Source organism: Blastochloris sulfoviridis (assembly GCF_008630065.1).
Lineage (GTDB): Bacteria > Pseudomonadota > Alphaproteobacteria > Rhizobiales > Xanthobacteraceae > Blastochloris > Blastochloris sulfoviridis.
The window spans coordinates 115,045-162,696 of the sequence record NZ_VWPL01000006.1 but is presented as its reverse complement, the minus strand read 5'-3'; the positions used below and the strand labels follow the sequence as shown (position 1 = coordinate 162,696).

Below are 47,652 nucleotides of genomic sequence, written 5' to 3'. Positions count from 1 at the left end.
GTATCGAGAAAAATGAACCTCGCGCTTTGGAGCAAAGAGTTCTTCTTCGAACTCTTTGCTTATATGCGATAACCCTGCGGCTGGCAGCTTGCGGTGCTGACCGATCCCGAGCTCAAGCTCGGCGAAGCCTTCACGGAGGGCGGCCTCGTCGTCGAGACCGGCTCGATCGCCGATCTCCTGGCGCTGACCATGGCGCGCTCGGTTGCCGGCGAGCGGCGGCTGCCGCTGGCGCCGCTTCTGGCCGTGGCGCGCCGTGCGGTGCGCCGGCTCGACCAAGCCAATTGGCGGCGGCGGGCGCGAGCCAATGTCCACCATCATTACGATCTCGACGACCGGCTCTACAGCCTGTTCCTCGATCCCGACCGGCAATATTCCTGCGCCTATTTCGAGACGCCCGGCCAGAGCCTGGAGGCGGCCCAGTTCGCCAAGAAGCGCCACATCGCCGCGAAGCTCCTGGTCGAGCCCGGCCAGTGGGTGCTCGACATCGGCTCGGGCTGGGGCGGGCTTGCGCTCTATCTTGCGGGGGTTGCCGGTGCCAAGGTGCGCGGCATCACGCTGTCCGACCACCAGTTCGCCATCGCCCGCGAGCGCGCCGCCGACAGCGGGCTCGGCGAGCGGATCGAATTCGCGCTCGAAGACTACCGCGATACCGAGGGCCGGTTCGACCGCATCGTCTCGGTCGGCATGCTGGAGCATGTCGGCATCGGCTACCTTCGGGCGTTCTTCGCCAAGGCGTTCGAGCTCTTGACCGAGGACGGCGTGTGCCTGATCCACGCCATCGGCCGCTCGGAAGGCCCGGGGGCGACCAATCCCTGGATCGCCAAGTACATCTTCCCCGGCGTCTATGTGCCGGGGCTGTCGGAGCTGATGCCGGCGGTGGAGCGCGCGGGCTTTCTCGTCGCCGACATCGAGATCCTGCGGCTGCACTATGCCGACACCCTGAAGGCGTGGCGCGAACGCTTCCTTGCCCGCCGCGACGAGGCGCGCCGCCTCTATGACGAGCGCTTCTGCCGCATGTGGGAATTCTACCTCGCCTCGTGCGAGATGGCCTTCCGCCATCACGGGCTGATGGTGTTCCAGATCCAGCTCGTCAAGCGCGAGGGCGTGGTGCCGCCCACCCGCCGCTACATCGCCGAGCGCGAGGCCCGCCTCAGCGCCGCCGAGCGCGAAGGCCGCCCGCAATTGCGGCTGGCTGGAACCTGATACGAAATCCGGCTGATCAAGCCGGAGTTTCGTATTCCGATCGCCGAACATCCCGTTATCGCGGGCCTCTTGCAGAACTGGGATTTTCGGCGAGACCGTTTCCGGTATCCCGAAGGGATCGACCGGAAGCCGCAGGATCGATTCGGCTCCGAATCGGTCGCGGGCGGCCGGGCGACAGTCAAGCACCGCCGGCCCCGCCGCGCGTGATTCCGCCGCGTATGTGGATTGCGGGGCGTCGCGCAGGATGTTTCCCTGAAGGCCGCCGCCGCGTGTTAAGCCATGATCCCAGCGTTGGATGATGGCATGGCTGTCGAATCGTTCGCCCGCAAAACCCAAGGCCCCGATCCGCTCTACCGGGCGGCGCCGCACAATGTCGAGGTCGAGCAGGCGCTGCTCGGCGCGGTGCTGGTGAACAACGAGGCGTTCTACCGCGTCTCGGACTTCCTGGAGCCCAAGCACTTCTTCGAGCCGCTGCACCAATCGATCTTCGACGTGTGCGCCCAGCTCATTCGCGCCGGCAAGGTGGCGACGCCGGTCACGGTCAAGACCTTCCTGCCGGGCGACGCCGACATCGGCGGGCTGACCGTGGCGCAGTACCTGTCGCGCCTGGCCGCCGAGGCCACCACCGTCATCAACGCGGCCGATTACGGCCGGGCGATCTACGACCTTGCCACGCGGCGCGAGCTGATCCGCATCGGCGAGGACATGGTCAACATCGCCTATGACGCGCCGGTCGACATGCCGCCCAACGACCAGATCGAGGACGCCGAGCGGCGCCTCTACGAGCTGGCCGAGACCGGCCGCTACGACGGCGGCTTCCTGCGCTTCTCGGATGCGCTGAAGGAGGCGATCGACATGGCCGGCCGCGCCTATCAGCGCGACGGCCATCTGTCGGGCCTCGCCACCGGCCTCGACGATCTCGATTCGCTGATGGGCGGGCTGCAGCCGTCCGACCTCGTCATCCTGGCCGGCCGCCCCGGCATGGGCAAGACCGCGCTCGCCACCAACATCGCCTACAACATCGCCGCCAATTATCACGGCCGGCCGCGGCCCGACGGCTCGATCGAGACGGTGGCCGGCGGCATCGTCGGCTTCTTCTCGCTGGAAATGTCGGCCGAGCAGCTTGCCACCCGCGTGCTCGCCGAGCAGTCGGAGATCCCGTCCTCGCGCATCCGCCGCGGCGACATTTCGGATGCCGATTTCGGCAAGCTCGCCGCCGCCGCCCAGGTGATGCAGGCGATCCCGCTGTTCATTGACGACACCGGCGGCATCTCGATCGCCCAGCTCACCGCGCGCGCAAGGCGGCTCAAGCGCCAGCGCGGGCTCGACATGATGATCGTCGACTATCTGCAGCTTTTGTCCGGCTCCTCGAAGCGCGCCAACGAAGGCCGCGTGCAGGAGGTGACCGAGATCACCACCGGCCTGAAGGCGCTGGCCAAGGAGCTCGCCGTGCCGATCCTGGCGCTGTCGCAGCTGTCGCGTCAGGTCGAGAGCCGCGAGGACAAGCGGCCGCAGCTTTCGGATCTGCGTGAATCCGGCTCGATCGAGCAGGACGCCGACGTCGTGATGTTCGTGTTCCGCGAGGAATATTACCTCAAGGGCAAGGAGCCGCGGCAGGGCACCGAGGACTGGTTCAAGTGGGAGCAGGAGCTCGCCGCGATCAAGGGCACCGCCGAGGTGATCATCGGCAAGCAGCGCCACGGCCCCACCGGTACGGTGAAGCTGCACTTCGAGGACCAGTACACCCGCTTCGCCACGCTGGCGCGCGAGGACCATCTGCCCGACCGGCGCTGAGCGGGGCTGCGGGCGTCAGGCGGTTTCGAGGGAAGGTGGCGGTTCTTCCCTCTCCCCTTGCGGGAGAGGGTGGCGAGACCGAGCGAAAGCGAGGTCGAGCCGGGTGAAGGGTTGCTTCATGCCGGCCAATCCCACCCCTCACCCGCCTCGCGATCATTCGATCGCTCGGCACCCTCTCCCACAAGGGGAGAGGGAAAGAGCGCGGCTCCGGGCCTGCCAACCGTTTCGAGCCGATCAAACGGAAACCGCATCACCCCTCGTTTTTGCTGCCGGCGAGCAGGCCCGCGACCCATTGGCTCGCGGGGTACTGTTCGCACACCGTGATCAGCGCGATCACGATCGGCACGCCGATGAAGGCGCCGGCGATGCCCCACAGGAAGCTCCACAGGAACACCGCGAGCAGCACGATGAAGGGCGAGATCGACAGCGCGCTGCCGGCCACCCGCGGCTCCAGATAGCTGCCGACGACGAACTGGATGATGTTGAGCCCGGCGAACACGCCGAGCGCCGCCTGCCACGATTCGAAATGCACCAGCGCGAACAGCGTCGGCGCCAGCGTGGCGACGAACGAGCCGATGAACGGAATGTAGTTCAGCGCAAACGCGATCACGCCCCATTCGGCGGCGAGCGGCAGGCCGATCAGTCGCGCGAACGCCCACACCAGCGTGCCGGTCATCACGCTCATCGCCGTGCGCACCAGCATGTATTTCTGCAGCTTGGCGGCGGTCGAGGCGGCGGCTGCGACCACGGCTTCGCCGGCCGCGCGGTTCCTCATCGCCCGCAGCTTCGCGGCGGTCTCCTCCACCTCCAGCAGCCCGAGAATGAGGAACACCGCCACCACCACCGAGAAGCTGACGATGCTCTGCAGCCGCGCGCCGATGCTCTGCACCGTGCGCACCATCCACGACACGCTGAACACGTCGGAGAAGATGCCGGCCACCGCGAAGCCGTGGCCTTCGAGCCATTCGACACTTTGCAGATAGAGCGCCTGGAAGCGCGCCGAATCCGCCAGCAGCCAGCGCGCCGCGCGGCCGAACCCCCAGCCGATCAGCGTGCCGAGCACGGCGAGCACCACCGCCACCACCACCACGGTGATGGCCATTGCCGCGAGCTTGGGGATGCGCGCCTGCAGGCCCGACTGCAGCGGCCACACCAGCGCGATGATGAACAGCGCGAACACCACCGGCGCCAGGATCACCTCGCCATAATAGAGCGCGATCAGCACCAGGATGGTGGTGCACACGGCGAGCAAGGTGATGGAGCCGCGCCGGTTTGCGTCGCCGCCGGCCGAAGGCGAAACGGGCGTCTGCGTGCTGTCGGTCGTCGCGATCTGGCTGTCGGTGGTCTGCATGTCCGGGCCGTGCGTGAGGGGCATTTGAAGTCCGCTCAAGCCGGATCGCGCGGGCGGATGCGCCGATCGGACCACAAACCGGCGGCGCGTTCAATCGGCGTGCCGTGCTGGTGAAAGCGGCGCCTGTCGATTAGCATGCTGGGGGCTCGCTCCATCGGGCCCCTTCTCATGCGGAACCTTTTCGCGGGCGGCGCAGTGGATCAGTCGGGTTCGAGATCGGGCCGCCGCGGGCGGACCGCCGCGGTGCGGGCCGGTGTGCTGGCGCTGCTGTGGGTCGCCATCGCCGGCACGGCGCCGCTCGACCTCACGGCGGGCAGCATCGCCGTCGCGCTCGCCACCGTCGCGCTCGCCACCTGGGCAAGCCTTGCGCTGATGCCGCCGAGCGGGCTGCACATGACGCCTGTTGCCACACTCGGCTACGGGCTGCGGCTGTTCGGCCAGTCGATCCTCGCCGGCATCGACGTAGCGCGCCGCGCGCTCGATCCCAGGCCGCTGCCCGCCGCCGGCTTCGTCCTCCACCCGACGTGCCTGCCGGCGGGCAGTGTCCGCAGCGCCTTCTGCACCACCGTCTGCCTGGTGCCCGGCACGCTGCCGGCCGGCACCGATTCGCAAGGCCGCCTCGTCGTCCACTGCCTCGATGTCGCCCAGCCGGTGGCCGAGCAGCTTGCGAGCGAGGAGGCGCGCTTCCGCCGCACCTTCGGCGGAGGCGGCGATGTATAGCTTCATGCTGGGGGCCGCTGGCTTCGTGCTGGCCGTGGTGGCGCTGGGGCTCGCCCGCGTGCTGCGCGGCCCCGGCCGCGCCGACCGCATGATGGCGATGCAGCTTCTCGGCACCGGCGGCATCGCCGTGCTGCTGCTGTTCTCCATCGCCAATTCGCTCTATGCGGTGGTCGACGTGGCGCTGGTGCTGGCGGTGCTGTCGGTGTTCGCCTCGGTCGCGCTGGTCGAGACCGCGCCGCCGGATTCCGGAGGCGCGGCGTGATGAGCCTCCTGCTTGACATCGCCTCGGTGGTCGCCATTGCCGGCGGCGCGTTCTTCTTTCTCGCCGGCACCGTGGGGCTTTTGCGCTTTCCCGACACGCTGTCGCGCCTGCACGCGCTCACCAAGGCCGACACGCTCGGCCTCGGGCTGATCGTGCTCGGCCTGCTGCCGACAGTCGACAGCGTGCTCACCGGCGCCAAGCTCGTCGCCATCTGGCTCCTGGTGCAGCTGGCCGGCGCCAGCGTGGCGCAGCTCATCGCCCGTGCCGCCCGCCAAGACAGACCACAAGGCGTGCCACAGGACGGGCCACCACCATGACCGCCGGGATCGCCGTCGATATCGGCCTGGCCGCGCTGGTGGCGGCGATGGCGCTGTGGACCATCCTGGTGCGCGACGCCTATGCCGCGGTCATCGGCTTCATCGGCTACGGCCTGCTGCTGGCGCTGGTGTGGGTGCGGCTCGACGCGGTCGACGTGGCGCTGACCGAGGCGGCGATCGGCGGTGGCGTCACCGGCGTGCTGCTGCTGCGCGCGGTCGGCGCGCTGCACCGGGGCGCGGCGCCGCTGGAGGATGGTCCGCCCCCCGGCCCGGCGACGCGGCGCATCGCGGCGCTGGCCTGCGCGGCGGTGGCGGCGGGGCTCGCATTTGTCGTGCTGGGCGTCTCCGGCCCGGCGCCGACCCTGGCGCCGCTGGCGGCCGAGCACCTGCCGGCGACGGGGCTTAAGAACCCGGTGACCGGCGTGCTGCTCGCCTTTCGCGCGCTCGATACGCTCTTGGAAAAGGTGGTGCTGCTCTTGGCGCTCATCGGCATCTGGTCGCTTTCGCCCGATGGCGCCTGGGGCGGACGCCCCACCCTCGGCCGCCCCGGCCGCGCCAGCGACACGCTGCGCTTCCTGGCGCAGCTTCTGCCGCCGGTCGGCATCGTCGTCGGCATCCATGTGCTGTGGGTGGGCGCCAACGCCCCCGGCGGCGCCTTCCAGGGCGGCGCGGTGCTCGCCGCCATGTGGATCCTGGCGATGATGGCCGGGCTTTCGCCGGTGCCGGCGATCGGCCGGCCGTGGCTGCGGGCGGCGCTGGTCATCGGCCCGCTGGCGTTCCTCGCGGTGGGGGTCGCCGGCATCTTCATAGCCGATGGTTTCCTCGCCTATCCGCCCGCCTTCGCCAAGCCGCTGATCCTGGCCATCGAGGCGGCGATCACGCTGTCGATCGCGGTGACGCTGGCGATGATGGTGGCGGGCCCGCCGCAACGGCCGGGTGCGCCATGACCATGACGGTGTTCGGCCTGTGCGGAGCGGCGCTGGTGGGCATCGGCCTCTACGGGCTGATCGTCCAGGCCCAGCCGCTGCGCCGCATCCTCGCCTTCAACCTGCTCGGCGGCGGCGTGTTCCTGCTGTTCGGGGTGATCGCCCGGCGCGGCGCGGTGGAAGGGCTCGGCAGCGATCCGGTGCCGCAGGCCATGGTCATCACCGGCATCGTGGTGGCCTTCTCCGCCACCGCGCTCGCCATCTCCCTCGTCGTGCGGCTGAAGGAGACCGGGCGCGGGGACGACGAGGGGAGCGCGTGATGCCGGCGGCCGCACTCGATCCGGGCCTGCTCCTGGTGCTCGCCGTCATGCTGCCGGCCACCGGCGCGGTGGCGGCGCTGGCGCTGCCCGGCCGCTGGGCCGGGCGCATCGCGTTCGGCCTGTGGCCGCTCGGCCTCGCCGTGGCAGTGGCGGTGGCCTGGACGGTGTGGGCCGCTGGCGCGCCGCTGCATTATGCGGTGGGCGGCTGGGCGCCGCCGCTCGGCCTGATGCTGCGTGCCGACGGCCCCTCGGCGCTGATGCTGCTCGTCGCCGCCATCGTCATCGGCGCCGCCGGCCTTTATGCCCGCGCCGACCTGCGGCCGGAACCCGGCGCCACCGAGAGTCGGGCGGCGGTGGTGTTCTGGACGCTGCTGATGGCGCTGTGGAGCGCGCTCAATGCGGTGGCGCTGGGCGGCGACCTGTTCAATCTCTATGTCGCGCTGGAGCTTCTGACCTTCTCGGCGATCCCGCTGGTCTGCCTCGGCGGCAGCGCGAAGACGCTGCAGGCGGCGCTGCGCTACCTCGTGTTCGCGCTGGTCGGCTCGGTGCTCTATCTGCTCGGCACCGCGCTGCTCTACGGCGCCTATGGCACGCTCGACATCGTGCTGCTCTCCGGCCGGGCCGGGCCCGAGCCGGCGGCGATCCTCGCCTGCGCGCTGATGATCGCCGGGCTCGCCGCCAAGACAGCCCTGTTCCCGCTGCATCTGTGGCTGCCGCCGGCCCATGCCGGCGCGCCGCCGGCGGCGAGCGCGGTGCTGTCCGGCCTCGTCGTCAAGGCGTCGTTCTTCCTTATCGTCCGGCTGTGGTTCGACGTCATGCCGGGTCTGTCGACCGCTGCGGCGGCGAACCTCATCGGCGCGCTCGGCGCCGGCGCCATCCTCGCCGGCAGCGTGATGGCGCTGCGCCAGGCGCGGCTGAAGCTGATGATCGCCTATTCCACCGTGGCGCAGATCGGCTACCTGTTCCTCATGGTGCCGCTGCTGTTCGGCGTGCCGCAGGCCGAGATCGCCGCCAATGCCGCCTGGAGCGGCGGCTGGCTGCAGCTCGCCTCGCACGCGCTGGCCAAGGCGGCAATGTTCCTCGCCGCCGGGCTGATCGCCGAGGCCGCAGGCCACGACCGCATCCATGGCCTCGACGGCGTCGGCCGCGCCGTGCCGGTGGCGGTGCTTGCCTTCACGCTCGCCGGCCTGTCGCTGGTCGGCCTGCCGCCGAGCGGCGGCTTCGCCGCCAAATGGCTGCTGCTGTCGGCGGCCGTCGCCACCGGCCAATGGTGGTGGGCGGTGGTGATGATCCTGGGCGGCCTGCTCGCCGCCTTCTATCTCTTCCCGGTGATCGGCCGCGCCTATGCGGATGGCACGGCCGCCTTCGCACGGCCGCGGGATGCGCGCTCGCGCGAATTCGTGGTGCTGGCGCTGGCGGTGGCTGCCGCGCTGCTCGGCCTGTCGCAGCTCTATCCGCCGGGCCTGCTGCGGATCGGGCTTGGGAGCGGGCTTGCGGGAGCGGGCGTGCCATGACCGCCACGCTGCTGCTCGCCGCCACCTTGGCCCTGCCGCTCGCGCTGCTGGCGGCGCTGGCGCTACCGCGGCTGCGCAGGCTCGTGCCAAAGGCGCTGGCGCTGGCGCCGCTGCCGGCGCTTGTTGTGGCGCTCGCCGCCGCGCCGCTGGGGCTCGCCCCCCTGCTCGATGCCGGAAGCGCCATGCTGCTCGGCGCCGTGGCGTTCCTGTGGATCGCGGCCGGCGCCTGCGCGCCGATGATCCTGCGCGGCGCCTCCGACGCCCCGCGCCTGGCCGGCTGGTGGCTGCTGACGCTCGCCGGCAATCTCGGCGTCTTCGTCGCCGCCGACCTCGTGAGCTTCTATCTCGTCTATGCCATGGTCAGCCTGTCGGCCTATGGCCTCGTGGTGCATGACGGCACGACGCGGGCGCGCGCCGCCGGCTTCGCCTATCTGGCGCTCGGCATGCTCGGCGAAGCGTTGCTGCTGATGGGCTTCGTGCTGGCGGCAGCCGCCGTGCCGGACGGCAGCCTCGCCATCCGCGACGCGGTGGCGGCGCTGCCCGGCTCGCCCTGGCGCGACGCGACGCTGATCTTCCTGCTCGCCGGCTTCGGCCTCAAGATCGGCCTCGTGCCGCTGCATGTATGGATTCCGCTGGCGCACTCGGCAGCCCCGCTGCCGGTGTCGGTGGTGCTGAGCGGCGCGGTGGTGAAGGCCGGCGTCATCGGCTTGCTCCGCTTCCTGCCGTTCGACGCGGCGATGGCGGATTTGGGCGCGAACCTGGGGATGGCGTTCGCGACCGTCGGCCTCGTCACCGCCTATTACGGCGTGCTGGTCGGCATCACCCAGTCCAATCCCAAGACCGTGCTGGCCTATTCGACGCTGAGCCAGATGGGGCTGGTTGCCGCCGTGGTCGGCATGGGGCTGGCGGCGGGGGACGCGGGCGCCGTGACGGCGGCGAGCCTCTATGCCGTCCATCACGTGCTGGCCAAAGGGGCGCTGTTCCTGGCGGTCGGGCTTGCCGCCGCCCGCCGCTCCTTGCTGGTGCTCGGGCTCACCGCCATCGTCGGGCTTGGCCTCGCCGGCCTGCCCCTGACCGGCGGCATGATCGCCAAGAGCGTCATCAAGGTGCCGTTGGGTGATGGCGTCATCGCCACGCTGGCGGGCCTCGCGAGCATCGGCACCACGCTGCTGATCCTGCATTTCGTCGGCCGGCTGGCGGCGAAGGCGTCGGGCGATGCGCCCATGCCGCTGGCGCTTCGCAGCGCCTGGATCGCGGTGGCGATGGCCGCGCTCGCCGTGCCCTGGGCGCTGGCACCGGGGGATGCTGTCGCGAAGGCGCTGACGGCCGAAGCCATGTGGCAGGCCGCTTGGCCGATCGGAATCGGTGCTGTGCTGGCGCTGGCCCTGCAACGCTTCGGCCATCGCCTGCCGGCAGTGCCGGAGGGCGACGTCGCCGCAAGCGGCACCGCCCTTGCGCGCCTGATGCAGCAGGGCAGCGACGCCACCGCCCGGCTTGAGGCGCACCTGCGCGCCTGGCCGGTGGCCGGCCTGTCGCTCTTGGCGCTGGCACTGGTGCTGTCCTTGGCGCTCGGCGCGCGATGACCTTCCAGTTTTAGCCGATTTGAGCCCAACAAAATCCGCCATCGTGTCCGGCAAGCGTCGTTCGCAGGCGCTTCGGCCGAAGCGGGCCCCATCCAAGCTGCAACGGCTCAAGACGTGTTGGCGGGATGTCCCCAATTTGCGCCGGGAATCCCAGTCTCGCCGGGCGGAAGATCGTCGCGCGCGGCCAGGATCACCGAAGGATCCTCTTAGACGATAGAATGCCGCCTTGCGCGGAAGCCTGTCCGGAAATGCCTTGATGCGTTCGCGAACAGTGGCATATGATCCGACGTAATTCCTTTTGGTGTCCCGCCAAATCGCGATGGATCGCATGCGGCACGACAGCGGCGCGATGGGTTTGGAGCGCGACAGTCGCGTGCGGACGTCTCGTTTTCGAAGTCATCTTTTTTTCGCCATCTCCGGCGGAACCAAAGCGGGATCCCAGTCGTTTCATGTCTTAATGCCTTCACCCGGCGGCGTTCGGCGCACAGTGTCGTCATGCGTCGGCTGGAGGCGTGTCGATGTCGCGGTCGTGAGTTGCCAACGCGCCCGTCGTTCATCGCGCCCGTCGTCCATCGCGTCTGTCGTCCATCGCGGGAGGAAAGGTCGCTTTGCCGTCACGCGGCGGCTCTAGAGCATTCTCCGCAAAAGTGGGAACCGGTTTTGCGAACGGGAATGCGATCGCGTGAAGAGTTGGAGCGCCGATCCGATGCCGTCGGTTCGGACCGCGCTCCAGGATGACCGCCGGGTGCGGCCGCGCAGGCCGGTGCGGCGGCTTGATGTGTCGATTGTCGGCAACCGAAGACTCAGCAACCCATAAGAACTCAGCAAGCGAGAAGAATGATGAGCACGTTGGTCGTACTCGGGTTCGACGGACTCCACACCGCGGACGAGGTTCTCAACAAGCTGCGCTCCCTGCAGAAGGAATATCTGGTCGACCTTGAGGATGCCGTCGTCGTCGAGCGCGACGCTGCCGGCAAGGTGCACATGAAGCAGGCCGTCAATCTCACCGCGGTCGGCGCCGCCACCGGCGGCAGCAGCGGCGCGCTGTGGGGCGCGCTGGTGGGCCTGCTGTTCCTCAATCCGCTGGCCGGCATGGCGGTGGGCGCGCTCACCGGCGCCGGCGCCGGCGCGCTCGCCGGCTCGCTCACCGACTACGGCATCAATGATGATTTCGTGAAGCGGCTGGGCGCGACGATCCCGTCGGGCTCCTCGGCGCTGTTCGTGCTGTTCAAGAGCGTCAACACCGACAAGGTGCTGCCCGAGATCGAGTCCTTCAAGCCGCGGGTGCTGCAGACCTCGCTGAGCACCGAGGACGAACAGAAGCTCAAGGCCGAACTGGCCAAGCTGGTCGGCGCCTGATTTCCTCAACCTCGCCGGACGACGCGCAAGCCGCGCCGTCCGGCCCTCAAGCTTCAAGACTCAAGCTTCGAGACTGAAGCTGCAAGATTAGCTCCAAGATTGGATTTGACGCGTTTTCCGTCGCAGGGCCGGTTCCGTCGCAGGGCCGGTCCGGCCTTGGCGGGGGATGCGCTGGGGACGGTGGCACGTGCGTCAGCGACGGTGGGGGCGGTTCCGTTTGGATAGAATCATTGCCGGTGTCGGCGCGGCGCTGATGCTCGCCGCCTGTGCGCCCGAGCCGGAGGCGCCGGTCGCCGACGCGCGGCCGGTGCGCACTGTCACCATCGCCAAGAGCGAGGCCGGCACGGCGGTCACCTTCGCCGGCCGCATCGAGGCCGAGGACGAGGTGGCGCTCGGCTTCCGCATTGGCGGCCGGCTGGCCGAGCGTGCGGTGTCGGTCGGCGAGCGGGTCGGCCCCGGCCAGCTTCTCGCCCGGCTGGAGCCGCAGAACGAGATGAACGCCCTGCGCTCGGCGAAGGCCAATCTGGCCGCCGCCCAGGCGGCGCTGGTGCAGGCCGGCAACCATTTCACGCGCCAGCAGACGCTGCTCGCCCAGGGCTGGACGACGCGGGCGCTGTTCGACGAGGCGCAGAAGGCGCGCGACACCGCCCGCGCCCAGGTCGATTCCGCCGAGGCCCAGCTCAAAGCCGCGCGCGACCTCGTCAGCTTCACCGAGCTTGAGGCCGACGCCTCCGGCGTGGTGACGGCGATCGGCGCCGAGCCCGGCGAGGTGGTCCAGGCCGGGCGGATGATCGTGACCCTGGCCCGCCAGGGCGGGCGCGACGCGGTGTTCGACATTCCGGCCCAGGTGCTGCGCTCGGCGCCGAGCGAGCCGGCGATCGCCGTCAATCTCACCGACGATCCCACCGTCACCGCCAGCGGGCGGGTGCGCGAGGTCGCCGAGCAGGCCGATCCGGTCACCCGCACCTTCCAGGTCAAGGTCGGGCTGGAGAAGCCGCCCGAGGCGATGCGGCTCGGTGCGGCGGTGACCGGCCGGCTGCAGATGGAGGCGGTGCCGATCATCGAGATCCCGGCCTCGGCGCTCACTCGCATCAACCGCCAGCCGGCGGTGTGGGTGGTCGATCCGGCGAGCCGCACGGTGACGCTGCGCAATGTCGAGGTGCTGCGCTTCGACCCGGCCAGCGTCGTGGTGTCGGGCGGGCTCGACACCGGCGAGGTGGTGGTCACCGCCGGCGTGCAGGCGCTGCATCCCGGCCAGAAGGTCCGCCTGCTCGGCGGGGAGCCATGATGCGGTTCAATCTGTCGGAATGGGCGCTCGGCCACCGCTCGCTGGTCGTCTATTTCATGATCGTGGCGGTGCTCGCCGGCATCCTCTCCTACAACCGGCTGGGCCGCAGCGAGGATCCGGCCTTCATCATCAAGACCATGGTGGTGCAGGCGGCCTGGCCCGGCGCCACCGTGCAGGACATGCTCGAACAGGTGACCGAGCGGATCGAGCGCAAGCTGCAGGAGACGCCGCACCTCGATTTCATCCGCTCCTACACCAATGCCGGCGTCACCACGGTGTTCGTCAATCTCGATGGCGCCACCTCGGCGCAGCAGGTGGCGGACACCTGGTACCATGTGCGCAAGTCGATCGGCGACATCCGCCACACCTTGCCGGCCGGCGTGGTCGGGCCAGGCTTCAACGACGAGTTCGGCGACACCTTCGGCATCATCTACGGCTTCACCGCTGATGGCTTCACCCACCGCGAGCTGCGCGACCATGTGGAGGACGTGCGCTCGAAGCTGCTGCGCCTGCCCGACGTCTCCAAGATCGAGATCCTCGGCGCCCAGGACGAGGTAATCTTCGTCGAGTTCTCGGTTAAGGAGCTGGCGAGCCTCGGCATCGACCGCTCGGCGCTGATCAATGCGCTGCAGACCCAGAACATCGTGCGCCCGGCCGGCGTCATCCAGACCGGCAACGAGGCGATCTCGCTGCGGGTGTCGGGCGCCTTCCGCACCGAGCAGGACGTCGCCGACGTCAATTTCGCGGTCGGCGGCCGCATGCTGCGCTTAAGCGACATCGCCCGCGTCCACCGCGGCTATGCCGACCCGCCGCAGCCGCAGTTCCGCGCCAACGGCCAGCCGGCGATCGGGCTGGCCATCGCCATGCGCGAGGGCGGCGACATCCTGGCGCTCGGCCAGCGCATCGACCGCGCCATGGCCCAGATCAAGGCCGAGCTGCCGGTGGGTATCGAGCCGGCGCTGGTCGCCGACCAGGCGGTCACCGTGGAGAGCGCGATCGCCGAGTTCATGTCCTCGCTGTGGCAGGCGGTGGCGATCATCCTGGCGGTCAGCTTCATCAGCCTCGGCGTGCGGGCAGGTCTGGTGGTGGCGCTGTCGATCCCGCTGACGCTGGCCGCGGTGTTCGCGGTGATGGATCTGAGCAGCATCGACATGCAGCGCATCTCGCTCGGTGCGCTGATCATCGCGCTGGCGCTCCTGGTCGACGACGCGATGACCACCACCGACGCCATGCTGAACCGGCTCGCCCGCGGCGAAAGCAAGGTGCAGGCGGCCTCCTTCGCCTTCCGCACCTACGCGTTCGCCATGCTGGCCGGCACGCTGGTCACCATCGCCGGCTTCGTGCCGGTGGGCTTCGCCGCCAGTTCGGCCGGCGAATACACGTTTTCGCTCTTCGCCGTCGTCGCCATCGCGCTGGTGCTGTCGTGGCTGGTGGCCGTGGTGTTCGCGCCGCTCCTGGGCCTCGCCATCCTCGCGCCGCCCAAAGAGGGCGCGGAGGCGAAGCCCGGCCCGGTGTTCCGCGCCTATCGCGGGCTGCTCGGTGCCGCGCTGCGCCTGCGCTACCTCACCATCGCGCTGACGGTGGGCCTGTTCGCGGCGGCGATCGCAGCCCTGCCGCTGATCCCCAACCAGTTCTTCCCCTCCTCCGACCGGCCCGAGCTGCTGGTCGATCTGCGGCTGCCGCAGAACGCCTCGATCTACGCCACCGAATCCATGGTGGAGCGCTTCGACGCGGTGCTGAAGGACGACCCGGACGTCGCGCGCTGGAGCACCTATGTCGGCCGCGGCGCCATCCGCTTCTACCTGCCGCTCGACGTGCAGCTTCCCAACGACTTCTTCGCGCAAGGCGTGATCGTCGCCAAGGACGTGGCGGCGCGCGAGCGGCTGCGCCAGAAGCTGGAGAAGGTGCTGGCCGAGGACTTCCCGAGCGTGGTCTCGCGCATCTCGCCGCTGGAGCTCGGGCCGCCGGTCGGCTGGCCGGTGCAGTACCGGGTGAGCGGCCCCGACCTCTCCAAGGTGCGCGAGATCGCCTTCCGGCTGGCCGAGATCGTGGCGCAGGACAAGCGGACCCGCACCGTCAATTTCGACTGGATCGAGCCGGCCCGCGAGGTGCGCATCCGCATCGACCAGGACGAGGCGCGCCGCCTCGGCCTGAGCTCGCAGGCCATCGCCAGCGTGCTCAACACCGTGGTGTCCGGCCAGGCGATCTCGCAGGTGCGCGACAGTATCTATCTCGTCGACATCGTGGTGCGCGCCACCGACGAGCAGCGCGTGTCGCTCGCCACCTTGAGCACCCTGCAGGTGGCGCTGCCCAACGGCCGCACGGTGCCGCTCAGCCAGTTCGCCACCTTCGAGGAGACGCAGGACTATCCGGTGGTGTGGCGGCGCGACCGCGTGCCCACCCTCACCGTGCAGGCCGACGTGCGCCAGGGCGCGCTGCCCGAGAGCGTCACCGACGCGCTGGAGCCGGCGGTGAAGGCGCTGCAGAGCGGCCTGCCGCCGGGTTACAGCATCGTCATCGGCGGCACGGTGGAGGAGAGCGCCAAGTCGCAGGCCTCGGTGATCGCCGTGGTGCCCTTGATGCTGCTGCTGATGGTCACCGTGCTGATGGTGCAGCTCCAGAGCTTCCAGCGGCTGTTCATCGCGCTCACCGTCGGGCCGCTCGGGCTCATCGGCGTGGTCGGCGCGCTGCTCCTGTCCGGCCGGCCGCTCGGCTTCGTGGCGATCCTCGGCATCCTGGCGCTGCTCGGCATGATCACCAAGAACGCCGTCATCCTGATCGGCCAGATCGAGGCCGAGCGCGCGGCGGGCAAGAACGTGCGCGAGGCGGTGATGGACGCCGCCAGCACCCGCTTCCGGCCGATCATGCTCACGGCGGTGTCCACCGTGCTCGGCATGATCCCCATCGCGCCGACCGTGTTCTGGGGGCCGATGGCCTTCTCGATCATGGGCGGGCTCTTGGTGGCGACGCTGCTGACCTTGATCTTTCTACCGGCGCTCTATGTGGCTTGGTTTGGCAGTCGTGAAAAAACGGACGCCGCGGCGGCGGCGTCCTGAGGGCGGCAAGGGCAGGGTGCCCGGAGTCCGGGTGCGGCAAGACGAAACGCGGCAAGACGAAACGCGGCAAGACGAAATGCGGCAGAAGCGGTGTGCAGCGCTGTCCCGGCAATGACGGGCGGCAATCGAGGGAGGGCTGCCAGTGAGCAGAAACAAGTACGACGCCCGATACTTGACCGGCAAGCGCGCCCGCGTTGCCGTCGCGGCGATGTTCGGTTGGGTGACGGTCGTCCAGCCGGCCTTCGCGCAGAGCCCGCCGGCCGAGCCGGCCCAGGCGCCGACCCCCTTGCCGCTGCCGGCGGCGCCGGGGTCTCCGGCCGCGCCGAACCAGGCCGGGCCGGCGGAGAAGGTCTATACGCTCTCCGATCTCGAATATCTGCTCGGGCCGATCGCCCTTTACCCTGATCCGCTGGTGGCGCTGATCCTGCCGGCCACCACCTATCCGGTGCAGATCATCCAGGCCGACCGCTGGCTCGACGCCAATCGCGACGCGGTCGCCAAGGGCGATTTCAGCGGCGTCGACGCCCAGACCTGGGACAATTCGGTGAAGGCGCTGGCGCGCTTCCCCGACGTTCTGAAGATGCTGGCCGACAATCTGGATTGGACGCAGGCGCTGGGCGCGGCATTCGCGCTGCAGCCGGCCGATGTCGCCTCCGTCATCCAGGTGCTGCGCGCCCGCGCCGAGAAGGCCGGCAACCTCGCCTCGACGCCGCAGCAGGTGGTGACGACGCGCGAGGACAGCGGCACGCGGACGATCTATATCGCGCCGGCCGATCCGGAGCGGATCTACGTGCCGGTCTATGATTCCTCGGTGGTGTTCGACACCTTCGCCACCGGCGCGCTGCTGTTCGGCACCGCGGTGCTGGTCGGCTCGGCGTGGTACGGCGGCTGGTGGGGCCGCAACAACTGGAACAACTGGCGCTGGAACAACATCTGGGTCGACCGGCCGGCGTGGCGGCCCGGCCGTCCCGGCGGCCCGCCGCCCGGCGCATGGCGACCCGGCCGTCCCGGCGGCCCGCCGCCGCGCCCGCCCTTCCGGCCCGACCGCCCCGGCGGCGGTCCCGATCGTCCCGGCCTTCGTCCCGATCGCCCCGGCGGCCCGGGTGGGCCCGGTGGTCCTGGCGGTCCAGGCGGCCCCGGTTTCCGTCCGGATCGTCCCGGCGGCGGCCCCGGTGATCGTCCTGGTGGTCCGGGAGGCCCTGGCGGTCCCGACCGTCCTGGTCTCCTTCCGGATCGTCCCGGTGGCGGCCCCGGTGATCGCCCCGGCGGCGGTCCTGGCGATCGTCCTGGCGGCGGCCCCGATCGTCCCGGCCTTCGTCCCGATCGTCCTGGCGGCGGTCCTGGCGATCGTCCTGGCGGCGGCCCCGATCGTCCCGGCCTTCGTCCCGATCGTCCGGGTGGCGGACCAGGCGACCGTCCTGGCGGCGGCCCCGACCGGCCCGGTGTTCGTCCGGATCGTCCGGGTGGCGGACCAGGGGATCGTCCCGGCGGCGGCGCTGGCCGTCCGGATCTTCCGGCGCGTCCGGATCGTCCGGCAGCGCGACCCGACCGTCCGGCGGACCGTCCCGCCGCCCGGCCGGATCGTCCGGCCGCACGCCCCGACCGTCCCGCCGCCCGGCCGCAGCAGCGCCCGGCTGCCCGGCCGGATCGTCCCGCGGCGCGGCCGCAGCAGCGCCCGGCTGCCCGGCCGGATCGTCCCGCGGCGCGGCCGCAGCAGCGTCCGGCTGCCCGGTCGAAGCAGCGCCAGACCCGCCCGGCTGCCCGGTCGCAGCAGCGTCCGGCCGCCCGCCAGCAGCGCCCGTCGGCGCGTCCGGCAGCCCGTCCACGTCCGGCCGCGCGCTCCCAGCCGCGTGCCAGCGGACGGGCGGCAGGCCGTGGTGGCGGCCGTGGTGGCGGTGGCGGACGGGGAGGGCGGCGCTGAGCCCCGTGTGGTCCGCTCGGGGCGGCAATCGAGCCGCGCGGCCACCGCGAAGCGCATCCTGATCCCAACATGGCAGCGCCGGCCCCACGGGCCGGCGTTTCGTTTGATCGCCAGAGGTCAGGCTGTCGGCCGGGGAGGTTCGGCGAGGCCGTTTCCGGAATCCCGCAGGGATCGGCCGGAAGCCGGATGGCCCCCCATCAATGCTCGCCGTCGCGCGGCAGGTGATGCGGGCGGCGCTGCACCGCGAACACCGACATCGCGTCCGCCTTGCCCAGTTCCGCCTTGCCCAGTTCAGTCTTGCCCAACTCGCCCTTGCCTGCCTCGGCCTTGCCTGTCTCGGCTTTCGCCGGCTCGGCGCCCAGCAGGGTCGCGTTGGACTTGGGCTTGCGTTCGAACTCGAACCGGCCGGTGGAGCGCAGTTCGAGCACGAACCGGCAGAACTGCAGGCTGGACAGGAACTCGGTGCGGCCGGCGGTGTCCACCACCCGGAAGCGCGAGCGGTCCGGCGCCATGAACACTTCGGCGGTGACCGGGCCGCGCCGCAGTCCGGCCTTGGTTCTCAGCAGCACCTGTCCCCAGCGCACCGGCGTTTCCGCATCCATGGCGGCGAGATCGCCGAGAACCAGGGGTTCGGATACGCGTTCCGTCGCAGCGCTCATGCGTTCCCCTCCGCAGCCGCAGGTGGCCCGCGTGGATGACATCCGGCCCGCGCCCACCGCGGGGCGGCTCCCGAGGCCGCCACAAGGCAAAATTAGCTGCAGAGCGCTTAGGATTCCCTTGCCGGATTGCCGGCAAATCGCGGCACCGGTCACCGGGTGGGCATGCCTGCCGCAGGAAGCTCCGGCGCGTTTGCGCTATAGTTGCTGAAAATTGAGGGAGGCGGCATGCCGGTCAGGTCGGTGGCGAAGGCGCAGAGGGTGCGCGCGGCGACGGGACCGTTGGCCCGTGCGGTGCCGCGCCTGCGCATCGTGCTGGTCGGCGACAAGCGCATCGGCCCGGGCAAGATGGATCTTCTGGAGGCGATCGGCCGCACCGGCTCGATCTCGGCCGCCGGGCGCGCGATGGGCATGTCCTACCGGCGGGCGTGGCTGCTGGTCGACGAGGCCAACAGCATGTTCACCCGGCCGCTGGTGGTCGCCTCGGCTGGCGGCGTCCATGGCGGCGGCGCCCAGCTCACCGAGTTCGGCCGGTCGGTGGTCGCCGCCTATCGCCGCATCGAGGCGCGCACCCGCGCCGCCATCCTCGACGAATTCGCACCGTTCGAGAACGATATCGTGACCGACGCCGGACCCGTCACCCCGGCCTGATCCCGCTGGAGCATTCTCCGCAAAAGTGGGAACCGGTTTTGCGAAAGAGAATGCGACAAAACAAAGACTTGGAGCATTCTCCGCAAAAGTGGGAACCGGTTTTGCGAAAGAGAATGCGACAAATCGAGGACTTGAGCCGCGTCCGCTTGGTTCAATCAGATCGGCGGATGCTCTAGCCGCCCGAGAAACGAGCCCAACCATGTCGCCGGAATTCCTCATCACCGCGCTGATCATCGTCGCCTCGCCCGGCACCGGCGTGCTCTACACGCTGGCCTATGGCCTCACGCGCGGGCGGCGGGCCGCCGTCATTGCGGCGTTCGCCGGCACGCTCGGCATCGTGCCGCACATCGCCGCCGCCATCGCCGGCCTGGCGGCGCTGCTGCATGCCAGCGCGCTCGCCTTCGAGGCGGTGAAATACGCCGGCGTCGCCTATCTCCTGTGGATGGCGTGGCAGACGCTGAAGGAGAGCGGGGCGCTGGCGGTGGGCGCGGCCGAGGATCTGCCGGCCAGCCGCATCATCGCGCGCGGCGTGCTGATCAATCTCCTGAACCCCAAGCTGTCGATCTTCTTCCTCGCCTTCCTGCCGCAGTTCGTCGAGGCCGGCGAGGCCCACCCGGTCGTCCGCATGCTGGAACTGTCGGGCACCTTCATGGCGATGACGTTTGCGGTGTTCGTGCTCTACGGCTTCGCCGCGGCGGCGGCGCGCACCTACGTCATCGGCCGGCCGAGCGTGATGACCTGGCTGCGCCGCTCGTTCGCCGCGGCCTTCGTGGCGCTCGGCGCCAAGCTCGCGCTGGCCGAGCGCTGAGCGTGATCGTCAATATTATATGAATTGTCATCCCGGGCGAGCGTCAGCGAGACCCAGGATCGTCTTCAGGACGAGGGCCTCTATCTGCAAACGGTCCCGGGTCGCGCGGCTCGCCCGGGACGACGCCGGCCCCCGTTCACCCGATGGCGTCGAGCAGCGGCTCCTTGCCGGTGCGCTTGTGCCAGCCGTCGAACCACACGAGGTCGTGCAGCGGCAGCCGCCGCCGCCAGCCCGTCACCTCGAGCTCCGGCTTGGCATAGAAGTGGGTGACGGCGCCGACGCACAGATAGGCGATCGGCTGGATCTCGGGCGGGATGCCTAGCGCCTGGCGCAGCGCGTCATAGTCGAGGATCGACACCCACCCCACGCCGAGATTCTCGGCGCGGGCGGCGAGCCACAGATTCTCCACCGCGCACACCGCGCTGTAGAGGTCCATTTCCGGCTGGTGGGTGCGGCCGAGCACCACCTTGCCGGCGCGGGCGCGGTCGCAGGTGACGCAGATGCCGACCGGCGCGTCGAGAATGCCTTCGAGCTTGAGGCGGCGGTAGCGCTCGCGCTGCTCGTCCTCGAACATCTCGGCGGCCTCGGCGTGGGCGCGGGCGAAGCCGGCATGCACCTTCTTCTTCACCGCCGGGTCGCGCACGATGATGAAATCCCAGGGCTGCATGAAGCCGACCGAGGGGGCATGGTGGGCGGCCTCCAGCAGCCGCGCCAGCACCTCGTCCGGCACCGGGTCGGGCCGGAACTGGCCGCGCACGTCGCGCCGCGTGTGGATGCAGCGATAGACCGCGACGCGCTCGTCGAGCGTGAAGGCCGGGTCGTACTGGATCGGCATGTCGTTGACGTCGCTCGTGCTCATGTCTCCCCCTCGCGGGCGGGCGGCCGCCTCGGCGGTGGCCGGTGCGGTCCGGGCGTCCGCTCCGCCTGCGTCAGGGCGGGACGCTCCGGGCCCTGGCTTTAGAGCATGCGGCGCAAAAGTGGAAACCGGCCCGGGAGAGCCGTGAGGCGCCCCCGGTCGATCCCGCCGGAATGCAGGACGCGGGCGAGCCGAAGAATCCTTGATCTGAAAGACGTTTCCGGCGGCGGGACGGCGAAGCGCCGGCCCGCCGGACCGGATTCCGTCTCATGCCCCGACGAATACGCACCCCGCGTCTGCACGGCCGGCGACACGCCGCGTGCCGGCCACGCTTCGGAGCGTGGCGCGGCGAGGAGCCCGGCTGCTCCCGCCGCCGGCCCTGCGCCATCCGGGGCCCGACAGCGGGCATTCGACGCAGGGCCGAGGGGCGCCGAATCGGGAACTGGTGGGTAGGGCGCGTCATTGTGTCGTCAACCAATCGCTAATGAAACTGATCTGTCACTCGGCTGCCGTCGTACCCGCGAAGTGCCCTCGTAATAATCAGATGAATCGGGCGTGGTAACTCTTTACTTCGGCTTGGATGGGTCTTCAGCCATGGTCCGGTCACACCGAAAGGCTAGCAATTCCGGACGGAGTACATATCTGTTCATAATGAGTGTTTGCTCCCCCGGAATTACCCCCCGCAAATAGGATGATTGCAATGATGCGAGAAACGATTGGTCGAGAACGAACGCGCTGGCGCGGCGCGGCGCACGTCGAGGGCCGCAACGGCCGTTACGGCGCCCTGCCGGCCGAGATCAACCCGGCGGAGTTCGGGTTCGGCGGCGCTCCGGCCCCCCGGCCCGCCGGCTATGTCGCCATCGTGGCCGGCCGGCCCGGCGGCTACCGCGTGGTGCTGCCCGACCTGCCCGCCTGCACCGCCGGTGGCGAGACCATCGACGCCGCGCTGGCCGATGCCGCCCAGGTGGTGCGCCACTGGTGCGAGGCGGCGCGCGATCGCGGCGAGGCGCTGCCCGAGCCGCGTTCGGCCGAGGACGCGGTGCACGGCGACCCCGAACTGACGAAGCTGTTGCGCCAGGACAGCGCGCTGGCGCTGGTGCCGCTGCTGCCGGACGCGCCGCTGGCCAAGACCATCGAGCTGACGCTCGATGCCGATCTCGTGGCCGCGGTCGACGCGACGGCGGCGGCCAGCGGGCTCGACCGTCTGGCCTTCATCGAGGATGCCCTCAAGGCCGCGCTGGCGCGCCAGATCGACGAGAGCGTCGAATGAGCGGGAACGACACCGCCCGGTCCGCGCGCGCGGACCGGGCGGTCGCACGCCGCTTCGTCTCGGGCTCGCCCTTCTCGGGCTCAGCTCTCAGGCGCGCCGTTCGCGGCGAGGCCTGCGCCGGTGACCGCAGCAGCGGACGGCGCGCTCACACCCGCTTTGCCAGCCAGCCGGCGAAGAACGAGCTGATGTAGGCGATACGGCGCTCTTCATTGTCCGGCAGGTACCAGGCCCCGGCGCTGGCGGACGGCACGGCCGAGAGCATGGGCACGCGGGCGCTCGGCGTCTTGCTGCCGGCCGGCACGACCAGCGCCTCGCCCTCCAGATAATCGGTATCGACCGTCGATCCGCCGCCACCGCCGCCGCCGCTGGCCGTGCCGGTGTAGGAGCCCAGCGACAGCGAGGTGATTCGCACCACCAGGGTCGGCGCGCCGCGCGCCCCGGTGACCCGCCCGGCGAACGCCGCCGGCAGCTCGCGGGAGAGGTTGCGGCGAATCAGCTCGGCGTCGCGGGGGTCGCCGAGCCGGGCCAGCGGCGAGGTGTCGATGGTGATGGCGCGGAACGTCGTTGCGCCCTGGGCGGCGGCCGGCCGGGCGAGGGCCGGCAGCGCGGCCAGCGCGCCACTGAGCGCGGCCAGCACGGCACGGCGGGTGAAGGGATCAGCGCGACTCACCATGGCATCCTCCGCAGTTTGGCGACCGCAGTTTGGCGACCGGGATCGGGCGCGTACGGTGTCCGGCCGATCGGCCGGCGAACCGTATCAGACCCAGCGCACCTCGACGATCTCATAGCTCTTGGCGCCGCCCGGGGCATTCACTTCCACCGAGGCGCCGACCTTCTTGCCGACGAGGGCGCGGGCGAGCGGCGAGGTGATGGAGATGCGGCCCTTCTTGGCGTCGGCCTCCTGCTCGCCGACGATCTGCCAGACCCTCTCCTCCTCGCTGTCCTCGTCGACCAGCTTGACGGTGGCGCCGAACTTGACGACCTCGCCGGACAGCTTCGACACGTCGATCACTTCGGCGCGAGAAATGATCGATTCGAGCTCGGCGATGCGGCCCTCATTGTGGCTCTGCGCTTCCTTGGCCGCGTGGTACTCGGCGTTCTCCGACAGATCGCCGTGCGCCCGCGCCTCCGAGATGGCTTCGATGATCCGGGGCCGCTCCACCGCTTGGCGGTGCTTCAGCTCCGCCTCCAGGGCGCTGAAGCCCGCCGCCGTCATCGGAACACGTTCCATCATTTTCCCCCTGCGACCGCGCAACCGGCTCCGGGCTCGGCGCGGTTCGAACAAATCCACACGCGAACAAATCCACCAACGCCCGCGGCCGAATCATCCTCGGCCCGCGGCGTTCACTCATGCCGACGCTGGTCCGCGATCGGCGGCCGTGCGGCCGCCCATTGTGAACTGCATCTTACGCCTCCGGGATCGCGACGTGATCTCCCGGATTCAAACGCTTCCGTATCCAGACGACCGCGTGGCGGTCGCGTTGGGTATCCAGGCGACCGCATGGCGGTCGCGTTCGCTATCCTGACGACCGCATGGCGGTCCCGGAAGAAGGGTATCACGCGGCGTCGAAATAGGCCTGCAGCGCCCGCACCTCGAAATCGCCGCCCAGATAGGCCTTGATTCCCTCCGCCGCCGCCACCGCACCCGAGAGGGTGGTGTAATAGGGCACCTTGTGCAAGAGGGCGGCCCGCCGGAGCGACCGGCTGTCGGCCAGCGCCTGGGCGCCGTCGGTGGTGTTGAACACGAGCTGCACCTCGCCGTTCTTGATGGCGTCGACGATGTGCGGGCGGCCTTCCAGCACCTTGTTGATCTTGGCCGCCGGCACGCCGTTCTCCATCAGGAAGCGCTGGGTGCCCGAGGTGGCGATGAGCTTGAAGCCGAGCTCGTGCAGCAGCCGGGCCACCGGCAGCACCCGCGGCTTGTCCGCCTCCTTCACCGAGACGAACACCGTGCCGGTGCGCGGCACCTTGGTGCCCGAGCCGAGCTGCGACTTGGCGAAGGCGGCGGCATAGGTGCGGTCGAGCCCCATCACCTCGCCGGTCGAGCGCATCTCCGGGCCGAGCACGGTGTCGACGCCGGGGAAGCGCGCGAACGGGAACACCGCCTCCTTGACGCCGATATGGTTGAGCTTGCGCGGCTTGAGGCCGAAGCTCGCCAGCTTCTCGCCGGCCATGATGCGCGAGGCGATCTTGGCGATCGGCAGGCCGATCACCTTGGCCACGAACGGCACGGTGCGCGAGGCGCGCGGATTGACCTCCAGCACGTAGATGTCGCCGTTCTTCAGCGCGTACTGCACGTTCATCAGCCCGCCGACGTTCAAGGCCAGCGCCATGGCGCGGGTCTGGCGCTCCAGCTCGGCGATGGTCTCCTCCGTCAGCGAGTGCGGCGGCAGCGAGCACGCCGAATCGCCGGAATGGATGCCGGCTTCCTCGATGTGCTCCATCACGCCTGCGACGAAGGTGTCGGTGCCGTCGCAAAGGCAGTCGACGTCGATCTCGATGGCGTCGGCGAGGTAGCGGTCGAGCAGAAGCGGCCGCTTGTCGGAGACCACGAGCTCGCCGGGCCGCGCCAGGTCGCGCGTCAGCCGCTCCAGGTAGCGGTCGAGATGGCCGGGGTCGAACACGATCTCCATCGCCCGGCCGCCCAGCACGTAGGAGGGGCGGATGACGATGGGATAGCCGATCGAGGCGGCCTTGGCGCGCGCATCCTCCGGGCTCACCGCGATGGCGTTCTGCGGCTGCTTGAGGCCCAGCCTGTCGAGGAGCTGCTTGAAGCGGTCGCGGTCCTCGGCGAGGTCGATCGCGTCGGGCGAGGTGCCGAGGATCGGGATGTTCGCCTCTTCCAGCGACTGGGCGAGCTTCAGCGGCGTCTGGCCGCCGAACTGCACGATGGCGCCGTGCAGGCGGCCATTCGTCTGTTCACGCGCGAGGATCTCGGTGACGTCCTCGGTGGTGAGCGGCTCGAAATAGAGCCGGTCCGAGGTGTCGTAGTCGGTCGACACCGTCTCCGGATTGCAGTTGATCATGATCGTCTCGAACCCGGCATCGCGCAGGGCGAACGAGGCGTGGCAGCAGCAATAGTCGAACTCGATGCCCTGGCCGATGCGGTTCGGCCCGCCGCCGAGGATCGCCACCTTGGTGCGGTCGGAGGGTCGCGCCTCGTCGGCGGGCGCGCCCGCGAACGGCGTCTCGTAGGTCGAGTACATGTAGGCGGTGGGCGAGGCGAATTCGGCCGCGCAGGTGTCGATGCGCTTGTAGACCGGGCGCACGCCCTGCGCGTGGCGGGCTGAGCGCACCTCGGTCTCGCTCTTGCCGGTGAGCTTGGCAAGGCGCGCATCCGAGAAGCCCATCGCCTTCAGCCGGCGCATCGAGGCCGCGCTGCCGGGCAGGCCCTTGGCGCGGATCTCCGCCTCCATCTCGACGATGGCGCGGATGCGCTCCAGGAACCACGGATCGATCTTGCAGCTCTCGAAGATCTGCTCGTCGCTCCAGCCGAGCCGCATCGCCTGGGCGACCTGCAGCAGGCGCCCCGGCGTCGGCGTGCCCAGCGCCGCGCGGATGGCGTTCTTGTCGTCGCCCTGGCCCAGCCCCTCGATCTCGATCTCGTCGAGCCCGGTGAGGCCGGTTTCCAGCGAGCGCAGCGCCTTCTGCAGGCTTTCCTCGAAGGTGCGGCCGATCGCCATCGCCTCGCCGACCGACTTCATCGCGGTGGTCAGCACGGTGAAGTTGGGATCGGCGGAGGTGAACTTCTCGAAGGCGAAGCGCGGAATCTTGGTGACGATGTAGTCGATCGTCGGCTCGAACGAGGCGGGCGTGGCGCCGCCGGTGATGTCGTTGGCGATCTCGTCCAGCGTGTAGCCGATGGCGAGCTTGGCGGCGACCTTGGCGATGGGGAAGCCGGTGGCCTTCGACGCCAGGGCCGAGGAGCGCGACACGCGCGGGTTCATCTCGATGATGACGAGGCGTCCGTCCGTGGGATTGACCGCGAACTGCACGTTCGAGCCGCCGGTCTCCACCCCGATCTCGCGCAGCACCGCGATCGAGGCGTCGCGCATGATCTGGTATTCCTTGTCCGTCAGCGTCAGCGCCGGCGCGATGGTGATCGAATCGCCGGTGTGCACGCCCATCGGATCGACGTTCTCGATCGAGCAGATGATGATGCAGTTGTCCGCCTTGTCGCGGACCACCTCCATCTCGAACTCCTTCCACCCCAGCACCGATTCCTCGATCAGCACCTCGTGGGTGGGCGAGGCGTCGAGCCCGCGCTCGACGATCTCCAAAAACTCGGTCTTGTTGTAGGCGATGCCGCCGCCGGTGCCGCCCAGCGTGAAGGACGGGCGGATGATGGCCGGCAGCCCGACATATTCGAGCGCCTCGAGCGCTTCGATCAGCGCCTTGTCCTGATAGCGCTTGCGGCGCTCGACCTCGCCCTTGAGCCACGTCTTCTCGAACGCCTTGAGCTGATCGGCCTTGTCGGCGTCGGGGATGTCCTGGGCGGTGATGCGGGCGATCTCGGCCTTGTAGGCGTCGCGGTCGCCCTTCTTGAAATCGGAGGCGTTGGCGAGACGCGAGCGCGGCGTCTCCAGCCCGATGCGGTTCATCGCCTCGCGGAACAGCTGGCGGTCCTCGGCCTTGTCGATGGCGTGCGCCTTGGCGCCGATCATCTCGACGTCGAACTCCTCCAGCACGCCCATCTTTTCGAGCGACAGCGCGCAGTTGAGCGCGGTCTGCCCGCCCATGGTCGGCAGCAGCGCGAAGCCCTGCGTGCGGTCGCCGCGCTCCTTGGCGATGATCCGGCGCACGATCTCCGGCGTGATCGGCTCGATATAGGTGGCGTCGGCCAGGTCCGGATCGGTCATGATGGTGGCGGGGTTGGAGTTGACCAGGACGACCCGGTACCCCTCCTCCTTGAGCGCCTTCACCGCCTGGGTGCCGGAATAGTCGAACTCGCAGGCTTGGCCGATGACGATCGGCCCCGCGCCGATGATCAGAATCGTGGAGATGTCAGTCCGTTTGGGCATGGCAGAGTGCTGTTGGCGCACACGAAAAAAGGGCAGCGCCCCGTGGCGCGCCCTCCTCGGTGGGCGATTTGTTGCCGGAACGGCGGCAACCCTGCCTCTCCTTTAGAGGAGAATTGCCGGGGAGGGAAGCCGGCCGCGCCGTCGACAGCGCGCCGCCCACCGGCTATGCCGGCCTCCATGCTCAAGCGCCTCGCCCGCCAGTTTGCCGCCTTCTGCGGGGTCGGCGTCATCGCCACCGCCGCTCACTACGCCGTGCTGGCGGTGCTGGTGGAGGCCGGAGGCGTGCGCGCGAGCCTCGCTGCGCTCATTGGCTTCACCGTCGGCGGCGTGGTGTCCTACGTGCTCAACCGGCGCTTCACCTTCGACAGCGCGCGCAGCCATGCCGCCGCCGTGCCGCGCTTCGCGCTGGTGGCGGGGGTGGCCTTCGTGCTCACCGGGATTCTTATGGAGGTGCTCACCACCCGCGCCGGGCTGCACTGGCTCGTGGCGCAGGTCATCACCACCGGCATCGTGCTGGTGTGGACCTTCCTCGGCAACCGCTTCTGGACCTTCCGCGACGCCGCCTGACGTTGGGGTATCTGGTCCTGCTGACGATCCCGGGTCGCGCAGCTTCGCTGCTTGCCCGGGACGACGACAGAAGTGACCCGCGTCGTCCCGGGCGAGCGAAAGCGAGACCCGGGACCGTTCTCCGGAAGGGGGCATCGTCCGGACAGCGATCCCAGAACGGCGGAAGATGCGCTCACGCCTCCGCCGGCGGCAGCTCCAGCGGCACCAGCGCCGCGTCCTTGGAGCAGCGCAGCGTCAGCGAGGTCTTGACGTTCTTCACTGCCGGCGCCGCCGTCAGTTCCGCAACGAAAGCCTGGAAGGTGGCGAGGTCGGGCGCCACGCACTTCAGCACGAAGTCGATCTCGCCCGACAGCATCCAGCATTCGCGCACCAGGGGCGCGCTGCGCACGAACGCCTCGAACGCCCTGAGGTCGGCGTCGGCCTGGCTCGCCAGATGCACCATGGCGAAGCACACCACCTCGAAGCCGAGCAGCTTCTCGTCGAGCAGCGCGCGGTAGCCGCGGATGAAGCCGGCTTCCTCCAGCGAGCGCACCCGCCGCAGGCAGGGCGGCGCCGAGATGCCGACCCGGCGCGCCAGCTCGACATTGGTCATCCGGCCGTCCGCCTGCAGCTCGGCCAGGATCCTGCGGTCGATGGCGTCGAGACGGATCGGCACGGCAACCTCGCAATTCGGAACGTTCGGGGGGACCGTCCGGGGCAGGCGCCCCATGCTGGCAGGCGGCGCGGACGGTGCGCGCCAAGGGTTCCGCTTCTAGCAGAGCCAAACGTCGCGCGAAACAAAATTGCGCGCAGTCCGGCCTGCGGGCAAGATCCGCGCGGACCGGGATCCGGCTGTCCCCCGTGGAACGGCGGGTCCGGCGCGGTTTCCCCTTGCGCGGGCGCGCGCGATCCGGCAAGGCCGGCATATGGCGCCCGGCATCCCTCCCGATACCACGGTCTGGATCCTCACCGACGGCAAGGCCGGCGACGAGGTGCAATGCCTGGGCGTGGCCGCAGCCCTGGGCGTCGAGCCGCAGATTCGCCGGGTCCGGCCGCGCGCGCCCTGGGTGTGGCTCGGCGCCTTCGCCCCGGTGCCGCCGGCCGACCGGCCCGACCGGGCGGCAAGCCCGATCGCGCCCCCCTTTCCCGATCTGGTGATCGCCTCGGGCCGGCGCGCCGCCCCCTATGTCCAGGCGGTCAAGCAGGCGTCGGGCGGCCACACCTTCACGGTGATCCTGAAGGATCCGCGCCGCGGCCGCCGCGCCGCCGATTTCCTGTGGGTGCCGGCGCACGACCGGCTGCGCGGCAAGAACGTCATGGTCACGCTCACCTCGCCGCACCGCATCTCGGCGGCGGCGCTGGCGGCCGAGCGCGCCGCCCTGCGCCCGGAGATCGCGGCCTTGCCGGGGCCGCGGGTGGCGGTGCTGATCGGCGGCCCGAGCAAGGATTACCGCTATAGCGACGCCGATTCGGCCCGGCTCGGCGGCGACCTCGGCCGGCTCGCCCGCAGCGGCGCCTCGCTGATGGTGACGACCTCGCGCCGCACGCCGCCGGCCCTCACGGCAATCATCCGCGCCCAGCTCGCGCCGTTTGCGCACCTGCTCTATGACGGGCAGGGCGACAATCCCTACCTCGCCTTCCTGGCGGCCGCCGACGCCGTGGTCGCCACCGCCGATTCGGTCAACATGATCAGCGAGGCGGCCGCCACCGGCGCGCCGATCTTCGTGTTCACGCCGACCGGAGGGAGCCGCAAGATCCGCCGCTTCCTCGACGGTCTCGCCCGCCACGGCGCGCTGAAGCCGTTCGCCGGCACGCTCGACGGCACCCCCTACCAACCCCTGGACGCGACGCCGGAGATCGCCGCCGAGATCGCCCGGCGCTTTGAGGCGCACTGCGCCGCTCTGGCCGCCCCGGCGCCGGAACCCGAGCCGAAGCCGGCCGCCGAACCGGAGCCGGCGCCGGAGCCTGAGACGGCGGCCGAGCCCGTTCGCGATCCTGCCCCCGACCCCGAACCCCCGAGGAGCGCCGGATGACCACCCACGCCAAGCTCGTCATCATCGGATCCGGCCCGGCCGGCTACACCGCCGCCATCTATGCGGCGCGCGCGCTGCTGCAGCCGGTGCTGATCCAGGGCCTGCAGCCCGGCGGCCAGCTCACGGTGACCACCGAGGTCGAGAACTATCCGGGCTTCGCCGAGCCGATCCAGGGCCCCGAGCTGATGGAGCAGATGCGGCTGCAGGCCGAGCGCGTCGGCACCCGCATCGTCACCGACCTCGTTTCGAGCGTGGACCTCTCGGCCCGGCCGTTCCGGCTGGTGTGCGAGTCGGGTGAGGTGTGGCTGGCTGAGTCGCTGATCATCGCCACCGGCGCCCAGGCCAAGTGGCTGGGCCTGCCGTCTGAGACCGCCTTTCGCGGCTTCGGCGTGTCGGCCTGCGCCACCTGCGACGGCTTCTTCTTCCGCGGCAGGAACGTGATGGTGGTCGGCGGCGGCAATTCGGCGGTGGAGGAGGCGCTGTTCCTCACCCATTTCGCCGCCAAGGTCACGGTGGTGCACCGCCGCGACGCCTTCCGCGCCGAGAAGATCCTGCAGGAGCGGCTGTTCGCCAATCCCAAGGTCGAGGTGGTGTGGAACCATGCGGTCGAGGACATTCTGGGTGAGGCGTCGCCGCCCAAGGTCACCGCCGTGCGGCTGAAGAACGTGCTGACCGGCGAAGTGAGCGAGCGCGCCGTCGACGGGCTGTTCGTGGCCATCGGCCACGCGCCTGCCACCGCGCTGTTCGAGGGCCAGCTGAAGATGAAGCCCAACGGCTATCTGTGGGTCGCGCCCTATTCCACCGCCACCAGCGTGCCCGGCGTGTTCGCGGCCGGCGATGTCGCCGATGACGTCTACCGCCAGGCGGTGACGGCGGCGGGCATGGGCTGCATGGCGGCGCTGGAGGCCGAGCGCTTCCTGGCGGCCGGGGGCGTGCCGGCCTCGGCGGCGGCCGAATAAATCCAGCGGACCCACTGCGACATCGTTTCACAGGCCGGTCATCACGGAAGACGATCGGTCAAGACACATTTTTGCATCCCACTTTTGCTGGTGTGCAGTTTATGCAAAGCTGTGGCATCAATCTGGCAGGCACGGCATACCGCAGGACGATCTGCGGAAAATGGTCGCTGCGCGGGCTGAGGCCGCGACAATGGACTGGGACAAGCTGAAAATCTTTCATGCGGCCGCCGAGGCCGGATCGTTCACACATGCCGGCGAGGCGCTCGGCCTGTCGCAGTCGGCGGTGAGCCGCCAGGTGTCGGCGCTGGAGCAGGAGCTGCACGTTCCGCTGTTCCACCGCCACGCCCGCGGCCTGATCCTCACCGAGCAGGGCGAGCTGCTCTACCGCACCGCCCACGACGTGTTCGTCAAGCTGGAGGCGGCGCGCAGCGAGTTGACCGACAGCCGCGACCGTCCCAATGGCGAGCTCAAGGTCACCACCACCGTCGGGCTCGGCACCCATTGGCTGACACCGCGGCTCGGCGAGTTCGGCGAGAAGTTTCCCGACATCCGCCTGACGCTGATCCTGACCGACGAGGAACTCGATCTCGCCATGCGCGAGGCCGACGTGGCGCTTCGCATGCGCCAGCCGGTGCAGGCCGATCTGGTGCAGCGCAAGCTGTTCACCGTGCATTTTCACGCCTATGCCAGCGCCGACTACCTGAAGCACCACAGCCAGCCGCGCACCTATGACGACCTCGAACGCCACCGGCTGATCTCGTTCGGCGGCTCGATCCCGAGCTACCTGCAGAACACCAACTGGCTGGAGATCGCCGGGCGCGAGGGCCGCGAGCCGCGGCGCTCCTGGATCCGGGTCAACAACGTCCTGGCGCTCAAGCAGGCGGTCGAGCGCGGGCTCGGCATCGGCATGCTGCCCGACTACATGGTCGACGAGGGCTCCGGGCTGGTGCAGCTCTTCCCCGACAATTCGCCGGGGCTGGAGGCCTATTTCGTCTACCCGCAGGAGCTGAAGTCGGTGGCCCGCGTCCAGGCGTTCCGCGACTTCCTGGTCTCCAAGGCCAGCCGCTGGAGCTTCTGAGCCGAACGTCGTCCCGGACGGCGCGAAGCGCCGAGCCGGGACCGTTTGCCATCTCCCGTCGTCCCGGGCGAGGCGCCAGCCGAGACCCGGGACCGCGTGGTGAATTTGCACCTCTTTCTGATGACGATCCCGGGTCGCGCAGCTTCGCTGCTTGCCCGGGATGACAATCTCTCCCTTCGTCGTCCCGGGCGAGGCGCCAGCCGAGACCCGGGGGACCGTTCCCCGTGTCACGTCGTCCCGGACGGCGCGAAGCGCCGAGCCGGGACCGTTTTCAGGACAGGGTGTCTTTTCCTGCGCACGATCCCGGGTCGCGCAGCTCCGCTACTTGCCCGGGATGACAATCTCGCCAACCGGTCGTTCCCGGCGAGCATCGCGACAGCGATGCGAGGGAAGGGAACCATGATCCGCGACGGTTCCGGGTTCGGCAGTCGTGCCCCTGGGTCCCCTTCCCTCGCGCGGCCAGAGCCGCGCTCGCCGGGGACGACCGGCGGAGATCACATATACAGCCGCTCGCCCGCCTTGCCCTCATAGAGGTGGGCGACGAATTCGCCGTAGCCGTTGAAGATCTGCGTCGGCCGCCGCTCGCCGGTGGCGAGGTCGCGCTCGGTCGCCTGGCTCCAGCGCGGGTGCGGGACGTCCGGGTTCACATTGGCCCAGAAGCCGTATTCGAAGCCCTGCACCGTCTCCCAGAAGCCCTTGGGCCGCTTATCGAGGAAGGTCACGCGCACGATGCCCTTGGCCTGCTTGAAGCCGTACTTCCACGGCAGGATCGCCCGGAGCGGCGCGCCATTGGCGCGGTCGAGCGGCTTGCCATAGGCGCCGGTCCCCATCAGCGCCAGCTCGTTTGAGCACTCCTCGATGGTGAAGGCGTCGGTGTAGGGCCACGGATACCAGCTCTGGCGATGGCCCGGCGCTACCGGCGAATTGCCGAAGGTCTCGAAGCGCACATAGCGCGCCGACGACAGCGGCTTGGCGAAGTCGATCAGCTTGGCCATCGGAAAGCCGGTCCACGGCACGGCGATCCACCACGCCTCGACGCAGCGGTGGCGATAGGTGCGCTCCTCCAGCGCGAAGCGGCGGATCAGCGCGTCGATATCGACGGTCGTCTCCGCCTCGACCAGCCCGTCGATCGTCACCGTCCACGGCCGGATGGCGAGGCGCTGGGCGAGGCGCGAGGCCGTCGGCTTGTCGGAGGAGAACTCGTAGTAGTTGACGTTGCCGACCACCAGCGGCTCGGGCGTCAGCGGCCGGTCGAGCGTGTAGGCGGGGTTGCGCGCCACCGGGTAGAGATCGGCGGTGGGGTCGGGCGGCTGCGACGGCTGAGGCTCGCTGCGGAACACGTCGAGCCAGTCGGCCGCCGCGGGCGTGGCGATCGCCGCGCCGCCAAGCGCCGCGCCGGAAAGCCCGGCAAGGATGGCACGCCGGTTGAGATAGACGCTTTCGGGCGTCGCCGCGCTGTCGGGCAACGCCCAGTCTGGCCGGCGCAGGATCGCAGGCCGGCCGATGGAATTCGCCATGGTGCCTCCCGGGGGAAGAGGGCGGCTCCATTCGGCGCCGAACCGTCCGGCGAGGCAAGTCACGAAACGGCGACATCCCTTTCGAGGGGGAGATCGAGAGGGGAGAGGTTGTCGTCCCGGCCGAGCGGCGTCAGCCGCGCGAGCCGGGATCGTGCGGGGATTGGCCTTCCGGATGACGGTCCCGGGTCTTGGAACGGCGAAATGTGCTTTGATGGGTGCACCGGCTCGGGGTGGCCACCCCGAGCCGGTGCGGGCGGCACGCCGTGTCCCGGGTGAGCCTTCGAGGAGTATTGTCGTCCCGGCCAAGCGGCGTCAGCCGCGCGAGCCGGGATCGTTTTCAGGACGGGGTGACTTTTCCGGATGACGGTCCCGGGTCTCGCTTTGCGCGCCCGGGACGACGAGAGAGCGGGGCGGCCAAGACGACGGCCGCCCATCACCTCACGCCGCGGCGGCCTTCTTCGCTGCGATCACCTGATCGGCGGCACGGCCCACCAGCTCGGCCATATGGTCGAAGCGGGTGATGAAGGTGCCGACGCCGGCGGTGGCCGAGCGCAGCTCGACGATCAGGTCGCCGATCTCTGCCTCCGGCATTTCCGCCCGCACCACGTCCCAGCCCGGCCAGCCCTCGCGCGCCTCGAAGCCGAGGATCTGGCCGCGCCGTCCGGACAGGATGGCGTTGACCTTGGCGGTGGCGTCGCTGGGGCAGAACACGTCGACGTGGTGGATCGGCTCCAGCAGCACCGGCTGGCAGTTGGGCAGCGCCTCATGGATGCCGACGCGGCCGGCGGTGCGGAACGCCATGTCGGAGGAATCGACGGTGTGGTAGGAGCCGTCGATCAGCGTCACCGACACGTCGACCACCGGGAAGCCGAGCGGGCCTTCCTTGAGGCCGTCCTTCACGCCCTCCTCGATGGAGGGGATGTACTGGCGCGGCACCACGCCGCCGGTGATCTTCTCGGCGAACTGGAAACCCGAGGAGCGCGGCAGCGGCTGGATGTCCAGCACGCAATCGCCGAACTGGCCGTGGCCGCCCGACTGCTTCTTGTGGCGGCCGCGCTGCACCACGCCCTTGCGGATGGTCTCGCGATAGCCGACCCGCGGCGGATGGGTCGCAATCTGGATCTGGAAGCGCTCCTGCAGCCGCTCGATGGCGACGCGCAGCTGCATCTCGCCCTGGCCGTGCAGCACGATCTCGCTCAGCTCGGCATTGTGCACCAGCACCAGCGAGGGATCCTCCTCCAGAAGCTTGTTGAGGGCCTGGCCGAGCTTGACGTCGTCCTTGCGGTCGCGCGCGGCTACGGCGATCGCCAGCACCGGCGGCACCGGCGTGATCCCGACCAGCGGCGCCAGCGGCGCCTTGCCCGAGGTGACGGTGTCGCCGGTGATCACCGGGTCGAGCTTGCCCAGCGCCACGGTCTCGCCGGCCGTGGCCGGCCCGCGCTTGTCGATGTGCTGCCCCTGCACCTTGAACACGCCGGCGACGCGGGCGGCCTCGCCCTTGGCGCCCATCAGCATGGTGCCGTCGGCAACCTGGCCGGCCAGCACGCGCACGATCGACATCTTGCCGCCATGGCTGGTGTGCAGCGTCTTCTGCACATAGCCGACGGTGTCGCCGCCATTGGCGGCGACGCCGAGCCGCTTCAGCGTGTCGTCGAGGCCGCAGACCTCGTGGCGCAGCGCCTTCAGCAGGCGCTGGATGCCGTTGCCGTGCAGGGCCGAGCCCAGCAGCACCGGGGTCACCTGTCCCTCGCGCAACTCCTTGGCGAGGTCGTCGAACACGCGGTCGCGCGGCGGCTCGATCTCTTCGAGAAGCTGCTCCATCAGTGCGTCGTCGTGGTCGGCCAGCGTCTCCAGCATCTGGAAGCGCGCTTCCCTCTCGCGCGACAGGTCGTCGCCTTCGAGCGGCACGACCTGCGAGGCCGAGTGCTCGCGATAGACGAACGCCCGCTCCAGCGCGAGGTCGACATAGCCGACGACGATGCCCTCCCGCCAGATCGGGATCTGGCGCAACAGCAGCGGCAGGCGGCTCGCCGGCTGCAGCACCGCGAGCGTGTCCTGGACGCGCTTGTCCGCCTTGTCGATCTTGTTGAGGAACAGCATGTGCGGGACGCCGAGTCCCTCGATCTCGCGCAGCACCATGGAAAGCTGCGGCAGCTTGCGCTCGTCGGCCTCGCACACCACGACCGCCGCATCGACCGCCGGCAGCGCCGCGCGCATGTCGTGCAGGAACTCCACCGAGCCCGGGCAGTCGATGAAGGTGTAGCTGTCGTTCAGGAAGGAGGTGGAGGCGACGCTGACCTCCGTGCTCATCTTGTGGAGGCGGGATTCCTTGGAGCCGTCACCGACGGTCGAGCCGGCGTCGACCGAGCCCTGCCGCGGAACGGCGCCGCTGCGGGCCAGGATCGCTTCGAGCAGCGTGGTCTTGCCGCTCTGGAACGGCCCCACCAGTGCAATGCATCTGGGGCTCTTCGTTCCGTTATTGCCATTGTTTGACATGTGAACCACCTCCGCTGCCCGCCAGGTACCGATGAAGCGGCGGGCCAAAAGCCTCCGCCGGTCTCATCGAACGCGCGGACGCTCTAAGTTATTGAATTGTCGCATTCTCTTTCGCAAAACCGGTTCCCACTCTTGCGGAGAATGCTCTTGCGCCTGAAACTGCGTCGGGGATCCTATCGTTTCAGGCTGTCGCGGCCGGTGCAAGCGCAGCCATTCGCCCGGCGGCGGCGGGCAAACACTTAGTCGGGGGCGGTCTGCGGGCCTGCCGCAAAACAAAGAACCCGCCTCGCGGCGGGTTCCTCGAATCGTGGGGTTTCGCGGACGCCTGCGCGGATCGCTCAGCGCAGCTCAAGGTCGGCGACGCCGAGCGCGATGTTGAGGCCCAGCGATCCCTCGACGCTGAGCGGCTGCAGCGAGATCGTCTTGTTTGAGCCGCCGAGCAGCACATTGGCGCCGACGCCGGCCCCGATCGTCGCCTGGCCGGAGACGCCGGCATAGTCGCCGACGAGGTCGCCGCGGCCGATATTGACGGTCGGCGCGAACACGCTCCACACCATCACCGTCCGCTCGGTGACGCCGAGGTCGAGCCCGAACCGGCGGATGGTGCCGACATACGTCTCGGGCTTCGCCTTGACCCGCGGGTTCGGCCGGAAGGTGCATGTGACGTCGCGAATCGAGCCGAGGATGAAGCCGGTCGCGCCGGTCGAGACGCATTCGAGCACGCCGACCTCGGCGCGCGACTGGGCGAGGGCAGCCTGCGGCGCCGCAAGCTGGGGCAAGGCGAGAACCGCGCCCGCCACGGCGGCAACGGTGAGACGACGCAGCATGGGTTAGCCTCCTGACAACGGCGCCGCTGGGTGGACGATTGCGCGGCAGGGTTGGACTTTCGCCATTCGGCGGCTGCGGTCAAGCCCGCGCCACCGACCTGTTACGTTAGGGACGCCGCGAAGCGCTGGATGCGCCGGCAGGCTTCCTCAAGCTTGTCGTCGGAGGTGGCGTAGGACACCCGGAAGTTCGGCCCGAGCCCGAAGGAGGAGCCGTGCACGGTGGCGACGCCCTCGGTGGCCAAAAGCTCCATCACGAAGTCCTCGTCCGAGGCGATCAGCTTGCCCCCCGGCGCGGTCTTGCCGATCAGCCCGGCGCAGGACGGATAGACGTAGAACGCGCCCTCCGGCGTCGGGCAGGTGAGGCCGCGCGCCTGGTTGAGCATCGACACCGCGAGATCGCGGCGGCGCTCGAAGGCGGCCTTGAACCGCGGAATGCAGTCCTGCGGGCCGGACAGGGCTTCCACCGCCGCCCATTGCGAGATGGTCGAGGTGCCCGAGGTCTGCTGGCCCTGGATCAGGTCCATCGCCTTGATCAGCCGCTCGGGCGCGCCGGCATAGCCGATGCGCCAGCCGGTCATCGCATAGGTCTTGGAGACGCCGTTCATGGTCAGCGTCCGGTCGTAGAGGCCGGGCTCGACCTGGGCGGCGGTGACGAACTCGAAGTCACCGTAGGTGAGGTGCTCGTAGATGTCGTCCGACAGCACCCACACCTGCGGGTGGCGCATCAGCACGTCGGTGAGCGCCTTCAGCTCCGCCCGGCTGTAGGCGGCGCCCGACGGGTTGGAGGGCGAATTCAGGATGATCCACTTGGTGCGCGGGGTGATGGCGCGCTCCAGATCCGCCGGCTGCAGCCGGAAATTGTGTTCCTGCGTCGCCGACACGATCACCGGGGTGCCGCCGCACAGCGCCACCATTTCGGGGTAGCTCACCCAATAGGGCGCGACGCAGATCACCTCGTCGCCGGGGTTCATCGTCGCCATCAGGGCGTTGAAGATGACGTGCTTGCCGCCGGTGCCGACGATGACCTGGCTGGGCTTGTAGTCGAGCCCATTCTCGCGCTTGAACTTCTGCGACACCGCCTCGCGCAGCTCGGGAATGCCCGGCACCGGCGAATACTTGGTCTCGCCGCGGCGGATGGCGGCGATCGCCGCCTCCTTGATGTTGTCGGGCGTGTCGAAGTCCGGCTCGCCGACCGACAGCGAGATGACGTCCTTGCCCTTCGCCTTCAGCTCCCGCGCCATCTGGGTCAGCATGATGGTGGCGGACGGCTTGATGCGCGACAGACTGTCGGCGAGGAAGCCCATGGCGGCACTCCTGCAAGGCTGGGAAAGGGATTTGGCGGCGCCTGTCCGGTGCTCCACCGGGACCGGCGCGAAACAACATCCCTAGTCGCAGCCGCTGGGGCAGGCAAGGCAAACCCTGCGGGAATCCGCCGCCAAGCGCACAAGAAACCCGGGCAAGCCGGCCGAGGAGGGATATCCGGGGCGCTCTTCGGCCTCGGACCCATTCCGCCGCCGGCGCGCCGCCCACCCGCGGAGGTTGTAATCCCTTGCCTATCGACCGCTGGAGGCATGTTGAGAGTCCGCCTGCGTCGGCCGATGCGACCGGCCGCACCGGCCGTTCATGGCAACTTTGTGTATTGCCAGCTTGGGGATTCCGCGATGCAATGAGGTTGTGTTTCCGCGAATGGAAACTATTCATGATATTAATATTCTGTTTACATTAATTTCCGAATAATATGCGTGTGTACCCCATGTTAAGCGGAGAGGTGGATCGTGCTGCCTGATGGGAGCGTGACACGGCATTCGCTGATGAGACGGCACCTTGCTCAATTTCCCCGCCTTTTTGCCAAGCGCTTGTCTAAACGCTTGGGCAAGTGGCGGAGCTCGGCCATTTTCGGCTTGGCGCTCATCGTCATGCTGTGGGTCGGCATCTTCCTGAAATATTCCGACGATTTGCGCAGCGATCTGCGCGAAGCCGTCCGCACCAACGAGAACTTCTCGATGGTGTTCGAGGAGAACGTGCTGCGCTCGATCGGCGAGATCGACAAGGCGCTCCTCTATCTTCGCCGCACCATCGAGACCCGCAAGGACACCACCGATTTCCACACCATCGTCAGCACCACCGACGTCCTGAGCGAGATCATCGTCCAGGTGGCGATCATCGATGCCAGCGGCATCATGCGCGCCTCGAACGCCGGCCCGCAGCCCGCGGCGCCGCTCGACCTCAGCGACCGCGAGCACTACCGCGTCCACCTCAGCAGCGGTGAGGACCGGCTGTTCGTCAGCAAGCCGGTCGTCGGCCGCGTCAGCCGGCAATGGTCCGTGCAGTTCACGCGGCGGTTTCTCAACAGCGACGGCTCGTTCGGCGGGGTGGTCGTCGCCTCGCTGAAGCCGGAGCACCTGACCAATTTCTACAACAAGATCGACTTTGCCTCCTCGGTGTCGATCGCGCTGGTGGGCAATGACGGCATCGTGCGCTCGGCCGGCGGCAGCGCCGGCGGGTTTGCGCTCGGCGAGGATCTGAACGGCACCCGGTTCGTGTCGATCGCCCGCAGCGCCGGGATGGTCACCTTCGAGGAGACCGATTCCGCCTCCGGCAACCGGCGCCTCGTCACCTTCCGCCATGTCCGCGGCCAGCCCTTGTGGATGAGCGTCAGCACCGATCTGCGCGCCGTCTATGCCGGCTCGGCCGCCAATCTCCGGCTGAACGCCATCGTCGGCTTCGTGCTGACGGTGCTGATCCTCATCGCCGTCAAGAACATCCTGCAGGCCGAGGCCAAGGCCCGCCAGAAGGCCGAGCAGTTGCACCTGACCCTGGAGAACATGAGCCAGGGCATCATGCTGATCACCAAGGATCTCGAGATCCCGATCATCAACGCCAAGTGCGGCGAGCTGCTGGACCTGCCGCCGAAATTCATCGAGACGCCGCCGCGCTTCGACGAGCTGATGGCCTATCAGGCCCGCAACAGCGCGCTGCAGCACGCGGGCGAGCACGCCAGCCTGAATCCGCTCGAGGGCAGCCAGCCCTGGAGCCCCGCCCCCCATTGCGCGATCTCCGAGCGGCTGATGGCCAACGGCACGGTCATCGAGATCCGCAGTGCGCCGCTGCCGGACGGCGGCCTCGTCCAGACCTTCACCGACATCACCAAGCGGCGCGAGGCGGAAACCCACGTGGCGCGCCTCGCCTCGGAAGACCCGCTGACCGATCTGCCCAACCGCCGCATCTTCCGCGCGCGGCTGGAGGAGATCTGCAGCGCCTACGCCGCGCAGTGCGACGATCCCGAGGCGCCGGGCTTCGCCGTGCTGTTCCTCGATCTCGACCGCTTCAAGGTGATCAACGACACGCTCGGCCATCGCATCGGCGACCTGCTGCTGCGGCGGGTCGGCAACCGGCTGAAGCAGGCGGTCGAACCCGGCGTGCTGCTGGCGCGGCTTGGCGGCGACGAATTCTCGATCCTGGTGCCGATGGCCGGCTCGCGCGCCGAGATCGGCGACCTGGCGCGCCGCCTGCTCGACTGCATCGCCCCGCCCTTCGACGTCGACGGCTACAAGGTGCGCACCGGCGCCAGCATCGGCATCGCCATGGGCCCCGCCGACGGGCGCAATGTCGACGACCTGCTGGTGGCCGCCGATCTCGCGCTCTATTCGGTGAAGGCCGACAGCCGCGGCACGTTCCGCTTCTACAGCCACGCCATGAGCACCGAGCTCAACGACCGGCGCGAGATCGAGACCGATCTGCGCACCGCCATCGAGCGCGGCGAGCTGGAGCTGCACTACCAGCCGATCATCGATCTGCGGGATGACTGCGTGGCCGGCTTCGAGGCGCTGGCCCGCTGGCGCCACCCGGTCAAGGGCCTCATTCCGCCGGGCCTGTTCATCCCGGTCGCCGAGGATACCGGGCTGATCATGCCGATCGGCGAATGGGCGCTGGACGCCGCCTGCCGCGAGGCCGCCCGCTGGCCCGGCAATCTCAAGATCGCGGTCAACCTGTCGCCGGTGCAGCTTCTCGCCCCCGATCTCGGCGAGCGGATCGAGCATCTGCTGGCCGAGACCGGGCTCGCGCCCTGCCGCCTGGAGATCGAGATCACCGAGCAGATCGTGCTCGAGGACAATGAGAACACCATCGCCACCCTGCGGCGGCTGAAAAATCTCGGCGTGCGCATCGCCATGGACGATTTCGGCACCGGCTATTCGTCCTTGAGCTATCTGCGGACCTTCCCCTTTGACAAGGTCAAGATCGACCGCTCCTTCGTCACCGATCTGGTGCACGGCACCGACCGCGTGGTCATCGTGCAGGCGGTGGTCTCGATCGCCCGCGCGCTCGGCATGACCACCACCGCCGAGGGCGTCGAGTCCGACTATCAGTGCGAATTCCTGGCGGCGCTGGGCTGCGACGAGGCGCAGGGCTTCCTGTTCTCCGGTGCCGTGCCGGCCGACGAGATCGCCGGCATCATCGAGAAGTGGGGCCTGTCGAAGGCGGCTGGCGGGTAGGTGGCCGGTCCGGTCCGAACGGCTGGCCGCCGGACCCCTGTCGCCCGCGGCAAATCCCGCGGCCGTCGCTATAGTGCCGTCTGCGTTATGCAGGATTCGGCATGAGCGAGCCGCCCCCGACCCTTCCTCCGACCCTTGCTCCGACCCTCGCCGGCCTGACGCGCGCCTTCCTCGCCATCGGACTCCTGTCCTTCGGTGGGCCGGCGGCGCAGATCGCACTGATGCATCGCGTGGCGGTCGAGGAGCGGGGATGGCTGGACGAGGGCCAGTTCCTGCGGGCGCTGAACTTCTGCATGCTGCTGCCCGGCCCCGAGGCCCAGCAGCTCGCCACCTATATCGGCTGGCGGCTCAAGGGCTGGCGGGGCGGGGTCATTGCCGGCGGGCTGTTCGTGCTGCCGGGTGCGCTGGTGATGCTGGCGCTGAGCATCGCCTATGTGCTGTTCGCCGGGGCCCCCCTCGTCGGCGGGCTGTTCTTCGGCATCAAGGCGGCGGTGCTGGCGATCGTGCTGGAGGCGCTGATCCGCGTCTCGCGCCGCGTGCTGAAGCCGCGGCCGGCGCAGGCGGTGGCCCTGGCCGCCCTGCTGGCGGTGGGGCTGTTCGCGCTGCCGTTTCCGCTGGTGGTGGCCGCCGCGGCTCTGGCCGGCGCCCTGCTGTTCGCCGCCGTGCCCGAGGCGCCGCCAGCCGCGGTGCGGCCCGCGGGCGCGGGCCTGTGGCCGGCCGCCATCGCCGCGCTGCTGTGGCTTGCGCCGCTCGGCCTGATCGCCGCGACGCTCGGTGCGGGCCACGTGCTGTTCGAGATCGGGGCGTTCTTCGCCAAGCTGGCGGTGGTGACGTTCGGCGGCGCCTACGCCATCCTCGCCTATCTCGCCGAGCAGGCGGTGGGACGCGGCTGGGCGGACCCTGCCGACATGCTGGCCGGGCTCGGCCTTGCCGAGACCACGCCGGGGCCGCTGATCCTGGTGACGCAGTTCGCGGGCTTCCTCGGCGCCTACCGGGCGCCCGCGCCGTTCGCGCCGCTCGCTGCCGGCCTGCTCGGCGCCGCCGTCACCACCTGGGTGACATTCGCGCCGTCCTTCCTGTGGATCTTCGCCGGCGCGCCGTGGCTGGAGACGCTGCAGGCCAACCGCCGGCTGGCGGCGGCGCTCCGGGGCATCACCGCGGCGGTGGTGGGGGTGATGGCGCACCTCGCGGCCTGGTTCGCGCTGCATACGCTGTTCGCGACGGTCGGGACCGTCCAGCTCGGCCCGGTCCGGCTCTTGGTGCCGGATCCGGCAAGCTTCGATGCGCGGGCGGCCGCGCTCGCCGCCATCGCGATGGGGCTGGTGTTCGTGGCCAAGCGCGGGCTCATCGCCACGGTGGCGATCATGGCCGGGCTCGGCGTGCTGGCGAGCCTATTCTGATGCCACCGCCGGCTTGATCGTCGGGGATACCGGCTCGTCCTCGGCGTCCTCGGCGTCGTCCTCGTGCGGCTCGGTGCCGAGCCGGGCGGCGAGGTTCTTCTCGATCCGGCGCAAGAGCTTGCGCAGGCGCTTCTTGTCCTTGCCGTCCAGCCCCTCGACCATCTCCTGTTCGAGGGCGTGCCAGATGCCGTCGATGGCGTCGGCGCGCGCGCGCCCGGTCTCGGTGAGGTGGACGCGCACCAGCCGGCCGTCGCCGTTCGAGGCCCGGCGCTCGACGAGGCCCTGCACGGCGAGCCGGGCGATGGTCTTGGAGGCGGTGGGCGGGCGCACCCGCAGCGCGCCGGCGAGATCGCCCATGGTGCGGCCGTCGCCCTCGGCCAGCAGCTTCAGCACCGTCTCCTGGCCGGGAAACAGGCCGAGACCGGCCAGCAGGCGGGCGGCGCGCGCCCGCTGCAGCCGGGCCGTGTGATTGAGCCGGTAGCCGACTGTCTTGCTGTAGACGTCCTTGGCGCCGCCGTCCTTCATCGCCCAGCTCCCGCCGAATCTTTGCCGGCATCGCCGGCAAGGTCAATTCTTGCAGGCATTCCGTACAGCCTGCCCACCGGATAGTTTCCGTGTCTTCGTGAAATCTGTATGTCGGCGAAGGAAAAAGGCGAGTCCTGGAGCGCAATCCGGTCTGCCAGCCGCAGATTGGCGCTGCAGGTTTCTGACGGATCGCATTTTCTTGCGCCGAACCGGTACAAGCTTTTACGAAAGATGCTCAAGAGGAGCAGGGTCATGCCGCCCAGGCGGTGGTGGACGCATCTGACATGGCCCGAGATCGCGGGCGGCGACACCGCGCGCTGGATCGCGGTGCTGCCGCTTGCCGCGGTCGAGCAGCACGGGCCGCACCTGCCGCTCGGCACCGACACCGTCATCGCCGAAGGCTATCTGGCGCGGGTGGCCGAGCTTCTGCCGGACGACCTGCCGGCGGTGCTGCTGCCGGTGCAGGCCATCGGCATCTCGCCCGAGCATCTCGCCTTTCCCGGCACGCTGAGCCTGGAGGCGGCCACCGCGATGGCCGGCTGGCAGGCCATCGGCACGGCACTTCACCGCGCCGGCTTGCGCAAGCTGGTCATCGCCACCAGCCATGGCGGCAATGTCGCCGCCGCCGACATGCTGGCGCGCGATCTGCGGGCGCGCCACGGCGTGTTCGCCGTCACCTGCTCCTGGCACAAGCTCGGCTATCCCGAGGGGCTGTTCGGAGCACATGAGGTGCGCTTCGGCATCCATGGCGGCGAGATCGAGACCTCGCTGATGCTGGCCTTCCGGCCCGATCTGGTGCGCATGGAGCTGGCGCAAGACTTCGCCTCGCACGCCGAGGGCATGGAGACGCGCTTCGCCCGGCTGCGGGCGACGAGCCCGGTCGGCTTCGGCTGGATGGCGCAGGATCTCAACGCCGCGGGTGTGGTCGGCAACGCCGCCGCCGCGACGGCGGAGAAGGGCCGCGCCGCCGCGGATCACGGGGCGCGCGCCTTCATCGCGCTTCTGCGCGACGTCGACGCCTTCGACATGGCAGCACTGGCGCCGGGGCCGCTCGGCGGCGGAGAGGGGATCGACTGACCCCAACCGCTAGTTCTTTTCCTTGTGGCGCCGCGTCTCGTGCCACAGCAGGAACAGGCCGGAGCCCACCACCACCGCCGAGCCGGCGACGAGGCCGAGCGTCGGCACGTCGCCCCACACCAGGAAGCCGACGCCCATCGCCCACACCAAGAGCAGGTAGTAGAAGGGCGAGACGGCGGCGGTCGGCGCCAGCGACAGCGCCTTGGTCCAGGTGTATTGCGCCCCCGAATTGGCCGCCCCGGTGAGGAAGAGCAGCAGCGCGTCCTGCGGCGTCGGCGTGACCAGCCCGAACGGCAGCAGCGCGGCGTGGCAGGCCGCAACCGTCATCAGCTGCCACATCATCAGCGTGTTGGCGGACTCGGTGGCCGACATGCCGCGCACCGCCACCGTGACGCTGCCATACATCACCGCATTGGCCAGCGCGAACAGCGCGCCGATCTGCAGCGCATCGGCGCCGGGATTGGCGACGATGACCACGCCGCTGAAGCCGGTGAGCAGCGCCGCCCAGCGCGCCGGCCCCGCCCGCTCCTTCAGCCAGAACACCGACAGCAGCGCCGCCCACAGCGGCGCCGAGAAATTGATGGCGATGGCGCCGGCCAGCGGCATCATGCTGAAGGCGATGACCGCGAAGGTCTGCGAGCAGGCCTGGGAGAAGCCGCGCGCTAGGTGCGCGCCCGGCCGCGGCGTATCGAATACCGCCAGCCCGGTGAAAGGCAGGACCAGCGCCGCGGTGACGAGAAGCGACGACAGCGAGCGGAGGAACATCACCTCGCCGACCGGATAGGTGGCCACCAGCCACTTGCTGATGGCGTGCGACACCGCGAAGAACATCGTCGCCGCGATCATGTAGAGAATGCCGCGCGGCACATTGTCGACGCGCAGCATCCTGGCCGGCGCGCGCGCCGGCTCCGGCCGCGGCGCGGCCGCGGGGCGGGCCGCCCTCAGCCCGGCTGCTGCCGGGGGAACGACGGCGGTGCGGCGCTCGGCATATCCCAGGGCGCTCCGCTCCCGAGGGGTCATGGCGGGGGAGGGCGCGGGCGAATGCCGCACGTGCGGCCGGACGGTGTCGGTCATCGCCGGGCCCGCGGGTCAGGATGCCGGCTCGGCCGGCGGCGCGTCGGGGAGGGGGGCGTCGGCTGGGATGAACCACGGCTTGATGCTGACGCCGCGCCGCAGCGAATACATGTAGAACACCGGCAGCCGGTCCGGGAACAGGCTGCGGAACTGGCTGCCATTGAAGGTGGTGAAGATGGCGCGCGGGAAGGCGAGCTCGACCACCCGCTTCTCGCGCATGTTCATGCGGTAGTATTTCTCGGCGCCGTCGGCGGCGCCGCCTTCGCCGTGGTACCATTTCTCGGCACAGACGCGCAGCTTCTCCAGCGTGTCCTCGGGCACCGCCTCGTCGAGGTCGCCGTCGCACTCGACCATGCCGACCGCCGCCATCAGATGGCTCAGCCGGCAGGCGTCGAAGCCGCGCGCCGCCGCCGCCGCCGCCACGGCCTGGAAATAGCGCTCGCAGGCGTCCTTGGCGTAGCCGTTCAGCTCGGCATGCGTGTCGGTGAAGATCAGCCGGAACGTCGCGCCATGCCGGTAGACCTCGTCGACGCGCCGCGTGAGATCCTTCAGATGATCGAGGCAGGCGGTGTCCGGCTTCGCCAGCGAATGCCGCGGACCCTTGCCCCAGTACATCAGGAACTGGATCGGCAGATCGTGGTGCACGAGATCGCCGATCAGGTTCAGGATCGCCGGCTTATTGTCCGGCTGCTCCCGCTTGAACGACCAGGTGTTGAACGCCTGCAGGATCTTCTCGGGCGCCGGCCGCTGGTGCAATTGCTCGCGCTTGGCGCCACCCTTGCCGGGCGCCTTCAGGTGCGGGCGGGTCGCCTCCAGTTCGCCCGGGCGGCGCGCAACCCCGGCGCCCGGCAGGCCGCCGGCCGGCGCGCGCGCCGGCGCCCAGCCGCCCCCGGCATGCCCGGACGGCATGTGAGCGCCGCTGGAATGCGCGTGCGGCCCATGCGAGTTCGAACCATGCGAGTTGGAACCATGCCCGCCAGAGACATGCCCGCCCAACGCATGGCCACCTGAAACGTGCCCCGGGGCGTGTGGTCCCGAAGCGGGCCCGCTCGGCGCGTGTGCGCCCGATGCAAGACCGACCGATGCAAGACCGGCCGGTGCGATCGCATGTGCCGACGATGTCTCGTGCTTTGCCAAGGTGGCCCCCCGCCCGTGTTCGCACTCGATTAAGGCCGGCACCTCAAATAGGGTCAACAACTGGTTAAAGAAAACAATAAAATTCGAAATATTATGGTTAATACATTATGAATATTTTGCGGCAGCGTGGGCGGCAATTGTAACCTTATAGCGAAATATACAACTATATCGAGATAAGGCGGATATGATTATGGCGCTGCGATGTTCCGTCTGATTGGCGTCAGATGGCCGGCGACCGCGTCCGAGGTCGCCGCCAAGTCGCAATCAAGCCCCAACCAAGTCGCCGGAAGTCCCAACCAAGTCGCCGTCGGTCTACGTCCGGGGACGGCGGGTGAGGCCGGCCAAGGCGCGCGTCTCGATCGCGATGCGGGCCGGAGGTGTCGCGGCCGGGCTGCGGCCGGCTGCTCGGATCGCAGTCAATTCATTTATAATTACTTCAAATGTACAAGTAGGCAAAAATTTCCTACAACAAATGGGAAGGAAATGCCTAGCGAACGCCAATAAATTTGCGAGTCCGCGCGTCAATACGCTTGAATTCACCTTGAAGATAGTCCAAATATTGTACGTTGAACGGACGAGGCCGCGTCGGCGTGGAGGTTGGTGATGGCGAACGCATCGGTCTTGACGGCGCCGGTCGCGGACGTTGCGACGCTCCAGCCGGACGTTGCGACGCTTCAGCCGGACGCTGCGACGCTTCAGCCGGGCGCTGCGGCGCTGCAGCCTGACGCTCCTGGCGCGGCGCGGCGTCCCGCCAGTCCGGCGGCCTCAAGCGCCGCCAGCGACGACGAGCTTCTGCAGCGCATCGGCGAGAGCGACGAGACGGCGTTCGCGCTGCTGGTGCGCCGCCACATCGACCGCGCCTACGCGCTGGCGCTGCGCATCCTCGACAATCCGGCCGACGCCGAGGACGTGGTGCAGGATGTGCTGCTGAAGGTGTGGACCCATCGCGGCCGCTGGGAGGGCGGCCGGGCCAAGTTCTCGACCTGGCTCTACCGGGTGGTGACCAACCGCTGCATCGACCTGCGCCGCCAGCCGCGCAACCAGGATCTGGAGACCGCGCCGGAAGTGCCGGACGGCGCGCCGGGCGCCGAGAGCCAGCTCCACCGCACCGAGGTGGTGAATGCGCTCGAAGGCGCCATGGGCCAGCTGCCCGACCACCAGCGGGTGGTGCTGATCCTCTCCTACCACGAGAACCTGTCCAACGCCGAGATCGCCGAGGTGATGCAGACCACGGTGTCGGCGGTGGAATCGCTGCTCAAGCGCGGCCGCCAGCAGCTTCGCAAGCTGTTGCGCAGCCAGGAGCGCTCGATCCGCCAGTCATTAACCGCGGACTAACCACGCGCAAGCATGGCCGCGGTCCGGTCCGCCAGTTTGGGGGGCGGGCTTTCGTTGAACCTGTAGACGCCACCGGGACACAGACCCGATCGCGTCGCCGCCGCCGGCAGAAGCCGGAGGCCTCGTTCAACAGAAAGGTTGACACCAATGCCCGTTATTTCGACCAACACCGCCGCCAACTCGGCCGTCCGCTACCTGAACGTCAACGCGGCCGACCAGTCGAGCTCGCTGTCGAAGATCGCGTCCGGGTCGCGTATCACCAAGGCGTCGGACGACGCC

Annotated in this window: 39 protein-coding genes (1 of these 39 only partly in view); 25 read left to right on the top strand and 14 right to left on the bottom strand. The window is 69.5% G+C overall.

Annotated elements, in window-relative coordinates; genetic code table 11:
- Positions 1-93 precede the first annotated feature (93 nt).
- Entirely contained in the window at positions 94-1,203 is a 1,110-nt protein-coding gene (locus tag F1193_RS05395) for an SAM-dependent methyltransferase (RefSeq protein ID WP_150096646.1), read from the top strand.
- Positions 1,204-1,506: 303 nt separating this feature from the next.
- Entirely contained in the window at positions 1,507-2,997 is a 1,491-nt protein-coding gene (locus tag F1193_RS05390; RefSeq protein ID WP_150096645.1) for a replicative DNA helicase, read from the top strand.
- A 250-nt stretch (positions 2,998-3,247) separates the two neighbouring features.
- On the opposite strand, the gene F1193_RS05385 is transcribed toward F1193_RS05390, so the two are convergent.
- Positions 3,248-4,372 (bottom strand): AI-2E family transporter, encoded by a 1,125-nt coding sequence (locus F1193_RS05385; RefSeq protein WP_246164140.1) that lies wholly within the window; start codon positions 4,370-4,372, stop codon positions 3,248-3,250.
- 219 nt (positions 4,373-4,591) lie between these two features.
- Between F1193_RS05385 and F1193_RS05380 the strand changes: the two genes are divergently transcribed.
- The 11 genes from F1193_RS05380 (at position 4,592) to F1193_RS05330 (ending at position 17,614) form a co-directional block, all read left to right on the top strand.
- The gene (locus tag F1193_RS05380) at positions 4,592-5,068 is read left to right on the top strand and encodes a Na+/H+ antiporter subunit E (RefSeq protein WP_170263391.1); all 477 of its coding nucleotides are present in this window, start codon (positions 4,592-4,594) and stop codon (positions 5,066-5,068) included.
- The gene (locus tag F1193_RS05375; protein ID WP_150096643.1) at positions 5,061-5,330 is read left to right on the top strand and encodes an MrpF/PhaF family protein; all 270 of its coding nucleotides are present in this window, start codon (positions 5,061-5,063) and stop codon (positions 5,328-5,330) included. The genes F1193_RS05380 and F1193_RS05375 overlap by 8 nt, the downstream gene beginning before the upstream one ends.
- Entirely contained in the window at positions 5,330-5,647 is a 318-nt protein-coding gene (locus F1193_RS05370) for a cation:proton antiporter (protein WP_150096642.1), read from the top strand. Before F1193_RS05375 ends, F1193_RS05370 begins: the two co-directional genes overlap by 1 nt.
- Positions 5,644-6,594: a hydrogenase subunit MbhD domain-containing protein gene (locus tag F1193_RS05365; protein WP_150096641.1), complete on the top strand. Its 951-nt coding sequence runs from the start codon at positions 5,644-5,646 to the stop codon at positions 6,592-6,594. Before F1193_RS05370 ends, F1193_RS05365 begins: the two co-directional genes overlap by 4 nt.
- A complete protein-coding gene (locus tag F1193_RS05360) occupies positions 6,591-6,893 on the top strand; it encodes an NADH-quinone oxidoreductase subunit K (protein WP_150096640.1) in 303 nt (100 codons plus the stop codon). The genes F1193_RS05365 and F1193_RS05360 overlap by 4 nt, the downstream gene beginning before the upstream one ends.
- Positions 6,893-8,407 (top strand): complex I subunit 5 family protein, encoded by a 1,515-nt coding sequence (locus tag F1193_RS05355; protein WP_150096639.1) that lies wholly within the window; start codon positions 6,893-6,895, stop codon positions 8,405-8,407. Before F1193_RS05360 ends, F1193_RS05355 begins: the two co-directional genes overlap by 1 nt.
- Positions 8,404-9,990 carry a complex I subunit 5 family protein gene (locus tag F1193_RS05350; protein ID WP_150096638.1) on the top strand — a complete coding sequence of 529 codons (1,587 nt, stop codon included), beginning with the start codon at positions 8,404-8,406 and terminating at the stop codon, positions 9,988-9,990. The genes F1193_RS05355 and F1193_RS05350 overlap by 4 nt, the downstream gene beginning before the upstream one ends.
- A gap of 840 nt (positions 9,991-10,830) precedes the next feature.
- On the top strand, positions 10,831-11,349 hold the full coding sequence (locus F1193_RS05345; RefSeq protein ID WP_150096637.1) for a DUF1269 domain-containing protein: 519 nt from the start codon (positions 10,831-10,833) through the stop codon (positions 11,347-11,349).
- 253 nt (positions 11,350-11,602) lie between these two features.
- Complete coding sequence (locus tag F1193_RS05340; RefSeq protein WP_246164146.1) at positions 11,603-12,637, top strand: efflux RND transporter periplasmic adaptor subunit; 1,035 nt, start codon at positions 11,603-11,605, stop codon at positions 12,635-12,637.
- Positions 12,634-15,693 (top strand): efflux RND transporter permease subunit, encoded by a 3,060-nt coding sequence (locus F1193_RS05335; RefSeq protein ID WP_281287228.1) that lies wholly within the window; start codon positions 12,634-12,636, stop codon positions 15,691-15,693. Before F1193_RS05340 ends, F1193_RS05335 begins: the two co-directional genes overlap by 4 nt.
- A 142-nt stretch (positions 15,694-15,835) precedes the next feature.
- Positions 15,836-17,614, top strand: a complete 1,779-nt coding sequence (locus F1193_RS05330) for a DUF3300 domain-containing protein (RefSeq protein ID WP_150096635.1) — start codon at positions 15,836-15,838, stop codon at positions 17,612-17,614.
- Between the two features lie 197 nt (positions 17,615-17,811).
- Here the strand turns inward: F1193_RS05330 and F1193_RS05325 are convergent, their stop codons facing one another.
- Positions 17,812-18,273 carry a hypothetical protein gene (locus F1193_RS05325; RefSeq protein WP_150096634.1) on the bottom strand — a complete coding sequence of 154 codons (462 nt, stop codon included), beginning with the start codon at positions 18,271-18,273 and terminating at the stop codon, positions 17,812-17,814.
- A gap of 225 nt (positions 18,274-18,498) precedes the next feature.
- Here F1193_RS05325 and F1193_RS05320 point away from each other — a divergent pair, with 225 nt between their 5' ends.
- Both F1193_RS05320 and F1193_RS05315 read left to right on the top strand, forming a co-directional pair.
- Positions 18,499-18,921: a winged helix-turn-helix domain-containing protein gene (locus tag F1193_RS05320; protein ID WP_150096633.1), complete on the top strand. Its 423-nt coding sequence runs from the start codon at positions 18,499-18,501 to the stop codon at positions 18,919-18,921.
- Between the two features lie 199 nt (positions 18,922-19,120).
- The gene (locus F1193_RS05315) at positions 19,121-19,729 is read left to right on the top strand and encodes a LysE family translocator (protein ID WP_150096632.1); all 609 of its coding nucleotides are present in this window, start codon (positions 19,121-19,123) and stop codon (positions 19,727-19,729) included.
- A gap of 136 nt (positions 19,730-19,865) precedes the next feature.
- Here F1193_RS05315 and bluB read toward each other — a convergent pair whose 3' ends face one another.
- Positions 19,866-20,588, bottom strand: coding sequence for a 5,6-dimethylbenzimidazole synthase (gene bluB / locus F1193_RS05310; protein ID WP_246164138.1), 723 nt, complete (start codon positions 20,586-20,588; stop codon positions 19,866-19,868).
- Between the two features lie 697 nt (positions 20,589-21,285).
- Between bluB and F1193_RS05305 the strand changes: the two genes are divergently transcribed.
- Positions 21,286-21,855: a type II toxin-antitoxin system HicB family antitoxin gene (locus F1193_RS05305; protein WP_170263389.1), complete on the top strand. Its 570-nt coding sequence runs from the start codon at positions 21,286-21,288 to the stop codon at positions 21,853-21,855.
- A 145-nt stretch (positions 21,856-22,000) separates the two neighbouring features.
- Here F1193_RS05305 and F1193_RS05300 read toward each other — a convergent pair whose 3' ends face one another.
- The 3 genes from F1193_RS05300 to carB form a co-directional block, all read right to left on the bottom strand.
- Positions 22,001-22,528: a hypothetical protein gene (locus F1193_RS05300; RefSeq protein WP_150096630.1), complete on the bottom strand. Its 528-nt coding sequence runs from the start codon at positions 22,526-22,528 to the stop codon at positions 22,001-22,003.
- An 84-nt stretch (positions 22,529-22,612) separates the two neighbouring features.
- Positions 22,613-23,089 (bottom strand): transcription elongation factor GreA, encoded by a 477-nt coding sequence (greA, locus tag F1193_RS05295; RefSeq protein ID WP_150096629.1) that lies wholly within the window; start codon positions 23,087-23,089, stop codon positions 22,613-22,615.
- Positions 23,090-23,411: 322 nt separating this feature from the next.
- Positions 23,412-26,876, bottom strand: coding sequence for a carbamoyl-phosphate synthase large subunit (carB, locus tag F1193_RS05290; RefSeq protein WP_150096628.1), 3,465 nt, complete (start codon positions 26,874-26,876; stop codon positions 23,412-23,414).
- 177 nt (positions 26,877-27,053) lie between these two features.
- Here carB and F1193_RS05285 point away from each other — a divergent pair, with 177 nt between their 5' ends.
- Positions 27,054-27,443, top strand: coding sequence for a GtrA family protein (locus F1193_RS05285; RefSeq protein WP_246164136.1), 390 nt, complete (start codon positions 27,054-27,056; stop codon positions 27,441-27,443).
- A 172-nt stretch (positions 27,444-27,615) separates the two neighbouring features.
- On the opposite strand, the gene F1193_RS05280 is transcribed toward F1193_RS05285, so the two are convergent.
- On the bottom strand, positions 27,616-28,098 hold the full coding sequence (locus F1193_RS05280) for an Lrp/AsnC family transcriptional regulator (protein WP_150096626.1): 483 nt from the start codon (positions 28,096-28,098) through the stop codon (positions 27,616-27,618).
- Between the two features lie 250 nt (positions 28,099-28,348).
- Here F1193_RS05280 and F1193_RS05275 point away from each other — a divergent pair, with 250 nt between their 5' ends.
- From F1193_RS05275 to F1193_RS05265, 3 genes are all read left to right on the top strand, one after another.
- Positions 28,349-29,455, top strand: coding sequence for a mitochondrial fission ELM1 family protein (locus tag F1193_RS05275; RefSeq protein WP_150096625.1), 1,107 nt, complete (start codon positions 28,349-28,351; stop codon positions 29,453-29,455).
- Positions 29,452-30,414, top strand: coding sequence for a thioredoxin-disulfide reductase (gene trxB / locus F1193_RS05270; protein ID WP_150096624.1), 963 nt, complete (start codon positions 29,452-29,454; stop codon positions 30,412-30,414). Before F1193_RS05275 ends, trxB begins: the two co-directional genes overlap by 4 nt.
- Before the next feature lie 190 nt (positions 30,415-30,604).
- Positions 30,605-31,492: a LysR family transcriptional regulator gene (locus F1193_RS05265; RefSeq protein ID WP_150096623.1), complete on the top strand. Its 888-nt coding sequence runs from the start codon at positions 30,605-30,607 to the stop codon at positions 31,490-31,492.
- Positions 31,493-31,986: 494 nt separating this feature from the next.
- Here the strand turns inward: F1193_RS05265 and msrP are convergent, their stop codons facing one another.
- From msrP to F1193_RS05245, 4 genes are all read right to left on the bottom strand, one after another.
- On the bottom strand, positions 31,987-33,009 hold the full coding sequence (gene msrP / locus F1193_RS05260) for a protein-methionine-sulfoxide reductase catalytic subunit MsrP (RefSeq protein WP_150096622.1): 1,023 nt from the start codon (positions 33,007-33,009) through the stop codon (positions 31,987-31,989).
- Positions 33,010-33,447: 438 nt separating this feature from the next.
- The gene (locus F1193_RS05255; RefSeq protein ID WP_150096621.1) at positions 33,448-35,505 is read right to left on the bottom strand and encodes an elongation factor G; all 2,058 of its coding nucleotides are present in this window, start codon (positions 35,503-35,505) and stop codon (positions 33,448-33,450) included.
- A 338-nt stretch (positions 35,506-35,843) separates the two neighbouring features.
- Positions 35,844-36,332, bottom strand: a complete 489-nt coding sequence (locus tag F1193_RS05250; RefSeq protein ID WP_150096620.1) for a DUF992 domain-containing protein — start codon at positions 36,330-36,332, stop codon at positions 35,844-35,846.
- Positions 36,333-36,433: 101 nt separating this feature from the next.
- On the bottom strand, positions 36,434-37,636 hold the full coding sequence (locus F1193_RS05245) for a pyridoxal phosphate-dependent aminotransferase (protein WP_150096619.1): 1,203 nt from the start codon (positions 37,634-37,636) through the stop codon (positions 36,434-36,436).
- Positions 37,637-38,233: 597 nt separating this feature from the next.
- Between F1193_RS05245 and F1193_RS05240 the strand changes: the two genes are divergently transcribed.
- Both F1193_RS05240 and chrA read left to right on the top strand, forming a co-directional pair.
- A complete protein-coding gene (locus F1193_RS05240) occupies positions 38,234-40,825 on the top strand; it encodes a bifunctional diguanylate cyclase/phosphodiesterase (protein ID WP_246164135.1) in 2,592 nt (863 codons plus the stop codon).
- 101 nt (positions 40,826-40,926) lie between these two features.
- Complete coding sequence (chrA, locus tag F1193_RS05235; protein WP_150096617.1) at positions 40,927-42,225, top strand: chromate efflux transporter; 1,299 nt, start codon at positions 40,927-40,929, stop codon at positions 42,223-42,225.
- Here chrA and F1193_RS05230 read toward each other — a convergent pair.
- The gene (locus F1193_RS05230) at positions 42,217-42,750 is read right to left on the bottom strand and encodes a MarR family winged helix-turn-helix transcriptional regulator (protein WP_150096616.1); all 534 of its coding nucleotides are present in this window, start codon (positions 42,748-42,750) and stop codon (positions 42,217-42,219) included. The two genes, chrA and F1193_RS05230, sit on opposite strands and share 9 nt — an antisense overlap.
- 252 nt (positions 42,751-43,002) lie before the next feature.
- Between F1193_RS05230 and F1193_RS05225 the strand changes: the two genes are divergently transcribed.
- Positions 43,003-43,827: a creatininase family protein gene (locus tag F1193_RS05225; RefSeq protein WP_150096615.1), complete on the top strand. Its 825-nt coding sequence runs from the start codon at positions 43,003-43,005 to the stop codon at positions 43,825-43,827.
- Between the two features lie 9 nt (positions 43,828-43,836).
- Here the strand turns inward: F1193_RS05225 and F1193_RS05220 are convergent, their stop codons facing one another.
- Entirely contained in the window at positions 43,837-44,901 is a 1,065-nt protein-coding gene (locus tag F1193_RS05220; protein WP_246164134.1) for a DMT family transporter, read from the bottom strand.
- A 15-nt stretch (positions 44,902-44,916) separates the two neighbouring features.
- Positions 44,917-45,810, bottom strand: a complete 894-nt coding sequence (locus F1193_RS05215) for a hypothetical protein (protein ID WP_150096614.1) — start codon at positions 45,808-45,810, stop codon at positions 44,917-44,919.
- Between the two features lie 831 nt (positions 45,811-46,641).
- On the opposite strand from F1193_RS05215, the gene F1193_RS05210 reads away from it, so the two are divergent.
- Both F1193_RS05210 and F1193_RS05205 read left to right on the top strand, forming a co-directional pair.
- Positions 46,642-47,373, top strand: coding sequence for an RNA polymerase sigma factor (locus F1193_RS05210; RefSeq protein WP_150096613.1), 732 nt, complete (start codon positions 46,642-46,644; stop codon positions 47,371-47,373).
- A 147-nt stretch (positions 47,374-47,520) separates the two neighbouring features.
- Positions 47,521-47,652 carry the beginning of a flagellin gene (locus F1193_RS05205; RefSeq protein WP_150096612.1) on the top strand. Its footprint extends 684 nt past the window's final position, so only the first 132 of its 816 coding nucleotides appear in the window; its start codon is at positions 47,521-47,523; its stop codon lies off the right edge, out of view.

Coding starts and splice junctions, on each gene's coding strand:
- F1193_RS05390 (WP_150096645.1), top strand. CDS start 1,507: ATGGCTGTCGAATCGTTCGCCCGCAAAACCCAAGGCCCCGATCCGCTC.
- F1193_RS05385 (WP_246164140.1), bottom strand. CDS start 4,372: ATGCCCCTCACGCACGGCCCGGACATGCAGACCACCGACAGCCAGATC.
- F1193_RS05375 (WP_150096643.1), top strand. CDS start 5,061: ATGTATAGCTTCATGCTGGGGGCCGCTGGCTTCGTGCTGGCCGTGGTG.
- F1193_RS05370 (WP_150096642.1), top strand. CDS start 5,330: ATGAGCCTCCTGCTTGACATCGCCTCGGTGGTCGCCATTGCCGGCGGC.
- F1193_RS05365 (WP_150096641.1), top strand. CDS start 5,644: ATGACCGCCGGGATCGCCGTCGATATCGGCCTGGCCGCGCTGGTGGCG.
- F1193_RS05360 (WP_150096640.1), top strand. CDS start 6,591: ATGACCATGACGGTGTTCGGCCTGTGCGGAGCGGCGCTGGTGGGCATC.
- F1193_RS05355 (WP_150096639.1), top strand. CDS start 6,893: ATGCCGGCGGCCGCACTCGATCCGGGCCTGCTCCTGGTGCTCGCCGTC.
- F1193_RS05350 (WP_150096638.1), top strand. CDS start 8,404: ATGACCGCCACGCTGCTGCTCGCCGCCACCTTGGCCCTGCCGCTCGCG.
- F1193_RS05345 (WP_150096637.1), top strand. CDS start 10,831: ATGAGCACGTTGGTCGTACTCGGGTTCGACGGACTCCACACCGCGGAC.
- F1193_RS05340 (WP_246164146.1), top strand. CDS start 11,603: ATGCTCGCCGCCTGTGCGCCCGAGCCGGAGGCGCCGGTCGCCGACGCG.
- F1193_RS05335 (WP_281287228.1), top strand. CDS start 12,634: ATGATGCGGTTCAATCTGTCGGAATGGGCGCTCGGCCACCGCTCGCTG.
- F1193_RS05325 (WP_150096634.1), bottom strand. CDS start 18,273: ATGAGCGCTGCGACGGAACGCGTATCCGAACCCCTGGTTCTCGGCGAT.
- F1193_RS05320 (WP_150096633.1), top strand. CDS start 18,499: ATGCCGGTCAGGTCGGTGGCGAAGGCGCAGAGGGTGCGCGCGGCGACG.
- F1193_RS05315 (WP_150096632.1), top strand. CDS start 19,121: ATGTCGCCGGAATTCCTCATCACCGCGCTGATCATCGTCGCCTCGCCC.
- bluB (WP_246164138.1), bottom strand. CDS start 20,588: ATGAGCACGAGCGACGTCAACGACATGCCGATCCAGTACGACCCGGCC.
- F1193_RS05305 (WP_170263389.1), top strand. CDS start 21,286: ATGATGCGAGAAACGATTGGTCGAGAACGAACGCGCTGGCGCGGCGCG.
- F1193_RS05300 (WP_150096630.1), bottom strand. CDS start 22,528: ATGGTGAGTCGCGCTGATCCCTTCACCCGCCGTGCCGTGCTGGCCGCG.
- greA (WP_150096629.1), bottom strand. CDS start 23,089: ATGATGGAACGTGTTCCGATGACGGCGGCGGGCTTCAGCGCCCTGGAG.
- carB (WP_150096628.1), bottom strand. CDS start 26,876: ATGCCCAAACGGACTGACATCTCCACGATTCTGATCATCGGCGCGGGG.
- F1193_RS05285 (WP_246164136.1), top strand. CDS start 27,054: ATGCTCAAGCGCCTCGCCCGCCAGTTTGCCGCCTTCTGCGGGGTCGGC.
- F1193_RS05275 (WP_150096625.1), top strand. CDS start 28,349: ATGGCGCCCGGCATCCCTCCCGATACCACGGTCTGGATCCTCACCGAC.
- trxB (WP_150096624.1), top strand. CDS start 29,452: ATGACCACCCACGCCAAGCTCGTCATCATCGGATCCGGCCCGGCCGGC.
- F1193_RS05265 (WP_150096623.1), top strand. CDS start 30,605: ATGGACTGGGACAAGCTGAAAATCTTTCATGCGGCCGCCGAGGCCGGA.
- msrP (WP_150096622.1), bottom strand. CDS start 33,009: ATGGCGAATTCCATCGGCCGGCCTGCGATCCTGCGCCGGCCAGACTGG.
- F1193_RS05255 (WP_150096621.1), bottom strand. CDS start 35,505: ATGTCAAACAATGGCAATAACGGAACGAAGAGCCCCAGATGCATTGCA.
- F1193_RS05250 (WP_150096620.1), bottom strand. CDS start 36,332: ATGCTGCGTCGTCTCACCGTTGCCGCCGTGGCGGGCGCGGTTCTCGCC.
- F1193_RS05245 (WP_150096619.1), bottom strand. CDS start 37,636: ATGGGCTTCCTCGCCGACAGTCTGTCGCGCATCAAGCCGTCCGCCACC.
- chrA (WP_150096617.1), top strand. CDS start 40,927: ATGAGCGAGCCGCCCCCGACCCTTCCTCCGACCCTTGCTCCGACCCTC.
- F1193_RS05230 (WP_150096616.1), bottom strand. CDS start 42,750: ATGAAGGACGGCGGCGCCAAGGACGTCTACAGCAAGACAGTCGGCTAC.
- F1193_RS05225 (WP_150096615.1), top strand. CDS start 43,003: ATGCCGCCCAGGCGGTGGTGGACGCATCTGACATGGCCCGAGATCGCG.
- F1193_RS05220 (WP_246164134.1), bottom strand. CDS start 44,901: ATGACCGACACCGTCCGGCCGCACGTGCGGCATTCGCCCGCGCCCTCC.
- F1193_RS05215 (WP_150096614.1), bottom strand. CDS start 45,810: ATGCCGTCCGGGCATGCCGGGGGCGGCTGGGCGCCGGCGCGCGCGCCG.
- F1193_RS05210 (WP_150096613.1), top strand. CDS start 46,642: ATGGCGAACGCATCGGTCTTGACGGCGCCGGTCGCGGACGTTGCGACG.